The organism is Acinetobacter sp. YH12251 (assembly GCF_013417465.1).
GTDB lineage: Bacteria > Pseudomonadota > Gammaproteobacteria > Pseudomonadales > Moraxellaceae > Acinetobacter > Acinetobacter amyesii.
The window spans coordinates 57,672-115,342 of record NZ_VPDZ01000010.1 but is presented as its reverse complement, the minus strand read 5'-3'; the positions used below and the strand labels follow the sequence as shown (position 1 = coordinate 115,342).

Genomic DNA, 57,671 nt, shown 5'->3' with positions numbered 1-57,671 from the left:
TTACCCGGCTCCACAAAATTACCGCGGTTTAGTTTGATTTCTTCAGGGCTCTGCAAATCTACATAAGCATCACCTTGTTCAATCAATTGCACTGCCCAAGTGTAAAGCTGATCAAAATAGCTAGATGCATAACGTGGCTCGCCATTCCACTCAAAACCTAGCCATTTGACGTCATTGGCAATACCGTCTACATACTCTTGCTCTTCGGCATCCGGGTTTGTATCGTCAAAACGGAGGTTACATAGACCTGCAAATTCTTGAGCAATACCAAAGTTTAGGCAAATAGCTTTTACATGACCAATATGTAGGTAGCCATTTGGCTCTGGTGGAAAACGTGTTACAACTTGTTCAGTACGACCTGCAGATAAATCATCTGTAATGACTTGACGTACAAAATCTAAGCCTGGCTGTTGTTCCTGCTGCGCAGCTTCGACAGGGGCATTGTTCTTGGTTGTCGGATTGTTAGGCAGGGATGAAACAACATCGTTTGGCTTCATGGTAATAAAATCACTTCTATAAAGATAAAATTAGGATAATTAAAACGCTTTTCTTGATTTTTAACAAAGAAAGTAACGTTTTTACTTGCCTTGTAGTTTACAGTTTGCTTATGCTTCTCACAACCAAAAAACCCATGGCTTTCATGTCCATGTACAGGAGATTACACAATGAGTTTTCCTCAAGTCGAATTAAACACCAATAAAGGTCGTATTGTTCTTGAGCTTAACACTGAAAAAGCACCTAAAACTGCTGAAAACTTCTTACAGTATGTTCGCGATGGTTTCTATGACGGCGTGATTTTCCACCGTGTTATTGATGGTTTCATGATCCAAGGCGGCGGCATGGATGAAAACTTCAAAGAAAAAACAACTCGTGATTCTATTGAAAACGAAGCTGACAACGGTTTAAGCAATGATGTTGGTACGATCGCTATGGCACGTACTCAAGCACCTCATTCTGCTTCAGCTCAATTCTTTATTAACGTTAAAAACAACTCCTTCCTTAACCACACTGGTAAAACAGCGCAAGGTTGGGGCTATGCAGTATTTGGTAAAGTAGTTGAAGGTCTTGACGTTGTTGACGCAATCAAAAGCGTTCGCACTGGTAACCGTGGCTACCACGCAGACGTTCCTCTAGAGAACGTTGTAATTGAATCAGCTAAAATCATTTCTGAGTAATTTTTAAATCCTCCCTGAGTAGCATTGCTGCGCAAGTCCCTTTAATAACGGAGGGAGTTTCAATATGAAATAAATGTCGGAACTCCTCCCTTTTCCAAAGGGAGGCTGGGAGGGATTTTTAGAATAAGGAAAAGATTAGTGACCTATCTGTTTATCGCTGATTTACATTTGTCACCTGAACACCCTCGACTCGTTCGGGGGTTTTTAGCTTTGTTAGAACAATACAAAACTCAAAATACCCAGCTGTATATTTTAGGTGATTGGTTTAATGCTTGGATTGGTGATGACTTTACTGCCCCATGGTTAGATGAAATCATTGCAGCGCTAAAAGATTTTACTGCTTTGGGAAATCAAATTTATTTCCAAGTAGGTAATCGTGACTTTGCATTGGGTCAAAAGTTTTTAGATAAATTTCACGGTCAATTATTACAAGACGTGGATTATCTCCACATTAGCAACTATAAAATTCGCCTTGAACATGGAGATTTACTTTGCACCGATGATGTGTCTTACCAAAAGTTTCGTAAAGTGATTCGTAATCCTTTGCTTTTAGGTTTCTTAAAAATCTTACCGCTTAGCATTCGACAAAAAATCGCCAATGGCTTCCGCAAAAAAAGTACAGAAACCAAGCAAGTTAAATCTTATGAAATCATGGATGTAAATGCCAAAGCTGTAGAAAAAGCTTTAGAGCATGCCGATCTACTGATTCATGGACATACCCACCGGCCCCAAATACATGATGTGCATGGAAAACTACGTATCGTTTTAGGGGACTGGCGCGCAGAACAAGCTCAAATATTAGAGGTTGGTGAAAACCCATCTGTGAGTGATTTAAAATTAAAAAAATGGTCTTACTAACCCTTAGGCTTTAGTTAAACCTGCCGTCATATTTGGTTAAAACAATACATCCAGATATCAAGACATAGCCTTTTACCAGACTATCTCAACAGATTATCAATTGAACTGCATCCTACATATAGCAGATTAACGTCATTAAAAATCTTAAAAAAAACAAAGTTTAAACTTAAAAATAATTTCACAAGGAATTCACTATGGACTTACTTTCATCCACAGTGAACATCTTCAGATATTAATTAAGCAGCAATGACAGGTTGCTTAACTGCTGGACTATTACCAATTTGCCATACATATGGTAGCGGCGTTTGATTAATCTCCCAATCACCAATGACTTTCTGTTTATAAATAAGTGGATTATGCGATGACACTACACGAGCATTACGCCAAAAGCGGTCTAACTGTTTAGTTGTCGAGCTTGCTGAAGCACCCAAGGCGTTAAACAACTCACTACTCAAATTTAGTACCAACTCTGATATGACCACTTGCCCTTTAGAGGATTCAAGCTCCGCACGGTCATTCGCTTGCTGATCCAACTGGGTATCAGACTGAAAATGACTTAAATATGCGACATCCAAAGCTTCTGCTGCACAAAGTGTAATTGCTTCAGCTGCATAAGACTGTGCCGACGCCTTACCAATCACTTGTAAAATTTGTGCATCATCTCGAACTAAATCAGCATTACCATGGCTGTAAATACGTGTGCGTTCACGGACTTCATTACTGAAAACGTCCACAGCATTTTGTGCTATACCTGCCAGCGTTGCCAAATGCACGACCTGATAGAACGCCGTTTGATATTTAAAGCGCTGATCGAACGGCAAAATATGATCACGATCAATGCTGACATCTTGAATATTCAGTGTGCCGCTGCCTGTGGTTTTTTGGCCAAAGCCATCCCAATCATCGTATACTTGTATGCCAGCGTCATGTGTTGAAACTGCGGCTATAACATGTTGATTCGTTGTTTCATCTAAAGCGAATAGATCGATCCAATCTGCAAAGATTGTTCCGGTAGAATAGTATTTTTGACCATTGACCCTTAGCTGACCTTGCGCATTTTCAGTAACTCGGGTAACAACATCTCCAATTTCAACTTTTCCGATTTCTGTCCAAGCATTACCGACCAAATCGCCTTGCAGAAAGCGTTTAAACCAAACTGTTTGATCTTGTGTTTTTTGCGCATTTAAACGGTCTTCTACAAAAGCAAAATGACCTCTTAATGCCTGTACAACATTAGAATCGGCCTTAGCCAATTCAATTAACAACTGAAACAACTGTTTTTGTGAAACCCCGTCACCGCCAAAAGCCACGGGTACACGGACCGCACCAAATCCAGCTTGTTTTAACCATGAAATTGCATCATACGGCAGTTTCCTATTTTGTTCCCGCGCCAAAGCGCCTTCTGCAATTCTCTGAAAAATCGGACGGAACTTAGCGGCCACTTGATCATAGTCAGCACCTAAAGATAAGGGCTGTTTATTATTTTGAATCGTCATAATCTTCTCCTCTTAACTCCAAGCATGGCGCGGCGGTGGTACATCATTTAAATAGTAGTTGCCTACAATATTCAGCTTCCAACGTACGGGATCGTGCAAAGTATGCGTGCGCGCATTACGCCAATGACGATCTAAATTCAGCTCAGACAACGTTGATCGTGTGCCTGAGAGTTCAAATAGTTTATTCGCCGCAAGTAACGCAATTTCAGTCGTCAGGACCTTAGATTCTGCTGTCAGTAGTGTTGCCTCTGACACCGTTTCTTCTGTTGGGTTCTCTACGGCTCGGTCTATCGCTTCACCCGCCAAAGCCAACACTGCCTCTGCAGCTCGGAGTTTAATTTTCAACTCGCCGATGTTGGCAATCGTATACGGATCTTGCACCGCCTTTTCTAAGCCCGAATCAATCCAAGGACGTGCATGCTGGCGCACATATTGAATCGTTTCATTAATCGCCCCGCGCGCAATACCAGCATCGACAGCAGATTGAATGAATTGAGAAATAGCGCCCGCAGCCGTTGGACGTTCAAAAGCTTGATGAATGGGTACAATGTGATTTAAATCCACTTTGACATTGTCCAACAGTACAGAACCGCTGACTGTCGTTCTTTGTCCAAAACCACTCCAGTCGTTAATAATGGTTAAACCCGGCGTATGCTGGGGTACTAAGGCTGCATAAGGCTTTCCATCATTCACTGCAACCACAGGTATCCAATGTGCAAGCAAAGCGCCTGTTGCAAAGAATTTTTGACCATTAATGAGCGCATGATCATCTTTAAACTCAATGGCTGTTGTTAAATCTGCAACTGTTTTGGAACCTTTTTCTGAAAATGCATTGCCAAAGCGTTTACCTTGTAAGACTTGATCAAAGAAAAACTCTTGCTGTGATAGATTTGCATCCAAACGAATATGCTCGACAAAGGCCCAATGGTTTTGGGCAATTTGTCCTAGGGATGAGTCTGCACTAGAAATAATTTTGACCACTTCTGCAAGGGTTTTATAACTCACTCCTGCACCACCAAATTGACGCGGTACAGTAATGCCCCACAAACCTGATGCTGAATATTGCTGTACTTCCTGCAAAGGTAAGCGGCGTTCATGATCGCGTTTAGCTGATTCTTTTGTAAATTCCACAGCTAATTGTTCAGCAACATCGATAGCTTCTTGATCAGATCGAATAATATGCGCTAAACCGTTAGATTGATAGAAATCGCGCGGAATGTTTTGCGCCTCTTTTAGTTTAATTTCAATTTTTGAAGTCATTATTAAAATGCTCAGTTTAGATATTATTCAAATAAGCTAGCACTTTTTATTTTGATTATTTATAGAATTATCATCAAAACAAATCAGTTTTCATGACATGGAATTTACATTTTTAATTGTCAAACAAAATCTTTATAAGCCGTACCAAAAAAAAAAATATCTGCTTATCCATATGAATATATGAAGTATTCAAAAATTATGATTAGCATTTATTCAGATTTGTTTTTGACTTTTTATTAATAAATGCAGCTGTATTTTTATATACCCTCTTATGCAAGAGATTAAATAACCCAGTAAAAAATCATGTCTAAAAATATTCGCTTCAATGCCTTTGAAATGAACTGTATTGCACATCAGTCACCCGGTCTATGGCGTCATCCATTAGACCGTTCTACAGAATACAAAGACCTAGAATATTGGACCGACTTAGCTAAAATTTTAGAACGCGGAAAATTTGATGGTGTCTTTATAGCAGATGTTTTGGGTATCTATGATGTCTATCATGGTTCTGCTGAACATGCGCTGACTGGCGCAGTGCAAGTGCCAGTGAATGATCCTTTGCAAATTGTTCCCGCAATGGCAGCTGTCACCAAACATTTAGGCTTTGGTGTCACGACTTCGATTTCATTTGAACATCCCTATCCTTTTGCACGACGTATGAGCACTTTAGATCACCTGACGAAAGGCCGTGCAGGTTGGAACATTGTGACTTCTTATCTAGAAAGTGGCTCTAAAAATCTAGGTCTGAAAACCCAAGTCAGCCATGATAACCGCTATGACATTGCAGATGAATATTTAGAGGTCCTCTATAAACTCTGGGAAGGTTCTTGGGAAGATGATGCTGTGCTACGCGATAAGCAAAAAGGGATTTTTGCCGATCACCGTAAAGTGCATCCAATTCAACATGAAGGAAAATACTTTACTGTTCCTGGCATTCATATTTGCGAACCTTCACCCCAGCGTACACCGGTTTTATATCAAGCTGGCGCATCCGCACGCGGACAGCAGTTTGCCAGTCAAAATGCAGAATGTGTTTTCATCTCGGCACCAACTCAAATTGCTGTAAAAAAGCTGGCAGATGGTATTCGTCATAATTTAGTGAAAGAAGGCAAAGATCCGAATTCTGTTCTGATCTATACCATGCTGGCCATAGTGGTTGATGAGACCGATGAAAAAGCCCAAGCAAAATTCTGTGAATATCAGCAATATGGCAGCTATGATGGTGGTTTGACGCTTGCTTCGGGCTGGTCAGGTGTCGACTTTTCGCAGTTTAAACCAACCGATCAAGTGGAATACATTCAGACCAATGCCATTCAATCCATGCTGCAATCTTATGTAGAAGCAGATCCTGATAAAATTTGGACGATTCAGGAAATTGCAAAATGGACCAGTGTCGGCGGTAACGGCCCAGTCATTGTTGGCTCACCAACTACCGTGGCAGACCGCTTACAAGAGTGGATTGAGTACACTGGTATCGATGGCTTTAACTTAGCCTACATATTGGCGCATAAGAGTTTTGAAGATATTGTGGAATACGTGGTACCAGAATTACAACGTCGTGGTGTATATCAAACAGAATATGCTGACGGAACCTTGCGTGAAAAACTCTTCGGCCAAGGCGCGAAATTGCCCGATAACCACCGTGCGGCGCAATACCGATATAAAAATCACGCTCAAGTTGCGAACAAGCATCAACACCTTGAAATGGCTTAAGCCGCTTTTTTTAGGCAAAAAAAACAGCAGATGATCTGCTGTTTTTTGCTTTCAGGCTAAGCGATATAGCTGGTTTGGGCCAGTATAGAAGCTTTTACCATCTAGATTCAGGTTAAATGTCTCACCTGTTTCTAATTCAATCATTTGCCCAACATCAACCCAGATTAAACCAGCATTGGTATTTTGTTGACGTTTCAAAGGCACCAATTTCACATTAATTTCATCGCCATTTACAGCTTTGGCAGTTTGCCAAGTATTTAAAATATTCAAAAGATTTACTCAACATGTGAGCTTTTTGTGACAGAACAAAGAGATTAATCAATCGGGTTTGGAATAATAATTCTGTAGTTACAAAGATAAGATTCAAGTCAGAAGCTTGAATACAGATAAATCACAATCAGCTAAATAAAAAAGATAAGCAGGAACATTACCCGCTTCGAGTTAAGCAGAAGTATACAATATTGCGCTTTGATTAGCAAAAGTAGAGTTTACATATACTCTAAGCCACTACTTTTGCTAAAATTATTGAATTAAAAATTTTAACCATCGAGTAAATTAATTACCCATTCAGTGAATAATATAACGAAGGATGTATCGCTTAGTAACCACCTTCTGTTTTCGTAACTGGGGTATCATTTTTGTATTTCGATAAAAGTTCACGTAACGAATTCATGAGCACACTGGTATCGACACCCACGGCAACAAATTCTGTGCCTAACTCGATATACTTTTGAGTCGCATCATGCTGTGTCGACAAAATACCTGCAGCTTTACCCGCCTTACGTATGCGCTGAATCGCATCAATCACGGTTTTTTGTACTTCAGGATGATTCGGATTCCCTTGATAACCCATCGTCGCCGACAAATCTACTGCACCAATAAACACCCCATCGATGCCATCAATTTTCAATATTTCATCCAAGTTTTTAATCCCTTCAACCGACTCAATCTGAATCAGTAAACAGATATTTTCATGTGCATTTGCATAATAGTCAGGAATACTGTTCCAACGTGTTGCACGTGCTAATGCTGCACCAACGCCTCTAATACCGTCGGGTGGATAACGTACTGCCTTAACCATAAGTTGAGCTTGTTCAACAGTTTCGACCATAGGGATGAGCAAGGTTTGCGCACCGATATCCAACAATTGTTTAATCAGTTGCACACTACCAATTGGAGGTCGAACCACAGCTTGCGAAGGATATGCTGCAATACTTTGCAGTTGCGACAATGTCGTCCGCAAGTCACTTGGCGCATGCTCACCATCAATGAGCAACCAGTCATAACCTGCATTTGCAGCTATTTCAGTACCATAAGCATCGGCTAAACCGACCCACAAACCAATCTGCTGTTCGGTTTTTAATTTTTTCTTGAAATGATTGGTGTAATCCATCGCTGCTGTCTCATGCTTAAACTATGATTAACTACAATTGATTAAACGCCTTTTGGCAAAAACTACCAATAGCATTTATCTATCTTATGATTTTATATAACTCTAATTCGCACTTCATACAGCTTAAATCTGTTAATTTTTAGCCAATGAGTACAGCATATACGACTAAGATCTATCCTTGGAAAATTTTCTCCTTAGACCATTTGTCCATTTATCCGCTAAACTACAGCAAACTATATCTGGAGATATTCGATGGATCTGTTAAACGTATCAAAACAACGCTATACCACGAAAGCATATAATCCTGCTAAAAAAATTCCACAGGAACAATTTGAGCGTTTATTACAAATACTCCGTTTAACACCATCTTCCATCAATATTCAGCCTTGGCATTTTTTTATTGCAGATCATGATGCAGCCAAACAACGCATTGCCAAAGCCTTAGTAGGAAAATATGCCTACAATGCCCCAAAAGTTTTAGATTCATCACATACGATTTTATTCTGTACTAAAGCAGACATCACCGCAGAGCATTTAGATAATCTTTTAAATCAGGATGATCGTAGTGGTCGCTTTAAAGATGACAAAGCCAAACAAGGTCAAAAAGACAGCCGTACAGGTTATGTCGATTATTATCGTAATGAAAAAGGTGATATTCAACGTTGGGCTGAAAACCAAACATTTATTGCTTTAGGTCAAATGCTTTTGGCAGCAGGCATTGAAGGTGTCGATGCAACACCGATTGGTGGATTTGACGAAGCGATCATCACTGAAGAATTGGGCTTAGTTGAACAAAACTTGATTCCTTCTGTACTGATGACTTTAGGCTATCGTAGCGAAAATGATTTTAATGCGAAATTACCTAAATCACGTCTGAATGCTGAAGAAATTTTTACACATCTTTAAGCTTTCCATAAAACCGACGAAAGGGGCGATTTTGCCTCTTTTTTGTCATTTCGGGACTTATTATTTAAACAATTATCGAGTATATTCTGCTCAAAATATACTCAGGTCTCTCCCTATGCCTACAGCTATAAAATTACCTATGAAATTTCATTGCGAAGCGTGCAATACGGTTTATTTACAAAAATATGCGGGCGATATGCTCCATAGCTATCCAAACTGCCCTAACTGTAAACAACCGGGTCAATTACAAGGCACCATTGAAACACAAGATTTCCTAAAACACCCCGTTGCAGTGGGTAAATGTTATTTTGAAAATACCTTACAACGTTTTCAACAATTCACGCGTTAACTAAGCATCTAAAACTAAAAGCCCTCAATACAAGGGCTTTTTTAATAACGACATATTTAGCAACAATGTGAAAATAGAAAATTTATAAATTGGTCTGAACTTTGCTGAATAATTTGAATCAGAACAACAAATCAAGCAGAGGTGGGACATGTCATATTTACTACAAATGCCGATGAAGTTTGAATGCGGTCATTGCCATCAAATGTATCTACATACTTATCAATATACTGATCATCACTGCCCTGAGTGTCCAACCTGTCGATATCAAGGACTGCTCATGGGCGTGGCTGAATGGGATGATTTACTACAACACCCGATCGTTTTTGCTAAAAATTATCTTAGACATACATGGCATATGCTAAGCAAACCACACTCATGATCCCTGCAATCAAACCAAATACGGTTGCGACTCTCAATTTTTCTTTAAAGATGATGAGGCCCGCAACCACACCTAAAACCACGACCAAAATATTCATTCCAGCAAACACGATTGCAGGTGTGTCTTTAAGCAACATGTGGGCTTTCACATACAGTGCGATATTGGCAAAGTTCAAGAGACCTAAGCCCAATCCAGCGAGGATATTTTTGGTCTGCCCCAAACTGCCGTGCTGTACGATGTTATAAATGCTCGAAAGTAAAAATGCACAAATAAACACCAAATTTAAAGTCACCGCAAACTGCATGCCCAAACCTGAAGCAAATTTTAATAGCACATCAATCAGTGCATAGCCTGCCCAAACGCTTAATAAAAATAAAATCCCCTGCTTTCCATCAATACTTCCCTTACGCTGTGAAAATAAAATCAGCAATACCGCAAGTACACCAAGTGCGATACCAATGAGCTTAATGGCATTAAAATATTCACTGAAAATAAAATAGGCTGCGCTAAGAGAAAGCACAACAGATAAGCGCTGAGCCAATTCGGTTTTTAAAATACCTGCTGTTTGCAGTGAGCGTGCTAAGCAATAAAAAATCGTCGGCAGTAATACACCCAAAGCCGCAATTAAAACCCATGGTGTTTTATTAATCGAAATATGAGGTAGATCCGGCTTAAACCATAGAAAACATAAAATACTCGCAGATGCATAATTCCATGTGATCATTTGTGCAGGGTTAAAACCCCGATCACGACAGAGTTTTAGAATTACTGAAACGAGAACACTGCAAATCGCGGCAGCAAAGATCAATTCCATGACACGCTCTTATTCTTGAGTTGTATTTAAAGCAATTTTTCTAAGTTCAAATCAAAGAAAAGCCCACTTAATTGTGGGCTTTTCTTCAAAAATAATCTATCTCAAGACAAATTATTTATAGTGACTCACCATTTTCTCTAAAGAAATTGGACGAATCTTGTCAGCATTACCCGCTGTACCAAATGCTTCATAACGATCGATACAAATTTGTTTCATTGCATCAACAGTTGCAGAGAAGAATTTACGTGGGTCAAATTCAGCTGGTTTTTCAGCCATCATACGGCGCATAGCACCTGTAGAAGCAAGACGTAAGTCAGTATCGATATTAATTTTACGAACACCGTGTTTGATTGCGTCTACAAGTTGTTCTACTGGAACACCGTAAGTTTCGCCGATGTTACCGCCGAATTCATTAATTACAGCTAACCATTCTTGTGGCACAGAGCTTGAACCGTGCATTACAAGATGCGTATTTGGTAACGCAGCGTGAATTTCTTTAATACGGTCAATCGCTAAGATGTCACCTGTAGGTGGGCGAGTAAATTTGTACGCACCGTGTGAAGTACCCACTGCAATTGCAAGTGCGTCAACATTGGTATCAGCTACAAATGAACGCGCTTCTTCAACTGAAGTTAAAAGCTGAGAATGATCAAGTACGCCTTCAGCGCCTACACCATCTTCTTCACCAGCCATACCAGTTTCAAGGCTACCTAAACAACCGATTTCGCCTTCTACTGAAACGCCACACGCATGTGCCATTTGAACAGTACGACGAGTCACGTCTACGTTGTATTCGTATGAAGTTGGCGTTTTACCGTCTTCACCTAAAGAACCGTCCATCATCACTGATGAGAAGCCAAGTTGAATAGAACGTTGACATACATCAGGGCTAGTACCATGGTCTTGGTGCATAACCACAGGAATATGTGGCCATTCTTCGATTGCTGCCAAAATCAAATGACGCAAGAACGGAGCGCCTGCATACTTACGTGCACCCGCAGATGCTTGTACAATTACAGGTGAATTTGTTGCATCTGCTGCAAGCATAATTGCACGCATTTGTTCTAAGTTGTTTACGTTGAATGCTGGTACGCCGTAAGCATGTTCGCCGGCGTGATCCAAGAGCTGGCGCAATGAAATAAGAGCCATAATATCCTCCCAGGTAATGCCGCATATTCTACATGCTCAATCATTTCAATTCAGCAACAAATAACACTATTTAAAAAAAAATCCCTGCATTTGCAGGGACTTTTTAAATAAAGACAACAATCTTAGTGAGCTGCTGCTGCTGAAGCGGCTGTTTCAGCGTCAGCCGTTGCTTCGTCTGCAGGTGCATTTGCAATTTCAGCAGGAACATCTTGGTTCTTTTCATCCAATACTGGCTTATCAAGTTCATCAATGGCTTTTTGTTGTTCTGGCGTTGTTTGAGCATTGTCTACGGCAACAGCAGATGCTTCTGATTCCGTTGGTGCAGACTCTTTTTTAGCACAAGCTGTCAAAGTTAATGGTGCGATTAAAAGTACAGCAAGTGCAAGTTTTAAGTTCATCGTTGTTTCCTACTACTGCGAATTAGGTGTTGCGATGAATTTTATTGCAGAAATATTGCACTTTGATGACGGCAAAATGAATGGGCGATAAAAAAAGGCTGACCGAAGCCAACCTTTTTTAATACTGTACTATCTTATTAATAATACTAAATTAAGCACGGTCAAGAAGCGCTGCTACAGCAGGAAGAGTTTTACCTTCAACGAATTCAAGGAAAGCACCACCACCAGTCGAGATGTAACCAATATTGTCTGCAACTTCATATTTATCAATTGCAGCAAGCGTGTCACCACCACCCGCGATCGAGAAGCCTTCAGATTCTGCAATCGCTAAAGACAATGCTTTGGTGCCTTCGCCGAATTGATCAACTTCAAACACACCTACTGGACCATTCCATAGAATAGTTTTTGAAGTTTTCAAGATTTCTGCAAATGCTTTTGCAGTTTCAGGACCTACATCCAAAATCATGTCGTTGTCTGTTACATCTTCAACTTTTTTCACAACAGCTTTTGCAGCAGCTAATGAACCAAGGAAGTCAGCAAAATCAATTTCAGCAGCATCAGCAACAACAACATCTGTTGGAAGTGGTACAGATACTTTTGCAGCAATGGCTTTTGCTGTATCGATCAAGTCATTTTCACAAAGTGATTTACCAACATTGAAGCCCGCAGCAGCTAAGAATGTATTGGCAATACCACCACCCACGATCAATTGATCACAGATGTCAGATAGTGAAGTTAATACATCTAATTTAGTAGAAACTTTTGAGCCTGCAACAATCGCAACCATTGGTTTTGCAGGAGTTTTAAGTGCACGGCCTAGTGCATCAAGCTCAGCAGCAAGTAAAGGACCTGCAGCAGCCACTTTTGCACAACGTGCTACGCCTTCAGTCGATGCTTCTGCGCGGTGAGCCGTACCAAATGCATCCATAACGTAAACATCACAAAGTGCTGCATATTTAGCTGATAATTCAGGATTGTTTTTCTTTTCACCCACGTTGAAACGGCAGTTTTCTAGTAAAACCACTTGACCTGGCGCAACGTCAACACCGTCTAAATAATCAGTGATCAGTTGAACATCTTGACCCAAAGCTTCTGTTAAATAAGCGGCTACAGGTGCTAGAGACTGTTCTGCTTTAGGCTCACCTTCAACAGGACGACCTAAGTGTGAATACACCATTACAGCAGCACCTTTTTCTACAGCTGCTTTAATTGTTGGCAACGCCGCACGTAAGCGTGCATCGCTTGTAATCACGCCATTTTTAACTGGTACGTTAAGATCTTCACGGATCAGAACACGTTTACCCGCCAAATCTAGGTCAGTCATACGCTGAAAGTTCATGCATTACTCTCTTTTATTGATATCAAAACGCGACGATTTTAAATGATTATGCAGAAAAACGTTAGCTTCTTTTGCAGAAAAGCTATGTCGAGTCAAAGTTTTGTTATGATAGCGAAAAGCCTTATAAAGATTCAGTGCTTATGTCGATTCATCCAGACCCAAATATTAATCGTTTAAATGTTTTAGGCGAACCCTTGGCAAGCTGTTGTTTTGATCCGATTACCGGATATTTTAGAAATGGCTTTTGCCATACAGCAACAACAGACCTTGGTCAGCATACGATGTGTGCACAAATGACATCTGAATTTTTAAACTTTTCCCAAAAAGTTGGCAATGACCTAATCACACCTTTACCCGAAGTTGGTTTTCCAGGATTACAACCTGGTGACTTCTGGTGTATCTGTGTGACTCGCTGGGTGGAAGCGTATCAAGAAGGATTTGCCCCACCTATTAAAATACAAGCGTGTCACCAAGCGGCGCTGTCTTATGTACCGCTTGATGTACTTATGGAATATGCAGTGTAATGAGTACTCCCAAAATCATTTTGGCTTCGAGCAGCCAAACCCGTAAAGACCTGATGGACCGTTTACGGATTGATTACCACTCAATCGTACCAGATATAGACGAAACACCTCGTGGTGAGAACCACGCTGATGAGTTAGCAAAGCGACTGGCATTTGAAAAAGCTTCAGCAATTGCAAACCAACACCCAGACGCGATTGTGATTGGTTCTGACCAAGTCGCATGGCGCGAAGGCGCACCAGATATTTTTATTGGTAAACCGCTTTGCGATGAAAAAGCCATTAAGCAGCTTCAAGCCAACTCTGACAAAATCGTTTATTTCAGTACGGCACTCAGTGTCCAACAAAAATCGACAGGTTTTGAACAAACCCTTGTCGAGCACTATAAAGTGAAGTTTCGCAAACTTAGCTTGCCTGAAATTGAACGTTATGTTCAGGTTGAACAACCGTTACACTGCGCTGGCAGTTTTAAATGTGAAAGTTTAGGGATTAGCTTATTTGAAGAAATGATCGGGCAAGACCAAACTACACTCATGGGTATGCCGATGATTAAACTCTGCAATATTTTGCGTGAGCTTAAGATCTTAGTCCCATAATTTTAAAATCTTTATTTGTTACAGCATAATAAACACATCATTAGCTCTTTATGGGCTAATGATTAAAAAGTCACTTACTTATTTATTACAACCAAGAACTGAAAACATGAAAACGTTTAATTTAATTTCATCTAGCCTCATTAGCATTAGCCTTCTATTTTGTTCGACAAACGGTCATACCAATACAGTGAATCAAACTGTGACCAACTCTCAGCAATACAACAAAAACTTAGTCAATGAGTGGGTTCAATATAAATTTATCTATGCTGAATTAGAACAACAAGGCGCTGCGATGCAGGAGCAAATCATTCAACAACTGGGCACTAAAACCAAAACCGGTGGTAGTAACACGCCAGAACAACAAATCAATAAACTGGTTGCTCTAGGCAAACAAAAATTTGAAAGCATTCAACCACAAACAGTTGAAGTGAAAAAACTTCTAAAACTACAAACCGAAAATGTTGAAATGATGGCAAAAGTCATGCCGAATCATTTCAAATTAATGTCTGATAAAGAAAATACTAAAATTGACACCAATGCACATTTTGAGCAATTCATGAAATTTTCAGCGACCACGGCTGCTGCCAATAGCTATGATTTGGAAGTTGAAAAATTAGTCATGCAATATCTCAAAGACAATCCTTTAAAATAGTCTCAAGCTAATCGAAATAATTTAATGAAATAGAGCCTTGCTAAAAACAGGAATCTCAAGGGACAATATATCCATTGAAATTGTATGTATTTAGCTATGGCTCATTCTCTTGACATCCTCGGCGGTATCAGCGCTGAACAATTCCTTGCCGAATATTGGCAGAAAAAACCATTATTGGTTCGTAATGCACTCCCTGAAATTGCCCATATACTAGAACCAAAAGACGTTCTTGAATTGGCTTTAGAAGATAACGTCACTGCACGTCTCATCAAGCAAAAAGATCGTGATCCAAACCAATGGACAGTGAAATCTTCTCCACTACTTAAAGCCGATTTTCAAAAAATGCCGAAACTCTGGACTTTATTGGTTCAAGCTGTCGATCATTATTCTTTTGACTTAGCCGAGCTATGGAAGCAGTTTTCATTTATTCCGCAATGGCGTCGTGATGACATCATGGTGTCGTATGCACAAAAAGGTGGCTCTGTCGGGCAACATTTTGATTTTTACGATGTATTCCTCGTACAAGGCTATGGTCACCGCCGTTGGCAATTGGGTCAGATGTGTGATGCAGATACTGCATTTGTCGAAGGTCAACCGCTTCGCTTACTGCCAGAAATGGACGTTCATTTTGATGAAGTACTTGCTCCCGGCGACTTACTTTATGTGCCACCAGGCCTATCACATTATGGCGTAGCTGAAGATGAATGTCTGACGTATTCATTTGGCTTCCGCATGCCAAATGTCACTGAAATGATGGATCGAGTGACAGACAAATTCACAGACAATCCCCTACTTAAAAATCCATTAACTGACATTTTACGTGACCAAATCAGTGCGATCGGCCAAGTGACTGAAAATGAACTTGAGTATTTAAAAGAAAAGTTATTTGAACAATTGCAAAATTCAACCGTACTTGAAGATGCAATCATGAGCTTAATGTCAGAACCTAAATATCCTGACAATATTCCTGAAGCCGAAGAAATCGGCACTGGTGATCTTGAAGAGGCCTTAGATCAAGGCTATCAACTCATGTTAGAACCGGCTTCACGCTTACTATATACAGAGCAAGATGGTGATATTTTGTTTTGGGCAAATGGTGAAGGAATCTGTATCTCAGACGAATTTGCAATGCATTTAAAAACCATTGCCGATGGTCAAAGTCTAGCGCTAGACGAATCTTTATATGATGCTGATATCTTAGAAGATATTGCCATGCTATTAAATGAATCTGTGCTCATGCTTGTCCCAACAGAAGCTGAATAAAATCAATACAAAAGGGAGCGTCATGCTCCCTTTTTATGCTACTGAATAGCATTATTTTCGCTTTCTACGATTTAAAAAATCTTCGACTTGATCGGCTTTTTTCTCTACGATGACGCGATAAACCCATACTATCAACAACATAAATCCAATAAACCAAAGATAACGCATTACGCCGTATTGACTACCTTTGCCTTGCCAAATTTGTAGTTCAATACTTTGAAACTCCACATTCCTCGACTCTAACAAACTCAGTTGACTGGTCATGCTATTTGGGTCGTTGGCAGCATTGACTGAAAAAGGGGCACCGTCCATAACAAAAGTAAATTCTTGTCCTGCATCCAATGTTTCTAATCGTTCAACCTGATCAATACCTGCACCCATTTGCATAAGATTGCTTGAGGTTTGTTGAATAGCGGCATTGTAGTTATCAATTTGAAATTTTACAGATACCTCACCACTGGTCATTGCCCTACCTCTGACCAACAAGACTGCACGATATGGGTTTTGATTGGATGTCGCCGTGTAATCCACTGCAAAATTTTTAGTGTTTAATGTATTTATATCGCTTTGACTTTCACTGAGTAATTGTTGAATTTCTTCGGTACTTAACACCGCATGCTGGAACAAAATCTGCCCATACTCACCTGGTTTAGGCGCATGATCCTGCGAACCACAAGCTGCTATAAAAGTGACACAGCAGAAGAATGCAATGCGCTTTAGATGACTTAATATCGAATTGATCATCATTTTTATTATTTCAACATATTATTTTATGCAGCTGATTTTAAATTAATTTCTGTTTGAATAATGGTACAGCCTTGCTGAGAATGAATTTTGAAATTTCCGCCTATACGCTCCACACGCATTTTCATACTTCTCATACCGATACTCATGCCATGATTTGAAACACTCTCAACATCAAAACCGACGCCATCATCTTCAATAGTTAATAACAATGCGCCATTTTCGAACTGTGACAGCGTGACATTGACATGATTTGCTTGGCTATGTTTCACAATATTGGTCAGGCTTTCTTCAATCACTCGTATTAAAGTCAGACACTGAATTGCCGTTGGTTTGATCGCCCACTGCGAAGGAATACACCATTTGGCATTCATTTCCACTTCATCCATCAACTGACTAAAGCGATGTCGAACAGGTGCGATCCAGAGCAAAGGTGAATCTGGCACTTTACTGTCTAAAGATGATCCACTATCAATAATTTGCCTTAAATCATCGCGCAATAATTTCAACATCGACAAGAACTGTCTGTTTGGAATATTACTTTCACACTGATCAACCAAGATCATCGAGCGCACAATGGATGCGCCCAGACCATCATGCAGATCATGCGATAATTTAATCCGTTCCTGCAGGCGTACATTACTCAGTTCAAGCTGATGTTTATCATTCAAGCTACTACATAGTTCATCACTGACTTTCTGAACTTCAAATGCCAAATCATCATTATATTTTTCAATTTTCTGTATATTTCGATTGAGTCTCGCCCCCAAGATCACCACTATAAATAAGGTTATAATCGGTGAAGTAAAGGGGGATAAAGGTGTAAAATTTTCTTTTGGAAAGAGTACCAAGACCATGATGTCAGCTATGACTATCACAATTATCGCAGTCAAACAGATTGCTAATAAAATATAGTCCTTTCTTCGTTCTTTGAAACAAATTTTACACAGATAGAGGTAAGTGATAAAAAATAATGCACAATACAAAAAGAAAATAAGGCTCGAAATATCTGCATTTTGTTCAAATGGCCAAATACATACCACACCAATCAGTGCAGCAGTCAACATTGTAAATGACAGTTCTATTCGTGGAAACTTACGCCCAAGAAAGCGTAAGATATAAATGCTAAAGCACTGAAAGTACAGCATTACAAATATCAGATTAGCTTTGGCAGAAAAAATCGAATCTGGGTATGGAAAGGTTTCAGTAGTCAGAGCATTACTGAGAAATAAAATCCACAACACTGTTGAAAGCGCAAACCATCCAAAACTGGTATCACGAGGACGCATCAACCAAATAATGAAGCAAATTAGACCCAAGACCCCAGAAAGAAAAATATTTAACTGTAATATGGTCCGACGTGTAAATGTTGTTTTTTCGGCTTGCTCTACCGTTGCCATGACATTGTTAAATATTACTGGGCCCAAGCCAGCATTTAAACTCGAGTAACCATACACATAGATCAAAGTTTCATTATGATCATGTTTGATTCCACTTATCGGTAAAATCCAATAGCGCGCAACATTCCAACTTTTAGAAATCGGTTCTTGAAGATTTTTATTGGTCCACAGCAAGTCGCCATTCAGAAAGACTGAACCCGTATTAATGATATAATCAATATATAGTACGATGGGTTCTGCCAAACGGGCATTATTTTTACAGTACCAAGACCAGTCTAGTTTATACCAAGCACCACCTTGATAACCTTCCCAGTCTTTATCTTCTTTCCAACGATCAGGTAATTGTGTGGTTTTCCATCCCGTTCTGGGTAATTCTTGATTGGATGGTGTTTTCACCCGTGAAATGCTATTTACAGTCACATTACATTGATCATTTACAGGGAAAACTTGCTCTGCATGACTCAAGGTCCCCCATACTAAACAGAGGATAAATAATAAAAAATATCCTCCTTTACGCATTATAAAATACCCATAGATCTTGCTGTACTCACGGCTTTTGTTCGTTTCGTTACGGCTAATTTTCGGTAAATATGTTTAATATGGCTTTCTACGGTATAGCGTGATACAAAAAGCTGTTCAGCAATCTCACGATTACTCAAACCTTGAGCAACCAAACATAAAATTTCTTTTTCACGACTGGTCAGCAGGTTTAAGTCTGCTTCATCGGCGACTGTTTGTTCTGGACTTGGTGCTTCAGCTTCAGATATTTGTTTGAGGATTTCTCGTGCAATAAATGGGTCAATCGGCGCCCCACCACGTAAAATACTCCGAATAGATAAAAGTACTTCAGCATCATCACGTTCTTTTAATACATAGCCTGTTGCGCCTGCTTTAATCGCAGCAAATAAGCTTTCTTGTGTACTCCATGCAGAGACAACCAAGATCATAGTATTACTTTCGAGGGAACGTATTTTTTCAATAATTTCGATACCACTACCATCAGGCAAACCTAAGTCAACTAAGGCTAAGGATATCGGTTGGGTCTCTACGGCTTGAATAGATTCTTTGACATTTTTGGTGAAGATAAGCTCTTCCCGCTTATAACCCAGCTCCGTCAAAATTTGACGTAAACGTAATTGAATAATTTCCTCATCTTCAACGACGAGCACAGGTACGGGTAGTATGACTTCTTGTGGTGACATGATTTACTTCCCCCGAAAAAATGAAATGTCTTTTACATTAATGAGTTTAATCCTTTTAGGATATCCCTATAATTAAGTAAATTTCTTATTTTTAATAATTTATTCTAATTCAATTGATGCAGCTATGATGCATTTTTCTTCTAATTTTAGACCCATTTATCATTACAATATGTGTATAGCCATCTGTCTGACTATACACTGCACTTAGCTTAAACTTGAGTAAGATTAGCTCAAATATTGCTTTTTCAGATATTGCACAATTTTTTCAGATTCAAAAAGTTCTACACCAGTATTAGGATCTTTCAAGTATGGCACTTGAATATTGTTCCCCATGATTTTTAACACTTGTTCACGCTTACCACCTTTTAGAGGTACATATTTACCAGGTTTTAAGCGCATTATCGCTAATCCTTGATCTTGCCAACGCTCCTTAGCCACATTATGAAAGGTATATGCCAATTCCATTTCAGACAATGCGCTACGTACGATGCGTGTATATGGACTCGCTTCAAAACCCCATAGTTCTAAGAGTTGACTTGGTGCATCACGATGGATAACTTTACGCTGCACCCACACCCCTTGAGCCCCATTAATTAAAGTTCCAACATAGGCAACATACGGAATTTTAGGATAATTGGCATATTTTTTAGGCGTTTGGCCTGTTTTGCCATAATGTTTAAATAGATGATGAATAATTTGCTGAGATTCGTACAAACGATCCCCAGTATTGTCATCCACCAAGAAAGGAAATTGTTGTTTTCCACCTAATTTCTGTACCTCTAAACGGTACTTTTTAGCCCCTTTGGGACATGGGTAAACCTCATAATCCAAATTAAGTGTGGTTAGTACTTCTCGTACACGACGACAATAGGGAGACCCTTCAAATTCGTACAGTTTAAGGGCTTTTTCAGGTTGTTTCGGATAAGGCGTCCCATTTGTACCACGTCCGCCCTCTGCTACGCCTGAGAGCAACGCTTGCGCCACTTTTAATTGATGCAACAACATACTTTTTTTCCTTTCTTTTTTTATTTCGTATTTTTATACAACAGCCGAGAGTCCTCAGCTGATGTTTGTATTTACTTTTTCACATTTATATCGTCGTGTATGAGCAAAAATCACGCTTTCATTTCACGACTAAAAATTCAAGTACACTTATAGAGCAACCAATTGCTCTTTTGAAACAACAATGCCGTTATTGTCAGCATAAATAAAATCACCAGACTGAATGTTTACACCACCAAAACTTAATGGAATATCTGTTTCACCCACGCCTTTGCGGTTACTTTTTTGTGGAATCGCAGCCAAAGCATGCACACCTAAATCAAGTTCTGCAATCGCATCAACATCACGCACGCAGCCGTAAATAATGACACCATTCCAATGATTCTTGACTGCAGATTCAGCAATCATATCACCCATCAAGGCACAGCGCATCGACGCACCACCATCCACAACCAATACTTTACCCGTACCATCGGTTGCCAATAATTCTTTAACACGAGAGTTATCTTCAAAACATTTGACCGTAATCACCTGACCGCCAAAACTTTTCCGTGCACCATAACTTTGAAAGAACTTACCATCCAATGACGGGATCACCACTTGTAATTCTTTATCTGGATGATCATCAAGTAAATCACAGGTGACGAATGGAACTGTAGACACGGTATTTCCCTCATTTAATTGTTAGTATGCGTAAATTATCATAAATCTCGAACTTTTCAGTCTGAGTTTGTGCCGCCTCGACCATAGTATGAGCCACTTGCTGTGCTGTCACTGGCTTAAATTTGAAACGATCAGGTACAAAATGCGAAAAGCGCATATAAAGTTTCTGTGTCGCATCTTCTAAACGTCGAGATTCATTACGCTCACCAAGTAACAGCGAAGGCTTTAATATCGAAAGTTGATTTAACTTTAAGGTTTTTAAATAATATTCTAATTCCCCTTTGACTCGATTATAAAAAAATGCGGAATTAGCGTCAGCGCCCATAGCACTGACAATGATCAAATGGGTTTCTGTATATTCTAATAATTCAGCAAAATGCGCATTGATGCTAAAATCAATTTGATAAAAATGATCTTTAGACCCTGCTTTTTTAATGGTCGAGCCTAAACAACTAAAGGCATGACTATAATCTCTCACATCATCCTGAGTCAGAGAAAGAAAGTCACTGATCACCATTTGTTGAACTTTTGCCAGTCCATTCAGTTCATGGTCACGTTGACGTACAACAGCCGTAATATTCTTACATCCTGTATTTTGACTGAGCTGACGAACCAGTTCCCGCCCGACCAATCCTGTTGCCCCAATGACAATTGCATTCTCTATACTTTTAGTCATTTTTCATACAATCTCAATCACTTTAGACTAATCTAACGTTTTCTTTAAAATTTTTCTGCATCTAAAATGTTGTCAAAGCATGTCAAGACTTGACTTAAGCGCTTAGTTTAATCACAATATGGCACTTGTTTACGGGCTGGTGATAGTTCTTCTGATGTTGGTTTTCAGATGTAATTTCAGCCCGCCCAGACCAATCTATTTCAAGGAGTGCACGAGTGGCAAACTCTGCTCAAGCAAAAAAACGTGCTCGTCAAAACGTTAAAGCACGTCAACACAACGCAAGCTTACGTTCTATGGTTCGTACTTATCTTAAACGCACAGTAGCTGCTATTGCTGCTGGTGATTATGCTGTCGCTACAGAAGCTTACAAAAAAGCTGTTCCTGTTATCGATCGTATGGCTGATAAAGGCATCATCCATAAAAACAAAGCTGCTCGTCATAAGAGCCGTTTAAATGCACAAGTTAAAGCTTTAGCTAACTAATTTGTTGCGATGAAAAAAGCCCTTTTTAGGGCTTTTTTTGTGCCTATAGATTTTTAAAAGCAAAAAATAAGGTCCTTATTGGACCTTATTTTCTATTTACAGATTATTTATTGATCAGCCTCATATTCGTCGCTGATAAATATATCCATAATAAGTTTTGGCTTGCTGTCAAATTTGTCCAACGTTGATTGCCACCATTGGTACAGCTATATCGAATTAAATCCGCACGGTTATTCTGCAAACGTCCCGTATTTAAATCCATACATTGACCACTTTGACGAATCGTTGTAGTCGCAGGGTCCATGGTCCAAATTTGGTTGGTTTGGTTTAACACACAACGTTCTAGCGTCACTTTAGCTGAACCACCATTGCCTGTAATGCATTGATCGGGATTTGACTTACTGTGTATACGACCAATTGCATCATATACCCACTGTTCCGATTCGTCCGCAGTACATCCGCTTGGACCACTAATATATAAGTTTAATTTTCCATCGGTTAATGTTTCTGCTTTCAAACAGTTGTTACCATTTTTGATCAATGTTGCCTGATCAAACAAACCTTCCTGAGATACTGAAAGCTTTGTCATAAATGCTTCGAGTGCGCTTTGTGCCTCAGGAACTTGATTGGTTAGGTCTTGTGCATACACATTCATCCAACGATTTAGTCGGTATGCTGTGTTTTGTTGCGATTCATAACGGGTTAATTGCTGACGCGCCACACTATTCATCAATGACTTGTCATTTTTATATGACTCATACAGCATTTTTTCAGTTGGATTTAGTGCAACAACAGCATTTACAGCTTGCGCTTCCAAAGCACTTTCTAATTGAGGAAGTTCGATAGCACGCAATGCACTATAACCATGCTGACGCCCAATTTTGACAGCCGGCTTGATCGCTGTGCTGTAGACTGGAATATCAATATTTGCTAATAACTTGGCTTCTTCACCTGCTTTTTTACAATACAAATCAACTTTCTGTGGTTGATCTGCCAAAGCTAAATTGACATGCAATTTATTGGCATTACTGCCTAATCGTGCAGGTGCTAAAGCAATATTGTTGACTTTATTCGTGTATTGCACATTCAACCAACATGCCGCTTGATCCAAAGCGGTATTGGCAGCATTTAAGTCATACACATTACCCCAGTTTGAACGTGCAGCAGGATACAACAAACCAACTTGATTGACTGGATCATAGCCTCCTAAAATGGTAATTACGGGCTGACCAAAGACCCGTGGTCGTGGATAATTTTGATCTGCGTTATACCAAACCGGAGCCGTAGAATTTGGCATCTTCGGTTGAGCGACTTCCATTTCACGAGTGGTTTTGTTCCATTTTTTGTAGCCGGTAGGCGAAGTTTCATCCCAGACATAACGGTCAAAGTGTGGTTGAATTTTCAGGAATGTGCTGTAACCCGTATAGTGTGTGTAGCGTGATACATTACTATCAGGATACCCGCCGGACATGGCATCTTTTCCGTACGGAAACAAATTTTTAAAATTTGGGATACCATTCGCTCCATCCCACTTCCATGTCGCCGTCCATGATAGATTTCCGCGCATCATATTGCGATTGGCAATATAACCCCATCCACTGTCCGCATGATGTGCAGCCCAAAATAGATTGTCACCTACCTGACCAGGGTAATGTCCTAAACCATAGTGATGGCCAATTTCATGGCTAAATTCATTCCCTACAGAATCATAAAGCGTGAGCATGCCATTACCACCACTCAGTCCATGAGTATGCACACCATTGGCATAGTTCCCCTTCGTATGATGGACAACTACTGTTTGGGTTAATTGTGGCTGACTTTGGTTGGCCATAGATGCACTGGTAATACCCCAGTTAGCAAGGTTTATACCAACACTAAAGGTTGATTTACCGACATCCTCACGCATGTCTCCTGCATAAACACCACCATCTCCGGCACTTTTACTGTCATAAATAACACCTGAAGATACCATTGCACGTGTTAACTGAATATCATCATATTGTGCAACCGTCATTTCCGCTGCAGGAATGGTTTGGAAATAATCTGTGCCCGCTTTTTCAGGCTCTAGTAGCATATAGTGGCCGGTAGAATTTGGCTTATCTGCCAACATACCAACACGGATATTATTTAAAACCAATTCCCCTGGTGCAGCAAAATCGATTTTATCCTCAGCCAATTCACCGCTGGCTTTATTTGCGTCGATAAATTTTAATCTTAGACCGGGTTTAACTTCATCCCAATTAAGTTTTGTGGTCCACGCGCGTTTACTGTACCAAACATCTGGACGACCTCTTTGCCCACTCTGGTCTGAAACAGGCATTTGCGTCGGATCATCCAATGTCGCGGTACGAATTAAGCGGTTGTTTTGATAGATTTCTACTTTGAGTTGCTTGATGTTTTGCATATCAAGTGTTGGCGTCACGATAAGCAGCGCTTCTTTTTCACTGGTTAACCGTGGCATTTTCTTGGATTCGTTCGCATTCGGATCGACGACATGACTTTGACCAAATTGAACTTGCGCTGAAAAGTTGCCGACTAAATCATTTCGTATTTCACGAACAGCATCATTTGCATCGTAGTCATAAAAGCCAATACTGGTATCATCGACTATGTCTTGGGTCGGTTCTGGATAATTTGCAGTTGATGCAGAACCACTTGAACTATCACCACCACCTCCACCACCACAAGCAACTAACATTAATGACACAATACAAATTGATAATTTGTTATATGAAAAATCTATCACACTTTTCACTACTATTCCCCAATTAGCCACAAAAAAATCCAATAAAGAGACTTACATAAAAATATATAAATCAATAATTTACAACAAATTTAATGCTATTTTCTTTTTTTAATCATTCAATTGCCGTGTTTTGTCACTTATTAACAATTCAAATAAAATCTAAATATTTTGTATTGGTAGAATCATTATTAATGTGACAGGTATTTCACTTTTCAACTAAAATTAAGATGTAGACCTGTTAATACAATCGTATATTCCCGACAGAAATTGTCAGGATATTTTTAGAAACTTTGTAAATAAAAATTTTAAGAAATGGCTTAATCCCATATATTTTTTATGGTATTTTAATTTTCATCCTAGGCAGCCATTGCTGTACAAATGAAAAGAGGGATAAAAATGTCAATTAACCAATTTTTGCCATCATTAGAAAAATTTGCAGAAGCAGAAAATCAATATATTGAATATTTTACATCTAAAGGTGAAAAAGACATTTTAGGTAAAGTCATTTCAAATATGAAATCGACCGCTGAGATTCAAGCCTCTCAAGGTGTAGACTCATGGTTAGCATATGGCGTGTACTTACCAGCTGTAGAACGTATCTTTGCACTGCATCAAGGGGAAACAGAAGCTGAATTTTTTGAACGCACACAATATCCAGCTGAACTCGTGCAAGCGTATAGCATTAAAGATCATGACATTGCGACTTTGATTGCCGCTGACAAATATAGTCGAATCCACCAACAGCACCTCCCAGTTAATACTAGCCGCTGGCCTTATAGTGACGATGGTTCAAGTATTGATTTAAATCAGTACCCTGCACGAATTAAAGCTAATATTTAATCTTTTATTTAATGAAATACTGAAACAGATAAAAAAGGCATCCACGCACATGGATGCCTTTTATAAATTTTTTATTATTAGCAAAATTTATAAAAGTTGCTGTTCAGCTTGCTGAAATTCACGAATATTTAATTCATTTAGTTCACCACGCCAAATCCATTTCAGTTTTGACTCAAGGAATACATCTCCTTCAAACCAAACAAATAAACCTTCCATCATTTTAGGCCAGTCTTCGCGTGTCACGATATTTTTACCTGAAATAATAGCAAGAATTGCAGCCAAAATCGTATCATGACTCACCGCTAGACTCAGACCATAATCATTGGTTGGATGAGTGTTGTAAATCAACTCCAAAACATCTACCACCCCATGAATGGGCTGTTTCATACCCGGCAAAGCATTATTCACAAAACTATTGATAAAGCCTAAAGCACCTTGCTTTTGAAAGTATGGTCCTGCTTTTTTAATATCGAGCACAAAACTTCCCGGCTCGACCAATAATCCTTGTTCAATGATCTCGATATGGTGGGTATTCGGTTCAATCGTGACGTTATCTGCACCTTGAATCATCAATGCTGCCGTATCCACACAGCGCTGAATTGGACTCGAAATACAGTGCTGAATAACACGGTCGGTATTTTCAACCAAATAGCTGCCCCACGCTTCGGCTAAATCTCGTCCTTGATGGGTCAGTTGCAAGTCATAACCGGCCAAGCCTTGTCCTTGTACAACTTCACGAATGGAATGACGTGTAAACAATGTTACAGGCGTCTTTTCATCCGGCAATAAGTCTATTGCTTTCAGCATACTAGGAGGGAGCAAATCTAGGGCCATAATTGACAGTTCTTATATGCAGGAGATTTAACGGAGTGTGCAGACACTATAGCATGAACCCGATTTAGCTCAAGTTTTGTCAGGCATGTTTGCCAAAGCATTTAAGGCCAATTCTTTCATTTCGGCATTTTTAAATGCAATAAATCCACCATTTAATAAAGTTGTACGTTGGTTATATAAAAAAGCGCGACCTTTAAAATCAACCAATCCACCACCAATACGCTCGATTAAACATTGTCCAGCGCTCGTATCCCATTCACAAGTCGGATGAAAACGCGGGTAAATATCCACTCGATCTTCTAACATCATACAAAACTTATATGCACTACCAGCATGGTATGTCTGATAAGGAGTGAGTTTTTCTAAAGCGTCTAGATAGTGCTTATAAATCGGCTTATTTTTGGCACTTTGACTCAAGCCGACGTGTACGACATTCTCTACAGAGGTTTCAACATATTCATACCATGTGGTTGACTGACTATCATATTTCAGCGGTTGTCCCTCAAAGGGACAAATATATACGCTATATTCCCCCGGGATCGCCAATATGGCAAAGGTGGTATTGGCGCCATCAACCAAACTCAGATTAATGGTAAATTCAGGCCTTTTATGTAAAAACTCTTTGGTACCATCCAAAGGATCAAGCAGCCAAAATTTTTGCCATTGCATACGTTCAGACTTGTCACCTTCTTCTGACAATACAGGCAAGTTAGAAACTTTGGATAAAGCTTGAGTAATATAGCTATTTGCACGATAGTCAGCTTGCGTTACCGGTGAATCATCACTTTTACGTTCCACATCAAAATCCGCACCTGAGCAATAACGCTGATATTCTTCTCGCAAAATTTCGCAAGCTTGTGTCACAATGGGAACCAACTGCAAAATCAGTGGGTCTTGCGGTGCTGTTGTTGTTTTAAACATAGAATACCTTTATATGCCAAATTACTCAGAAAAGCCGACGATCATTTTTGATATGGACGGTACTTTACTCGATCTTGCTTATGATGATTTTATCTGGAATGAGCTGCTGCCAATTCGCTATGCTGAACAGCATCAGTGCTCACTCGAACAAAGCAAGCAAACGCTATTTAGTTTTTATCAACAACATAATCATACCCTAAAATGGTACTCCTCTCGCTTTTGGACGTCACAAGTTGGCGTTGATGTTTTGGCAATGCAAATAGAACAAAAAGCCAAAGTAGCTAAACGCAAAGGCTGCATTGAGCTACTCACCTATCTAAAAGAAAATGGCTATCCTATTTGGCTTGCGACCAATGCCGACTATGCAGGCTTACAATTCAAACTTGAAGAAACCGGTCTTCGTGATTTTTTCGATGTTATCGTCAGTTCAGAAACGCTCGGTCATGCCAAAGAGTTTATTGAGTTTTGGCAAATATTAGCAAGTAAACATCCCTTCGATGCAAAAAACTGTTACTTCATTGATGACACAGAAAAAGTGCTTAATGGTGCAAAACTTTTTGGGATTGAACAGCTCTATTCGATTCAGCAGCCTTCATCTGCCAAAGCGCCTCGCGAGACTTGCAATTATCCAATGCTGTCCGCATTAACAGATTTAATCCCTATTTTAGAAGCTCAAATGACTGAGCAAGCCGAGGAACAGAAAAAATATGCGTAAATCAAATCTAGCCGAAGATGCGGTTGGTATGCGTATAGACAAATGGTTGTGGGCTGCACGTTTTTTTAAAACACGCTCTATTGCCAAAAATGCTATTGAAGGCGGTAAAGTTCATCATAATGGCGAACGCGTTAAAGTCTCTCGTGAAGTTCGTGTAGGCATGGAATTAACCATTGCACAAGGCCTTGAGAAAAAAACCGTGGTGGTGAAAGCACTGTCGGATGTTCGTGGGCCTGCCCCAACCGCTCAGCTGCTTTATGATGAAACTGAGGTCAGTATTGCAAAACGGGAATTGCTCGCATCACAAAGAAAGTTGCATAATCTAGCTCGGCCAGATCATCGACCAAGTAAAAAAGATCGTCGAGATATTGGTAAATTTAAAAGAGAAAATGATCAACAGTTTGACCAGCAATGGTCTTATAATGATGATTAAGTTAAAGCGTCACAACATGTCGCACCTGTTGTGATTTTCATAGAACAAAAGGATGATTTCTGTCACTATACCCTCGTGGAACAGATTTAAACTGAATACATCCACTTGAGTATATTGTTTCGTGACATCGTATTGAGGTTGTAAGATGGATGATAATAAAAGCAAGGCGTTAAATGCGGCCTTAAGCCAAATTGAAAAGCAGTTTGGTAAAAACACCGTTATGCGTCTTGGTGATAATACTGTACAGGCAGTTGAAGCTGTCTCTACGGGTTCTTTAACACTAGATATCGCACTAGGTATTGGTGGTTTACCTAAAGGTCGTATCGTAGAAATCTACGGTCCTGAATCTTCTGGTAAAACGACTATGACATTACAAGCCATTGCGCAATGTCAGAAAGCTGGCGGTACTTGTGCATTCATCGATGCTGAACATGCATTAGACCCTCAATACGCACGTAAACTTGGCGTAGATATTGATAACTTACTTGTTTCACAGCCAGACAATGGTGAACAAGCACTTGAAATTGCAGACATGCTGGTACGTTCAGGTGCCATTGACCTGATCGTTGTCGACTCTGTAGCTGCACTGACCCCTCGCGCCGAAATTGAAGGCGAAATGGGTGACTCACACATGGGCTTACAAGCTCGCCTGATGAGCCAAGCACTGCGTAAAATTACCGGTAATGCGAAACGTTCGAACTGTATGGTGATCTTCATTAACCAAATCCGTATGAAGATTGGTGTAATGTTTGGTAGCCCAGAAACCACAACTGGTGGTAATGCACTTAAATTCTATGCATCTGTACGTTTAGATATCCGCCGTATTGGTCAAGTGAAAGAAGGCGACGAAATCATTGGTTCAGAAACCAAAGTGAAAGTTGTGAAAAACAAAATGGCTCCTCCATTCCGTGAAGCGATTTTCCAAATTCTTTATGGTAAAGGCGTGAACCATTTAGGTGAGCTTGTTGACCTCGCAGTACAACAAGAAATTGTTCAAAAAGCAGGTGCTTGGTATTCATACCAAGGTGACAAGATTGGGCAAGGTAAAAACAATACCATTCGCCACTTAGAAGAACACCCTGAACTTGTGCAAACTATCGAAAAACTGATTCGTGAACAACTTCTGACTACGGGTACAGCACCTGTAGAAGACAAAGACGAAGAAGAACCAGACTTTTTAGATGCTTAATTACAGCATACTTTAATAGCAGACGAAACGCCCTACGGGGCGTTTTGTTTTGCACTCAAAATTTGTATTAAAATGACCCCATGACTAAAGACCATTTTCCACTCTTGCTTGATTATGAAGCACTGAAACAACAGTTTGCAGAAGCTGAAGAAACTACCTGCGTAAATCATGCTGCACAAACTGACATTTCACATAACAATACTTCGGTGATCGATCACACTGCGTTGCATTTTGACACCAATGGTAAAGATGTTCATGCTGAAAAAAAACCAGGACTGCGCGGCTCTCGTCTACGCTCGTACGCTTTTGCAGTACTCACACGTAAAGAATACTCAAAAGCGGATTTAATCGAAAAATTAGCACTGTATGCGGATAGTCGTGAAGAAGTCATACACTTGGTGGAAGAACTCGCACGTGAGAACTATCAAAGCGATCAGCGTGTAGCAGAGATGGTGCTATCGAGTCAAAAACGTAAAGGTAAAGGCCCTAATCGTATAAAGCTCGCGTTAAAAAATAAAAAAGTAGACAGTGAATTAATTCAGGATGAATTAAAAGAAACAGATTGGGTCACTGAAGCCTACCAGCTCAAGATAAAAAAATTTGGCAAAGCTGTTGAACGTGATCCAAAACAAAAAGCCAAACAAATACGTTTTTTGCAATATCGAGGCTTTGATCTCGATACGATTTTTAAAGTGATTGCACGTAAAGAATTTGATGACGAATAAAAAAAAATATAGATCTAAATGAAGAATTAATAAAACCAAAATAAAGAATAATATAGGATTGAAAAAATGAGAGGACGTTTAATTTATTATTATTGAAACTGGTGGCAACCCTACCAGCAAGACTTCGGCACATCATATTTCTACTACCGTTGCTACCTTCCGGTCCTGGCGGGGTTTGTAGAGTACAATTGCGAAGTAACCGGCAGGGCTACCATTGCAAGAACAGAGTATAGAGATTTTTAATAAACATGCAAGCCTAAAACCAAGAATTCCTGAGTAGAAAACACTGTTTGATTATTTATAAATCAATATGATGGTCGATGATGTAGAAAACGTGAAACTTCATCACTATATTTTTACTTTAATACACAACAAGATTGTAAAAGCTTATTGCAATTCAGATCTTTGGCGTTTTTAATGTGCTTATCGTTTTATCTAAAGCTGTCTGTAATAAAACTATTCTATACGGACATGCTTGCAACTACATGGAATTTTTATGATGTTTAAACAGCATGTATTGTGTGCCCTTACATTGACTTGCTCAGGTGCATTATTTGCCAATATTCCAATTGAATCTCGTGGTTTGAGTGGCGCTAATAATGGCACTGTGTATACAGCAAATAATACGGCCATTCAAACAGGTGCTGGCTCTACCCCTATTCCAACCAATTTAAACTGGCAGCTCATGCAGAAAAACCAACAGCTTGAAAATGAATTGCGTAGCTTACGCGGTAAAATGGAAGAGCAAGACAATATTATCGAACAATTAAAAAGTGAACTTACAAACCGCTATGCAGATTTAGATCAACGTTTAGAACTACTCCAACAAAAAGTAGATCCAAGTGAAGACACAGAGGCCGCGGAGGATAACCAACAAGGTACTGCACCCAGTAACAGCTAATACAGCGCCTACACCTGTTAAACAACCTACGACCCAAGCAACATTAAGCTCATCTGCAAACCAACCTGTAAATGCAGGTGGTGACTCACTTGAGCTCGAGAAAGCGGCATATACCGTTGCTTTAGATGCATACAAACAAGGTGGTGCGAAAAAAGCCATTGCACCGATGAAAAACTTTATTAAGAATAATCCTAACAGTGTCTATATTAGCAATGCATATTTTTGGCTAGCTGAGTTCAACCTTGCTGTTGAACCGACCAACTACGCGGAAGCGAAAAAGAACTATAGTATCGTGGTAGATCAATACCCTGAATCGACCCGCGCGCCTAGAGCGTTATATCAACTGTATAGCATTGCAAAAGATGTCGATCGAAATAGCAGTTTAGCAACGCAGCTCAAAACCAAGCTCACCCAAAAGTATCCAAAATCTGAAGAAGCAGGCTTTGTTAAAAAATAGAACTATTTTTTAATGCAAAAAAAGACACCTTATAAGGTGTCTTTTTTTATTCGCAGCATTTAGCGCACAATACCGCGCTTAGACTGCTCAAGTGAGTCAATCAACAATTGCGCTTCTGCCACTTCAGGCAAAATTTCAGTGCGAATACGCTCAATCGCTTCATTTGTCGTTAAACCATCTTTATAGATCAATTTAAAAGATTCACGTAAACCTTGAATCACATTTTTAGACCAACCTTTACGACGCATACCTTCAATGTTCATTGCAAAAGCATGGGCTGGATTACCAGATACCATGACATAAGCAGGTACATCTTTCAAAATAAGTGATGCACCACCGATCATACTGTAAGAATCGATTTTACAGAATTGATGAATACCAGAGTTACCACCTACGATGACATAATCACCGATGTGGACATGGCCTGCAACACCGACATTATTGGCAAAGATATTGTGATCACCTACCACACAGTCATGTGCAATATGTGTATTTACCATCAATAAATTATGACTACCAACTTTAGTTAGACCCTGATCTTGAACAGTACCACGGTGTAAACTACAGTGTTCACGAATCGAGTTATGATCCCCGATTTCTAACCACGTTTCTTCACCAGCATATTTCAAGTCTTGGCAAACTTCACCAACACTGGCAAATTGAAAAATTTCGTTATGTTGACCAATACGGGTATAACCACCCACCACAACATGTGAATGCAGTTTAGTGCCCGCTCCAATTGTGACTTTAGGACCAATAATACAATATGGTCCAATTTGCACATCCGGAGCAATTACTGCTGATGAGTCAATAATGGCGGTAGGATGAATTAATTCGTTATTGCTCATGCTGTCTCTGTTTTCTGATGCGAAACCATAATTTCCGCGGTTGCTGCGACTACGCCATCTACAGTGGCAACACAATTATATTTGTAAATGCCACGCTTTTGCATCACTAATTCCGATTTTAATACAAGTTGATCGCCTGCAACGACTTGTTTTTTAAATCGAACCTTCTCTGCACCAGCAAATAAGAACAGCGAACCCGCTGAAGGTTTCTCATTATTCATAATGAAACCTAAAATACCCGATACTTGCGCCAATGCTTCAACAATCAGCACACCCGGCATAATTGGGTATTCAGGGAAATGGCCTTGTAAAAATTCTTCATTAATCGTTACATTTTTATAGCCTACAATCCCGTTGTCAGTCACTTCAACAACACGATCAACCAATAAAAACGGATAACGATGTGGCAAATATTCACGAATAGTCTGAATAGTCATTGGTAATTCAGGTTTTGTGAAAGCTGGGGTATTCGACTCTGTCATCATAATTATTTACGCAATTTAAATGTTGATTCAAGGGACTCAATTTGAGACTGCATATGATCAAGTCGTTTGACCAATTGGGTCAATGGCACATCTGCTAATTGTTTAAAGCGGATTGCTGCCTTTTTCCAAGAACCACTTTCAAGCATTGGCGTACCTGAAGAATAACTTCCAGCAACGGAAATACTTTTTGTGACCATTGACATACCGGTAATTGTCACATTATCTACAATATTAATGTGACCTACGATACCAACAGCCCCTGCTAGCACACAATTTTTGCCAATAGTTGTACTACCGGCAATACCACATTTCGCAGCCATTGCCGTATTTGCACCAACTTTGACGTTATGCGCGATTTGCACAAGGTTATCAATAATGACACCATCTTCCAAAATTGTGTCATCTAAAGCACCACGGTCGATACTACAATTTGAACCAATACGCACATCATTCCCGATACGTACAGAACCTAATTGAGCAATACGATGCCATTTCCCTTGATAAGGTGCAAAACCAAATCCTTCACCACCGACCACCGTATTTGCATGGATACGTACACGATCACCTAACTTGGCTTCACCAGTAATCGTCACATGCGAATCGATAAAACAATCTTTACCAATTTCAACGCCATGATCAATCTTCACTTGTGATTCAATGCGCGTCCCTTCACCCACCACACTATTCGCACCAATTACCACATAATGCCCAATATAAGCAGTATCAGAAATGATTGCGGAAGAATGAATTTGGGCAGTACTTTCAATACCTGTTTCTATAGATTTTTTTTCAAAAACATGCGTCAGAATAGCGAAAGCCAGATATGGATTGGATACGACAATGAAGTTTTGATGTGAAGGGATTTGTGACTGCATGTCTGCAGTCACAATCAGCGCACCAGCCTTAGACTGTTGAGCTTCATTCAGATATTTATCTGCGTTTAAAAATGCAAGCTGATGCGGTTGAGCACTCTCCAAACTTGCCATTCCACTGAATTGCAAGTCTAGCTGGCCAATACATTGACCTTGAACAAGTTGAGCAAGCTTTTCTAAACTGAATTTTTGAGAATTCATTGATTATTTAATTGCATTAACCTTTTGAATCATTTTATCAGTTAAATCAAACTTAGGGTCATACGCAAGTGCTGAATTTTTATTCAAAACAACATCTAACTTATTTTCTGTGCGCAATTGTTCTGCAACTTGCTTAATTCGAGTATCCATCGTGCGATTTAAGGACTGAATATTCCCTTGAACCGAAGCTTGAACTTTTTGCTGTAAATCAGTTAGTTCTTTAAGTTTAGCTTGATACTGTTGACCCATTTGCTGCTTTTGCGCAGCAGTCAACTTATCACCACCTTGCTGAGCTTTTTGCTGCATTGCTTCCAGCTCTTTTGCAAGTGATTCAATTTTAGTGGTTTGTGGTTTCAACTGCTGTTGAATTTGAGCATTTTGTTGTTTTAGATAAGTGCTTTGATCCACCACCTTTTCTAAATCAACCACACCGTAACCTGCTGCATGCACAACAGCAGTACATGACATACCCAATACCGCCAAACCAGCAAATAATTTATTCATCTTATCAACCTGTAATTTTGTTATACCCAGAAGGGTCGTACTTAGAACGTACGACCAATCTCGAATTGAATTTCTTTTGTTTCATCGCCAGCTTTATCATTAAGCGGGAATGCATAACTCAGTGAAATTGGACCAATCATCGTGATCCAAGTAAAGCCAGCACCAACGCTATAACGCATATTATTCATATCAAAGCCGTAGTTATCTTTACAGTATTCACGAGCGTTATATGTTTGACCATCTTTAACCAGTACACTATCCGCGGCTGGAACGTCACATTGGGTATCAAATACTTGTGCGCCTTCAGCAAACAATACTGGACGTACTTGACGCGCCCAATCACCTTTGAAAGGCACTGGTAAGGCTAATTCAGCACCAAATTGGACAAGTGCATTACCGCCCACTTCCTCAAAATCCAAATCTTCTTTACCAATACCTTGATAGTAAACACCATCGTATTTTGGACCTAAAGTGCTGTTGTCATAACCACGTACCGACCCAAAACCACCTGCATAGAAGTTTTTATAGAACGGTAAATCATTACCATAACCCAACTTACCATAGCCACGAACCACAAAGTCTTTACCGAGTGGGAAATAAGCTTGTGCATCGTAAGTGACTTTTTGATATTCAACATCACTACCCGGTAAGGCAATTTCAGTATTTACACGATGTGACATACCTGAAGTTGGGAATACAGGACGGTTTAGCGTGTTATACGACCAACCTAAGTTTAAGTTATAGGTTAAGAAATCACCTTTAAATTCATCATTATAAGTTATTTCAGGCACTGAACATGGCTCATAACCTGTAATTTTGCCATCAGCATCTTTAATTGGTACTAAGTCAACTGGACAATAGCTAGTTGAATGTGTTGCCTTACCGCCATTTGCAAGTAAGTAATCACGCACATATGTAGAAACATATGGACCTGTAGTCACATCAGTTTGATCTACATTTAACCCCATACTGATACTTTGGTTTTCATCAATCGGATAACCGAAGTTAATACCACCACCAAAACTGTCAGTAACGTAGTTGTTAACGTTATAGTCGTCATCTAACTTGGTTTTACGGTAGTACATGTTATAACCACGACGTACACCATCAATAGTGAAGTACGGGTCAGTTACACTGAGGTTATAGTAATCTTGAGTCTCTGAACGAGACAAATCGATAGAAACCGCATTACCTGTACCCAAGAAGTTGGTTTGACTCAAACCTGCTTGGAAAGTCACACCGCCACTTTGTGAGAAACCAACAGCCAAAGTACTTGTACCCGAATGCTGTTCTTCCACATTCACATTTAAATCAATTTGATCTGGTGTGCCCGGAATACGTGCAGGCTTAACATCAACGGTTTTAAAGAAGCCAGTACGCTCTAAACGCACTTTAGACAAATCAATTTTTTCGTTACTTGCTAATGCGCCTTCCATTTGACGCATTTCACGACGTAGCACTTCATCAGCTGTCTTCGAGTTACCTGTGAAATTAATACGACGAACAGTGACTTGCTGACCCGGATTCACATAGTAATTTAAATCAACCAATTTGGTGTCTTTATTGATTTCAGGAACAATGTTCACTTCTGCAAAGTAGTAACCTGCGTTACCGTATTTACGAAGTAAAAGTTGTTTCACACCATTCACTTTTTCTTGTGAATATAAATCGCCATCTTTATAGAGTTTTAAAGCGTTTAAATCAGTTTGCGTATAAAGCGTATCACCTAAGAAATGGGTTTCACCAAACTTAAATTGTTCACCTTCATCCACCGAAACTTCGATAAAGACATGTTTTTTATCTTCACTCAAATTCAAACTTGAGTTGGTAATGTTGAAGTTGATGTAACCTTTGTTGAGATACATCGCACGTAACGCTTCTAAACTCGCAGCCATCTTTTCACGTGCATAGCGGTCATTACGAGAAATGATCGAGTTCCAACCACTTTCTTTTAATGCAAAAATTTGTTTAATTTCGCTTTCTTTAAAGACCGTATTACCAATGATATTGATATCAAATACTTTGGCAGATTGACCTTCTTCAAACTCGATTAAGACATTGACACGGTTATTCGGTTGAGCGGTTGTAATAACTTTGACATCAGCATCATAACGACCTTGCTGCATGTACTGTTGTTCTAATTCAGTTTCAACCGTTTGCAAAGATGATTTCTTTAAAACTTCACCTTCGGAAAGTCCCATTTTCTTTAAGCCTTCTTCCAAGGCTTCTTTAGGAATAAGTTTATTGCCTTTGAGCTCAACTTTAGAAATAACTGGGCGTTCAACCACGGTATATACAAGGGTATTACCGACTTGTGAAGACTTCACATCATCAAACAAACCCGACGCAAACATACTACGAATTGAGTTTGAAATGATTTGATCATTGACACGATCACCAGCGGAGAATGGGATCATTCCGGCTACATTGTCAGGAGTTAAACGCACTAAGCCATCAACACGAATATCTTGTACTACAAAATCATCTGCTGCATATACTTGTTGTGCTACGGCCATAGCACTAACCAGTGCCAATGGCATAAATAAATGTTTGTGCTGCATGCCAGTCTTTTCCGCTGTTAATTTATTTCGTATAACGTTCTTATAAACGCATAATGTCATTGAATAGAGCCAGTAGCATCATGCTACCCAGCAATACCATACCAATTTTTAATCCAACCAATTGTATTTGTTCAGAAACAGGTTTACCACGAATTAATTCAATAAAATAGTAAATTAAATGACCGCCATCGAGCATAGGAATCGGTAGTAAATTTAAAATACCCAAACTTACACTCATCAGTGCCATAAATGAAATGAAGGTTTGCCACCCCATCTCAGCACTTTGTCCAGCCACTTTCGCAATAGTAATCGGACCAGATAAATTATCTAAACCAACCAAACCACGCACCATTTTTACAATAGAATTCAGGATCATACTAGATATCTGACCTGTTTTTTCTACCGCTTTGCCCATCGCCTCTACAGGCGTGTATTGAATGGTTTGTTTGTATTCGGCTGGAATATTGACTTTACCCGGATCACTTTGTACACCTAAAAGCCCTGTGACTTTACCCATTTGGTCACGCTTACCTTGCGGCATCACGCTTAAATGCACAATTTTATTTTGTCGTAAAACATCAATTTTAAGTAACTTTTCTGGAGAAGCTTGTACAACTTGTACAACATCAAACCAGTCTTTCATTTTTACGCCATCGATCGAAACAATTCGATCACCCACTTGCATCCCTTGGCGAATCGCTGCGCCATCTTCACTGAGTTTTGAAACCACTGCAGGAATTTCAGGACGATACGGTGTAAAACCTAGAACATCGAGTGGTGACTGAGTTTGTTCACGTAAGAAACTTTGAATAGGTAAACTGAAGTTTTGAATTTGCCCTGCTCGTTCAGCTTGAATTTGAATATTGCCAGTTTCACCTACACGATCAACCAAGGCATAATTCAAGCGCTCCCAAGTGGATACTTGAGTGCCATCTACAGCAGTAATTTTATCACCAGACTGCATTTGCGCAGCCGCTGCTGGCGTATTCGGTAAAATTTTACCTATGCGCGTATTGAGCTGTTCCTGAGCTGGTAAAAATAAAATCCAAAACAACACTACTGCAAAAGCCAAGTTAATGAGTGGCCCTGCCGCAACAATTGCAATACGTTTCCAAGGGTGTTGTCGGTTAAATGCTTTTGGTAAGTCTTCTGCTCCGACATCACCTTCACGCTCATCCAACATTTTGACATAACCCCCCAGTGGCAATGCAGACAGTTGATATTGAATACCTGATTTCTTCGACGTCCACTTGAGCAGTGTTGGGCCAAAACCAATCGAATACACCAAAACCTTTACGCCCAGTTTACGTGCAACGAAATAATGCCCAAATTCATGAATCGCTATCAGCGGTCCAAGTAGCAATATTGCTGCAATAATCATAAACAAGGCATTCATGTCTTAACTTCCTGAATTCAATACTGCTTTTTCAGCAACCATACGTGCCGATTTATCTGCATGCAAAATAACATCAATATTATTTGCAGCTGAGTTTTCAACTTGCCCCAACACATGTTCCACAATTTGAGGGATTTGAGTAAAGCCAATTTTCTCATGCAAAAATGCTGCCACGGCGATTTCATTGGCTGCATTTAAAATCGTAGGAGCTAAGCCTCCAGCCTTCATGGCTTGACGTGCTAATTTTAGCGCTGGGAATCGCTGTATATCAGGCTGTTCAAAATTTAACTGAGAATGAATAAATAAATCTAATGGAAGCACATGTGTTTGAATACGCTTCGGCCATGCTAATGCATGAGCAATAGGCGTACACATATCAGGATTACCCATTTGCGCCAAAGTCGAACCATCTACATATTGAACCATTGAATGAATGATACTCTGTGGATGGACAACAACTGTTACAAATTGTTCTTCAACTGCAAAAAGATGACAGGCTTCGATCAATTCCAAGCCTTTATTCATCAGCGTTGCAGAATCAACAGAAATTTTTTGCCCCATCGACCAATTTGGATGCTTACAGGCTTGGGCAGGCGTTACACTTTGCAATTGTTCTAAACTATGATGCAAAAATGGACCACCAGATGCGGTGAGTAAAATCTGTTTGACACCCAATTTTGGCTGACCATGACGCTCACCTTGTAGATAAGTTTCAGGTAAGCATTGGAAGATTGCATTGTGTTCAGAATCGACCGGCAGCAACAAAGCATTATTTTCACGTGCGGTCTGAATCATGATGTCACCCGACATCACCAGCGCTTCTTTATTTGCTAATAAGACTCGTTTACCCGCTTTCGCAGCAGCCAATGTCGGCAGCAATCCTGCTGCCCCCACAATAGCCGCCATAACCACATCAACTTGTGGATGTTCTGCTACTGCGATTAATCCTTCTTCATCATGCAGGATTTCAATATCAGTTAATTTTTCAGCTACGAGTAATTGGCGCAGTTCATCCACTTTATTGAATGGAACAACTGCGATTTTCGGTCGATATTGTTTGCATATTTCGACAAGTTCAACAATTCGGCTATGTGCAGTGATTGCAAAAACTGAATACTCTTCGGGGTGCTGTTGCAGAATCTTTAAAGTACTTTGACCAATGGATCCTGTTACACCCAATATACAAACAGATTGTGACATCTATAAATCTACGCCAATTAATTTTAAAACATACATACCTGCCGCAAAGATAGGTGCTGCAGCAAGCAACGAGTCAATACGATCCAGCACACCACCATGTCCGGGAAGAATACGACCAGAATCTTTGATCCCTGCACGACGCTTGATCATCGATTCAAATAAATCACCAAGTACTGAACTAAATACCGTTATTACTGAAAGTATTAAAAATAAAATATGTTCAGCGATGCTTAAATCAAGATAAATAATTTCAACAACAATAACAATTAGCATTGCAGTGAATAGACCGCCATATAAACCTTCGATCGATTTATTTGGGCTCACATCTGGTGCAAGTTTTTTCTTACCAAATTTACGTCCCACGAAGTATGCACCACTGTCTGCACCCCATACCAAAAGGAACAGATACATGAGCCACCACGGTGAGTTCATCCACACAGAAAAAATAGCAGTTACCGCAGCAGGAACTAAGACTAAACCAATACCACTCAGACTTGGGTTATACCAGTTGTCGTATTCAGGATAAGACTTCACCCAATAGACACTTAAGATCCAAGTAAAGATTGAAGCTGCCCAAAGTAGCAATGCAACATCAGTAAAATGCAATGCTAGTGCTGAAAGAATAGCAGTGACTAGACCATAGCCCCAAGCGAAAGGTTTAATCACATTTTGTGTATTACGCGGCATGAGTTTAAACCACTCATAACCAGCGACAGCTGATGCAATAATCATCAGCACAAGCATTGGGTATTTAGACTCGGTTGCAAACATGCAACTCAATACAACTGAAACCAGTACCAATGCGGTTATTATCCGCTCTAACATTTATTTATTCTCAAACTGCTCTTGTTGAATCTGCTCTGAGGTCTTACCAAAACGACGTTCACGACCACCAAATACTGCTAGTGCGTCATCAAATTCTTCAATGGTAAATTCAGGCCATAATGTCTGGGTAAAATAAAGTTCTGCATAAGCAGCTTGCCAAAGCAAGAAGTTCGAAAGACGGAAATCACCACCTGTACGAATTAACAAATCTACCGGAGGTAGATCACTTAAACTGACATATTGACCAAAGACTTCAGCATCCACTGCTTCAAGATTTATTTTGTTAGTTAAAACATCTGCTGCGATTTGTTTTGCAGCCTGTGCCATATCCCACATACCACCGTAACTAATTGCAATAGTTAAAGTCATGCTGTCGAAATTAGCAGTCCTTTGTTCGGCTTGCAACATTAAGTCACGTAAGTTAGGAGATAAACGAGAACGATCACCAATAAAACGTAGGGAAATGTTAAATTTTTCCATACGCGGCAACTGCTCATGAATGGTTTCTTCGAGAAGAGCCATCAACAGATCAACCTCAAACTGAGGACGATTCCAATTTTCACTCGAAAAAGCAAAAACCGTCAGTGCTTGGATATTTCTTTTACGACAATGTTCAACGATGGGATCTAGGATGTCCTTTCCAGAACGATGCCCTTCACCTTTTTGCATTTGATTCTTTTTGGCAAAACGATTGTTGCCATCCATAATGATGGCAACATGTTTTGGAAGACGGGAAGTTTCTTCAGATGAGGTCATTAAAACTTAGACCTTCATCAATTCAGCTTCTTTTGCAGCCAGACGTTTTTCAACTTCAGCAACGAATTTGTCTGTGATTTTTTGAATGTCATCACCCGCACGACGCTCATCATCTTCAGAAATTTCTTTTTCTTTCAACAATGCTTTGATATCACCCAAAACATCACGACGGATGTTACGGATCGCAACTTTTGCATTTTCAGCTTCGTTACGTGCAATTTTCTGCATGTCTTTACGTGTTTCTTCTGTTAATGCAGCCATAGGAACACGGATCGCATCAGCAGTAATCGGGTTTAAGCCCAAGTCAGATTCACGGATTGCTTTATCAATTGCAGCAACCATTGAACGTTCAAAAGGCTGAACAAGTAAAGTACGTGAATCTTCTACGCCTACGTTCGCCACTTGGTTTAATGGCACATCAGAGCCATAGTAAGGAACCATAACACCATTTAAAATTGATGGGTGCGCGCGCCCTGTACGAACTTTAGCAAAACCATGCTCTAGAGAATCTAGAGATTTGTTCATACGGTCTTCTGCGTCTTTTTTAAGATCGTTAATCATGTGATCTTCCTTACTTAATTCGAAAAGATGTAAATTCTAAAATAGCTTGTAGTATAAAGAGCTTTAGGGCCCACGTACATTAGTTAGTAACGTGAGTACCCTCTTTTTCACCCATTACCACTGAAAGTAATGAACCTGATTTGTTCATATCAAATACTTGAAGTGGAACGTTGTGGTCACGGCATAAGCAGATCGCAGTTAAATCCATCACACCCAGTTTTTCATCTAAAACTTGGTCAAATGTTAATGCATCGTATTTCACTGCATCTTCATATTTGCTTGGATCTTTGTTGTATACGCCATCAACCTTCGTCGCTTTAAGGATAAGATTGGCTTCAATCTCGATACCGCGTAAGCATGCTGCTGTATCTGTCGTAAAGAATGGGTTACCCGTACCTGCGACAAATACACACACTTCGCCACGTGTTAAATGACGAATAGCATCACGGCTAGAATATGATTCAACTACAGCACCAATTGGCAAAGCTGACATTAGACGAGTTTTGATATTACGACGTACCAAAGCATCACGCAGTGCCAAACCGTTCATCACAGTGGCCAACATACCCATTTGGTCACCTGTTACACGGCCAACCAAACCATCTTTTTGTAATTGGCTACCACGGTAAAGGTTACCACCACCGACAACGATACCCACTTGAACACCCAAACCAACAAGGTGCGCAATTGCGAGTGACATTTGATCGAGCACTTGTGCATCGATACCCATCTCTTTATTGCCCGCTAAAGCTTCACCTGAAAGCTTAAGCAGGATGCGACCAAAACGTGGTTTTTTAGAATCAAGCATCATCAACTCCGAATTATTTAATTTCAATTATTTTTAATGAATCGTTTAAGCAGACTTAACCGAGATTAGTTTTGCAAATAAGTCATATTCATCTGCATCTGTGATTTCTACTTCAAGTAAATCACCTGCTTTAATCACTGACTTATCGATATCTTCAACAAAAACATTACCATCAATTTCAGGTGCATCTGCATAAGAACGCGCAACAGCAACTGGGAACTCTTCTTCAAGATCATCCACCAGTACTGTCATTTTCTGACCGATACGACTTTGCAATTTCGCAGCAGAGATTTCTTGCTGAACTTGCATGAAACGTTCATAACGCTCTTGTTTGATTTCTTCAGGCACATGATCTGGCAAATCATTTGCAGTCGCGCCTTCAACTGGTGAGTAAGTAAAACAACCCACACGATCAAGCTGCGCTTCTTTTAACCAATCAAGCAACATTTGGAAGTCTTCTTCAGTTTCACCCGGGAAGCCCACAACAAATGTAGAACGAATCACAAGATCAGGACATTTCTCACGCCAAACTTTTAAACGCTCTAGTGTATTTTCACTGTGCGCAGGACGTTTCATGAGTTTTAAAATCTTAGGACTTGCATGTTGGAATGGAATATCCAAATACGGCAGGATTTTGCCTTGTGCCATTAAGTCAATCACAGCATCCACATGTGGATATGGATATACATAGTGCAGACGCACCCAGATACCCAATTGACCCAATGCTTCACACATGTCATAGAATTTGGTTTTAACGGGCTGACCGTTCCAGAAGTCCAATTTGTATTTGGTGTCTACGCCATAAGCCGATGTATCTTGAGAAATCACAAGGACTTCTTTTACGCCTGCTTTTTTCAGCGCTTGAGCTTCAGTCAATACTGAACCTACTGGACGAGAAACCAAATCACCACGCATGCTCGGAATAATGCAGAATGTGCAACGATGGTTACAACCTTCTGAAATCTTCAAATAAGCATAATGTTTTGGTGTTAATCGAATACCTTGTTCAGGTACTAGATCAATAAACGGATTGTGTTTCGGTGGCTCAGGCACGTATTCGTGCACAGCTTCCATCACTTCTTGATATGCCGCAGCACCTGTCACTTTTAAGACATTTGGGTGCATTTGGCGAATTTTGTCTTCGTCTTTACCTAAACAACCAGTCACAATTACGCGACCGTTTGAACTCATCGCTTCGCCAATGGCATCTAGCGACTCTTGTACTGCAGATTCAATAAAACCACAGGTATTTACAACTACTAAATCGGCACCATCATAATCTGATGCTACATCATAACCTTCAGTCTTTAACTGAGTTAAAATTCGTTCGGAATCTACCAATGCCTTAGGACAACCTAAAGAAACAAAACCGACTTTGGGGGATTTCATGAATCTGCGCTCCACTATAATCCGCGTATTGTATGTCTTTTCAAAACATAAAAACAGGTGAAAAGGCCACTCTTTATATCACGCACCAAAATAATGCTATAAATTCATCCATATAATTTCATTTGCACCATTTTAATGCATTTTAGATTTACAGCCTGTTTTTAATCAGCTATACACTTTATTTAAAGTCTTAAATAAGCGCATTTATTCAAATAAGCTTCAAAACTTAGCGTATTTCTCAAATAGTTGGCTTATATCTTGCATAACTTGCATCAATTCGAACCTTATTAGATTGAACGATTTGCTTTATGAAGATGCCATTGCGCCATTTTAAGACAGGAACCTCTCGCTAATGGATCAGATTATGACGATTGATTACCGGCTTTTAGTGGATAATTTAACCACTGCCATTTTATTGGTCGATAGCAACCTGAATATTTTTTATTTAAATTCATCTTGTGAAGCGCTTTTTGACATCAGCTTACTTCGTGCATCAGGTCAGCCTGTATTAAATTTACTCCATATGCCCGATGATGAATTCAATACGCATGATGCATTAATGAATACATTAACTTCTGGTCAACACTATACGCGCCGAGAAGCAACGATTAATGTCAACTTTAAAGACATTCATGTTGATTACACTGTGTCACAGCTCAACTCTGGCAAACCCTACCACCCGTTGCTATTGATTGAATTGAATCAAATCGACCGGATGTTGAAAATCTCTAAAGAAGAAAACCTGATTCAACAGCATCAAGTCGCACGACAACTGATTCGTGGTGTTGCCCATGAAATTAAAAATCCACTCGGTGGTATCCGTGGGGCGACACAACTTTTAGCGCGTAGCTTAAATGATCCGAAGTACAGCGAATTCACCGACATTATTATTAGTGAAGTGGATCGATTACGTAATCTTGCTGACACTATGCTTGGCTCTAGACAATTGCCAAGTTACAAGCCAGTCAATGTGCACGAACCACTTGAACGCGTCCGTTCACTGATCGTCAACCAAACCAAGAAGAAAATTAAGATCACCCGTGATTACGACCTTTCTTTACCGGATGTTTTCGCAGATCGTGATCAATTGATTCAGGTCATGCTGAATATCAGTGTAAATGCCGTTCAGGCAATGACGGAAAACAAAGAGTTCTTTGTTGAGCACCAACCAGAACTCACTTTGCGCACACGTATTCAACGTTTAGTCACCATCAACGGTGTATTAAAACGCTCTGCGGTACGCATTGATATCGAGGACAATGGACCAGGTGTCCCACAAGAAATATTAGAATCCGTATTTTACCCATTAGTGACAGGACGAGCGAAAGGCACAGGTCTCGGTCTAAGCATTGCACAAAATATTATGCATCAACATAACGGAATGATTGAATGCCAATCAGTTCCTGGAAAAACAGTATTTAGCCTATATTTACCTTGGGAGTCAGATCATGTCGCGTAATAAGATTTGGGTCATCGATGATGATCGCGCCATGCGTTGGGTGCTGGAAAAAACATTCAAAGAAGAAGGTTTTGATGTTACCAGTTTTGAAGAAGCACAATCCGCTTTAGATCAGTTAAGTGTCGATGCGCCAGATGTTATTTTGACAGACATCCGTATGCCGGGTATTGATGGACTGACCTTTTTAGGTAAAGTCAAAGGCAACTACCCTGACTTACCTGTAATTATCATGACCGCACATTCAGATTTAGAATCTGCTGTGTCGAGCTATCAAACGGGTGCTTTTGAATATCTACCAAAACCTTTTGATATTGATGAAGCTTTAGCACTTGTAAACCGTGCAATTTTGCATATTGCCAAATTACAACAACAAGAATCTGCTAAAACCATTCAACCGATTCAATCTACAGAGATTATTGGTGAATCACCTGCTATGCAGGAAGTCTTCCGTGCCATTGGTCGTCTTTCTCAATCACACATTACTGTATTAATTAATGGTGAATCAGGCACAGGGAAAGAATTGGTTGCGCATGCGCTGCATAAGCATTCACCACGTGGCAACAAGCCTTTTATTGCGCTCAACATGGCGGCAATTCCAAAGGATTTGATCGAAACTGAATTATTTGGTCATGAAAAAGGCGCGTTCACCGGTGCCAACACACAGCGTCAAGGGCGTTTCGAACAAGCCAATGGCGGGACTCTTTTCCTTGATGAAATTGGCGACATGCCATTTGAAACCCAAACACGTTTACTGCGTGTTTTAGCGGATGGCGAATTCTACCGAGTCGGTGGTCACATCCCAGTCAAGGTGGATGTCCGTATCGTTGCGGCAACACACCAAGACTTAGAAAAGTTAGTACATGAAGGTCGCTTCCGTGAAGACTTGTACCACCGTCTAAACGTGATTCGTATTCATATTCCAAAACTTGCACATCGTAGTGAAGATATTCCGATGCTTGCACAACACTTCCTAGCAAGTGCAGGTAAAGAACTTGGGGTAAGTCCGAAGATTCTGCGTCCTGAAACGCAAGAATACATGCAAAAACTGCCATGGCAAGGTAATGTGCGTCAGCTTGAAAATACCTGTCGTTGGTTAACGGTTATGATCACAGGCCGTGAAGTTTATCCAGAAGATTTACCATCTGAATTAAAACAGATTCCAATTCAAGGCACAGATGGCAATCCTGCTACTCAAGGGATTGATCGTATTGGTGTGCATCACTGGGATGAGTTACTTGGTCAATGGGCCGTACAAAAACTTAAAAATGGTGAGATGAAAATTCTCGACATTGCCACACCAATGTTTGAACGCACCCTCATCAATGCTGCACTACAGCAAACACGTGGGCGTAAGCGCCATGCAGCAGAACTTTTAGGTTGGGGTCGCAACACTTTAACCCGTAAACTCAAAGAACTTGGTATGGACAGTGCCGAAGATGATGTCGAAGAAGAATTAGAAAGTTAATTTTCTGATTTTCATTAAAAAAGCCAGTCACTTGACTGGCTTTTTTATTTTGAGATTTTTTAGCAATATTTTATGCCGTAAAGCCGACATAACGTGAATAACCTTCCACCCCTAAATCAGACTTATAAATCAGAAACTCAGGGAAGCTCGAGGCGGTAATTTCAGTAAACATATGATACTGATCATCATTGGCATGCAAGTCATCGACTGTATGCTGCATGGTTTGCTCAAATTCATCGGTAATAAACTCAAAACCAATATCCATTGCAATAAACAGCACATGCTCACATGGCTGCACATACTGTTCTTCTGACCAATCAATCACTTGCTGCTGGCAATGTGGACACTGAATGTTATCTGACGGAGAAATATCAAGTTCGATCAATTGATAAGACATAAAAGTAAATTTATTCATAAATATTAGATTTATTCTAACAAAACTTAGTTTCAGCTAAAGATATTTATTCAATAAAAAAGGAGCCGTAGCTCCTTTAAATATGACTGGTTTTGACTATTTCTTAAGGGATGACTTATAGGCTGACAATGCAGCCACTGCGATAGCCGACAAAGCAATACCCGGCGCACTTGCAATTAAAATACCTGTCGTTCCTAGACCTAGCGCCAAAATCTTGCCTGTAAGTAATGGACCTGTCATTGCACCCAAACGCCCCCATGAAATTGCACTCCCCACACCTGTCACTTTCCCAGCTGGTGTATAGAAAATTGGGGAGATCCCATACAAAATCGATTGACCGCCTGTAGAGAAAATTCCGCCCATGATGCCTGCCGCAATGAGTACAGGAATGGAATTTGTTGTAAACAGCACAAACAATGCCACAAACAAACCTGAATAGATGATCACTGCCATTTGCCATAATTTTAGGCGATCCAGCAAGTAGCCTAAACCCAGCGTACCAATCACTGCGCCCACTTGGAACATCAACATGATCATAAAAGCTTGTTGCTTTTCCAACCCTTGTTCCATAAGCAAGTTAGGCAACCAACTGATCAGAATATAGTTCACCATTAAGGTAAAGAAGAAACTCAACCAAAGCGGCAAGGTATATTTATAACGCTGTTCAGCAAACAGTATTTGCCCCATCGCTGGAACGGCTTCTTTAGTTTCTGCCTGAACTTTTTCTGTACGCTTATCTTTTAAGATAATCGCCATGAATGGAATCAAGATTAAAGGCGTTAAACCACCAATTAAAAATAGTGTATGCCATGAAATATCTTTAAAAACAATACCCAAGCCAGCAACAAAGATTGCACCTACGGGTAAGCCACAGTACATCAAACTATTTAAGCGCCCACGGTTAGCATCCGTCGCTTCATCACCCACCACCGAGATCATCGTTGGCATCGCAGCACCCAAACCTAAACCTGTAAAGAATCGTGCGATATATAAAATTTCAATACTTGGTGCAACTGCCGTGATCGACATAAATACACCGAAGATAAAAATCGACAGCATCAAGACTTTCTTCTGTCCCAAATAGTCAGCGACACGCCCCCCAAAGAACGCGCCAAATAACATACCAAACACACCTAAGCTAAACACATAGCCCATTTGCACTTGATCTAAGGAAAATGTCGCTGCGATTCCTTTTGCTGCGATACCGGGCGCTTGCAGGTCAAAACCTTCAAAAAATGCTACCCAGAAACACAAAAATACCGTTAGAAATTTTTGCATTTTTCCCGATTGTTGATTTGCCATAATCGAACTCCATTCATGTAGCGTAAACCCACTTGTACGCCATGCCCTGAAGTTTCGGCTTTATTGGGTAGAATAAATACCACTACAAAGGTCGGAATTCACACGACCAAAAGCCCACCATTAAGACCTAAAACTTTGTATATCAATAGTTTTTAGATCTTATTTTTTGTATTTATAATTAATTATCAATCACTTAGATTTATGAAAGGTTTTAATAATCAAACCATAGCTAAAACTAATGATGATCAAAATATTCATTTAATCCGATCAAATAGCAACAGCCAATAATTTATTGGCAAAAAAAAACCCGCAACTGAGCGGGTTTTTTATTTAACTCAAAATCTTATGCAGATTTTTTCGCTTGGTTATTCTTACGAATCGTAATCATCACCAATTGAACAGCCGCAGGTGTTACACCTGGAATACGACTTGCTTGTGCCAATGTTTCAGGCAATACATTTTTCAGCTTCATGGTGATTTCACGTGAAAGACCAGAAACTACATCGTAATCAAAATCAGCAGGAATACGTGTATCTTCCAAACGTTTCATTTGCGCAACGTCTTCTTGCTGACGGTTAATATAACCCGCATATTTCACAGCAATTTCAATTTGCTCTCCAACAAATGCTGAAACTTCTGAACCAGTCAATTCAGCAATTTGCGCAAAGTTGATATTTGGACGTTTTAACAAATCAATTGCATTGGTTTCTTTAGACAGGTCATCACCAGTCATTTCAACGAATTTTTTGCCTAGTGGATTGTTTGGCGCTGCCCAAAGGTGTTGTAAACGACCTTTTTCAGTTTCAACAGCTTCCATTTTTTGGCAGAACGAATCCCAACGCGCATCATCCACAAGACCCATTTCACGGCCAATTGCAGTTAAACGCTGATCCGCATTGTCTTCACGAAGCATCAAACGGTATTCCGCTCGTGACGTGAACATACGGTACGGTTCTTTAGTACCGAGAGTAATCAAGTCATCAACCAACACGCCCATGTACGCTTCATCACGTTTTGGTGTCCATTGCTCTTGATCCCATGCACGACGTGCTGCGTTTAAGCCTGCAAGCAAACCTTGCGCTCCCGCTTCTTCATAACCTGTTGTACCGTTAATTTGACCTGCAAAATACAGGTTATTAATCGATTTGGTTTCTAAAGAGAATTTCAATGATTGTGGGTTGAAATAGTCGTACTCAATTGCATAACCCGGACGCAAAATGTGCGCATTTTCCATACCACGAATCGAGCGAACCAATTCAAACTGAACATCGAATGGTAATGAAGTTGAAATACCATTTGGATAAAGCTCATGTGTATCTAGACCTTCAGGTTCCAAGAACACTTGATGCGAATCTTTATCGGCAAATTTATGAATTTTATCTTCAATCGATGGGCAGTAACGTGGACCCACACCTTCAATCACACCAGTATACATTGGTGAACGGTCTAAGCCGCCACGAATGATATCGTGAGTTTTCTCGTTGGTATGTGTGATATAGCAATTGATTTGCTCAGGATGCATCGACGCATCACCCATGAATGACATAGTCGGAGATGGGAAATCACCCGGCTGTGGCGTCATTACAGAGAAATCAACTGATCGCGCATCGATACGTGGCGGTGTACCTGTTTTTAAACGACCTACAGGTAAGTTCAATTCACGAAGGCGCGCAGCCAATGAAATTGAAGGAGGATCGCCCGCACGACCGCCTGAAGCATTATTTAAACCTACGTGGATCACACCACCCAAGAATGTACCTGTAGTCAATACAACAGTTTTCGCATCAAAGCGAATACCCATTTGGGTGACTACACCTTTAACGGTATCGCCTTCAACAATAAGGTCATCAGCTGCTTGTTGGAAAATATCCAAGTTCGCTTGATTTTCGAGGGTTTCACGAATCGCAGCTTTATAACGAATACGGTCAGCCTGTGCGCGTGTCGCACGAACAGCCGCACCTTTACGTGAGTTCAAAATACGGAATTGAATACCACCTTTGTCGGCAGCCAATGCCATAGCACCGCCAAGCGCATCAATTTCACGTACTAAATGTGATTTACCAATACCACCAATGGCTGGGTTACAGCTCATCTGCCCTAAAGTCTCAATATTATGAGTTAAGAGTAAAGTCTGTCGACCCATACGTGCCGCAGCAAGAGCTGCCTCAGTACCCGCGTGACCGCCGCCGATAACAATGACATCGTAAACTTTAGGATAATGCATAGTGGTAAAGGAGATTAAAAAGGGATGACGGAAGATTATAGCAAAAATTCACCGATAAGTTGACTGATTAACTCGATTTTATTGTTATTGGCTACTGTTTTATGCCTATATATTTCTTTAAGAACATACATACTTTGCATATTCCACATAAAAATATACATTTCTCAAGCAAATGTTACTCGAAGATTGTTGTTTTATTCTGATGATTTTTTATTCTGTTATAGATCCCATGAGAATCATAAGGACTATAAGCATGAATAAGAATATTTTGCTATCCACGGTTTTATGCGGTTTATGTTTATCACCACTTGCTGCCTCAGCCAATGATAAAGTTGAGAAAGTGTATGATGCACAGCGATATCAACAAGTCTGTAAAGGTAAAAGCCAAGGCGCTCAAGTATCATTTGCCTATCGCGGTATTATCTGGAATGGTACCTGCGAACCACAATTTTTTAGCTCTTCCAAAAATGCAAATCTGCATGGCGAAGAAGCAGAATTATTAAGCACATGTAGTGCAGATGCAAAAGCCACTACTGCAACGATTAATGGACAAGAAATTAAAGGAAAATGTGCTTTAGGGTTCACTCCTCCTCGTCCTAAATAAACAGTTGTCGATGAAAATATCGACCAATTAACAGATCAAAAATAAAGCGGGTAAAACATCAGTTTTTACTCGCTTTTATTTATTGCTTATTTATTAAACTGAGATAAACTCAAAAACACTATAAGGATAAAAATATCAGGAAATTCCATGGATTCGGGATTATTTGCATTTTTTCTACCCATTGCTTTAGCCATTATGATGATGGGTTTGGGACTTGAACTTTCAGTCAAAGACTTTTTACGCGTTGGACGCTATCCAAAAGTTATTTTCATCGCTTTATTTACTCAGCTTATTCTACTGACCAGCATTGCGTTTTTCCTGTGTAAGTTGCTGGAGTTACCCCCTTTACTCGCGGTCGGGCTCATGTTGCTTGCGGCTTCACCCGGCGGCCCCACTGCTAACCTTTTTAGCTACCTATATAAAGGTGACGTTGCATTAAACATTAGCTTAACAGCCATCAACTCAGTTGTTTCGTGCTTTACATTGCCTTTTATCGTCAATCTATCCATTTTGCATTTTGTTGGTGAAAGTACAAGTATTCGCATGCCTATCGACAAGATCACCCATGTATTTCTGATTATTTTGATACCGGTATGTTTCGGTATGTTTATTCGAAACTCCTTTCCGACCATTGCATATCACGTCAACAAGCCGATGCGAATGTTGTCTATTTTCTTATTAATTCTTATCTTTACACTCGCAGTTTTGCGTGAACAATCCAACATTATTACGTATTTTGCCAGCGTCGGCATTGCAACCTGTTTACTCTGTTTCAGTGGACTATTTTTGGGTTACTTAATTCCATTCCTCTCGGATGTGCCTGAAAAGCAGGCTCGTGCGTGTACCTTTGAGATTGGTATTCATAACACCAGTATCGCGCTAACCATCGCACTGAGTGTGCTTGAAAACACCACAGTGGCGATACCTGCCGGTGTTTATTCTATTTTTATGTATTTATTGGCGACCTTATTTGGTTTTATTTTGACGCGCCGTGGCAGTCACTTGATTCAACAAGTGAAAACCTAAACTATTTTTTCTAACGCAATCACCATAAGGACTTTGGTGAAACACCATTAAATATGCTCAAGGAGAATAAGTACGATGGATTCTGGAATTATTACGGTTCTTTTGCCATTAGCACTGGCCTTTATTATGATCGGGCTTGGGCTAGAACTTACCCCAAAAGATTTCGCACGTGTCACCAAACATCCTAAAGCCGTGTTAATCGCTTTATTCTGCCAACTCGTGTTACTTGTCGGCGTTGCCTTTTTATTATGTAAACTGCTGGCCTTGCCACCACTGCTTGCAGTCGGACTGATGCTACTCGCAGCCTCACCTGGTGGTAGTACAGCGAACTTATTTAGCTATCTATTTAAAGGTGACTTGGCTTTAAATATTACCCTGACCGCCATCAACTCTGTCATTGCAGCATTAACCCTTCCATTGATCGTGAATTTTTCGATCATGCACTTCATGCAAGAAGGCCAACAAATCAGTCTGCAATTTGGAAAAATACTCCAAGTTTTCGGTATCATTATCATCCCTGTCGGTATAGGCATGCTGCTTCGTCACTATGCACCTAAACTGACTGAGAAACTGCATAAACCACTCCGTATCTTTGCTGTGGTCTTTCTCATCTTAATTATTATCGGTGCTATTTACTCTGAACGACATAATATTGGGGCTTATCTAACCCAAGTTGGCTTAGCAACGGTTCTATTCTGTATTTTCAGCTTATGTATCGGTTATTTTGTTCCGCGACTTTTCGGCATCAATAGTGCTCAGGCACGTGCATGTGCATTTGAAATCGGTATTCATAACAGCACGCTAGCCATGACCATCGCCTTAACAGTGATGGCAAGCTCAGCCGTCGCAATGCCTGCGGCAGTATATTCAATCTTTATGTACATCTTTGCCGCTGTATTTGGCTTCCTAATTACACGTTTTGCACCAATCTCGACAACGACAACCGAAACAATTAAAAGTTAAGGCACTGAAAAGTTAAAAGGATGCTACGTGCATCCTTTTATTTTTTGTCAATTTTGATAATCGCTAGCTGCAAGTTGCCGAGTTCCGTTACAATAGCTTTTTATAAAACTCATTTAGGTTATGTCCGTGAAGTGGTTACAAATTCATATTACTGTTGAAAAAGCTCAAGTTGATTACACTGAAACGCTGCTCAGTTCTTTAGGTGCAGTCAGTGTCACGCTAGATGATGCAGAAAATCAGGATTTACTTGAACCACTTCCAGGTGAAACACCACTTTGGAATAAAGTGATCGTAACTGGTATATATGCACAAGAAGATGATGAAGAAATTGATGTTGCTGCATTAGAAACATTTATTAAAGCTCAACTTCCTGAAGCACCAATGCGTAGCGAATTCATTGAAGACCAAGAATGGGAACGCACATGGATGGATGCTTATGAGCCTATTCAAATTGGTGAAAAATACTGGATCGTACCAGAATGGATGGAAGCGCCAGAAGCAGACGCCGTAAACATCAAACTAGACCCAGGTCTGGCATTTGGTACTGGCAACCATGCATCAACATTCTTATGCCTACAATGGTTAGGTAAAGTTGATCTTAAGGATAAAATCGTCATCGACTACGGTTGTGGTTCTGGTATTTTAGGTGTTGCCGCTTTACTTTTGGGTGCAAAAAAAGTTTATGCCACTGATATTGACCCACAAGCCGTTTTAGCAACACAACAAAATGCCGAATTAAATGGTGTACTGGAAAATTTGTATGTAGGCCTACCTGAAGAGTTCAACCAAGAACTCGCTGGACAAAAAGCCGATGTGTTTGTTGCTAATATTCTTGCAGGCCCTCTAATGGCCTTGGCTGCGGAATTCTCAACTTTAATTAAATCTGAGGGCGAGTTCGCACTTGCAGGTGTAATTGAAGAGCAAGTTTCTGATGTTTCTAGTGTTTATTCTGAATTTTTTGATATATTAGACGTAGAAAAACGTGACGAAACATGGTGCCGAATTTCGGGTAAACGCCAACAGTATTAAAATTTAAAATGTGTACTTATGAGCGACAAATTAACTAACTGCCCAACTTGTTTTACAACATATAAAGTAACTGTTCCGCAGCTTACTGTCGCTCAGGGCATGGTTTGTTGCCCAAAGTGCTCTACATCTTTTAATGCACTGTCTCATTTGGTGGTAGATAAAGCGTTGTCTTTTTCTACCCCTGAGCAAGAAAATGCACCGCAAAAAAACTCCAATACTATTATTAATGTCAGCGAATTTAATAATACGCTTACACCAGTGACTGTTGAAGAAACACCAAGCCACCATTTATTAAAACTATTTGATCAAAAAGTCGAAAACTCTAATATCGATCTAAAAACTTATTTAAATAACTTAAATTATTTCAGCACCGAACCGATCGGCAACCTGCCTGCTGTAAATTGGGCAGAACAGGCTGAAAAAGATAAAAAACGTACACCACTGAATTATTTTATGTGGTTCTGTATTAATGCTTTCTTATTTGGTGCACTTATATTCCAGTTTTTCTGGTTCAATCCTCAATATTTAAAAAATAGTCCAGTGATGGGTGCTGCATTTACTGCGGTCTGTGATGTATTCAATTGTTCACGTCTAGAGGAACATTACAGTTTAATTAGTACCAAAAAAGTCAAAATTCGTAGCATTGGAAATAATGAAACACGTTTTACAGGTGAAATGATCAATTTTCATGACCGTAGCCTAGCTTTACCCAATATGAAAATTTCACTAAAAGAAAATGGTACTGAAATAGCAAACTATACGCTTTTACCTGAAGAGTATTTGGACAAAAGTCTGCATGGCATCCAACGGATCCCAAAAAGTAGTCCTTTTAAATTCCAATTTAGTCTACCAATTGCACGCAAAAGCTTCGATAATTATTCAATTGAGTTGATTCGCCCCTAATATTGGAAAAAACTATTAAAAAAGTAAAAAAAACATAAAAAAAATGCAGTTTTCTTGCTCACTTTTTCCTAGACAATGGTATGATACGCGCCACGAAAGCTTTGTGCTGCAAACTCCTCGCTAATTTTTCACAACAAATACAATCCCAACCGTGCGCTTTAATATTTATTGCGTATTGAGTAGATTTTTTGTTTGTTTTTTAGGCTGTAACAATTATTAATCTATTGTTACGCTTATTTTTCGAACAATTTTGCGAGTTGTGTCAAGCTACAAGTAATGTACAAGTTTTAGAACTCCGCATTAGGAACTAAAACGGAGTTCATTCAAGTTTATAGACCACTTTTAACAAATCACTTTACCCAAGTGATATTTGATTTTTCGGATTAATTCGCATGAATAGCAAATCTCCTATTTTTACTGCACAATCTGATGTCGCTCTTCGTATTCACGTAGATCGCGCAGTTCGCCATTACTTTGCACAATTGCAAGGCGAGCAACCATCTCAGGTATACGATATGGTGCTGGCGGAAATGGAGAAGCCTCTTCTATCTGTAGTTCTTGAATATACACGTGGTAATCAAACCCGCGCTGCTGAGATTCTCGGCTTAAACCGTGGTACTTTACGTAAAAAGTTGAAAGCTCACGGTTTAATGAGTGAATAAATGATAAAATGCTTGCGGCTTCCGCAGGCATTTTTTTTAACCTGCATTTTGCTAATTTTGTTTTAATCTGTTCCTTGAAAACTGTGACGAAGATCATGACTATTAAACGCGCTTTAATCTCTGTGTCTGACAAGACTGGAATTGTTGAATTTGCACAAGAACTTGCTGCTCTAGGGGTAGAAATTTTATCTACTGGCGGAACATACAAATTGTTGAAAGACAATAATGTTGCCGTAGTTGAAGTTTCAGAGCACACAGGTTTCCCAGAGATGATGGACGGCCGTGTAAAAACGCTACATCCGAAAATTCATGGTGGTATCTTAGCTCGTCGCGGTCTAGACGAAGCTGTGATGGCTGAACACAACATCGATGCAATCGATTTAGTTGTTGTTAACCTTTATCCTTTCGCTGCGACTGTGGCTAAACCGAACTGCTCACTTGCTGATGCTATTGAAAATATCGACATCGGTGGTCCGACTATGGTTCGTGCTGCTGCGAAAAACCATGCATCTGTAGGTATCGTAGTAAATGCATCTGACTATGGAACTGTTGTTGAAGAGTTAAAAGCTGAAGGCGCATTATCACATGCAACTCGTTTTGACCTTGCGGTTAAAGCATTTGAACATACTGCACAGTATGACGGCATGATTGCATCTTACTTAGGCGCTCGCGTAGGTAAGGAAGAAGGTCAAGCAGATAAATTTGCGCGTACTTTCAATACTCAATTGAACAAAGTTCAAGACTTACGTTACGGTGAAAACCCGCATCAATCTGCTGCTTTCTATGTAGAAGACACAGCAACTGAAGCATCTGTTTCTACTGCGAAACAACTTCAAGGTAAAGAATTATCTTATAACAACATCGCAGACACTGACGCAGCACTTGAATGTGTAAAATCATTTGCTAAGCCTGCATGTGTCATCGTAAAACACGCAAACCCATGTGGCGTAGCAGTATCTTTAGACGGCATCCAAGCGGCTTATGACCTTGCTTATGCAACTGACCCTGAATCTGCATTCGGT

General features: G+C 39.9%; 57 protein-coding genes, 1 other RNA gene and 1 pseudogene (2 of these 59 cut by a window edge). 25 read left to right on the top strand and 34 right to left on the bottom strand.

Annotated elements, in window-relative coordinates; all coding sequences use genetic code 11:
* Window positions 1-497, bottom strand: partial view of a glutamine--tRNA ligase/YqeY domain fusion protein gene (locus FTV27_RS10580; RefSeq protein ID WP_078193499.1) — the 5' end (the start) only. 1,231 nt of this gene lie to the left of the window's left edge; the window shows 497 of its 1,728 coding nt (coding positions 1-497); the start codon lies at window positions 495-497; its stop codon lies off the left edge, out of view.
* Between the two features lie 168 nt (window positions 498-665).
* On the opposite strand from FTV27_RS10580, the gene FTV27_RS10575 reads away from it, so the two are divergent.
* Together FTV27_RS10575 and FTV27_RS10570 are read left to right on the top strand one after the other, a co-directional pair.
* Window positions 666-1,175, top strand: a complete 510-nt coding sequence (locus FTV27_RS10575; RefSeq protein WP_078193500.1) for a peptidylprolyl isomerase — start codon at window positions 666-668, stop codon at window positions 1,173-1,175.
* 138 nt (window positions 1,176-1,313) lie between these two features.
* A complete protein-coding gene (locus FTV27_RS10570; protein ID WP_180078424.1) occupies window positions 1,314-2,033 on the top strand; it encodes a UDP-2,3-diacylglucosamine diphosphatase in 720 nt (239 codons plus the stop codon).
* A 236-nt stretch (window positions 2,034-2,269) separates the two neighbouring features.
* On the opposite strand, the gene FTV27_RS10565 is transcribed toward FTV27_RS10570, so the two are convergent.
* Together FTV27_RS10565 and FTV27_RS10560 are read right to left on the bottom strand one after the other, a co-directional pair.
* Window positions 2,270-3,529 (bottom strand): acyl-CoA dehydrogenase family protein, encoded by a 1,260-nt coding sequence (locus FTV27_RS10565; protein ID WP_180078422.1) that lies wholly within the window; start codon window positions 3,527-3,529, stop codon window positions 2,270-2,272.
* A gap of 12 nt (window positions 3,530-3,541) precedes the next feature.
* Complete coding sequence (locus FTV27_RS10560; RefSeq protein WP_180078420.1) at window positions 3,542-4,789, bottom strand: SfnB family sulfur acquisition oxidoreductase; 1,248 nt, start codon at window positions 4,787-4,789, stop codon at window positions 3,542-3,544.
* Between the two features lie 303 nt (window positions 4,790-5,092).
* Here FTV27_RS10560 and FTV27_RS10555 point away from each other — a divergent pair, with 303 nt between their 5' ends.
* Window positions 5,093-6,502 carry an LLM class flavin-dependent oxidoreductase gene (locus FTV27_RS10555; protein WP_180078418.1) on the top strand — a complete coding sequence of 470 codons (1,410 nt, stop codon included), beginning with the start codon at window positions 5,093-5,095 and terminating at the stop codon, window positions 6,500-6,502.
* A 51-nt stretch (window positions 6,503-6,553) separates the two neighbouring features.
* Here FTV27_RS10555 and FTV27_RS10550 read toward each other — a convergent pair whose 3' ends face one another.
* Entirely contained in the window at window positions 6,554-6,772 is a 219-nt protein-coding gene (locus tag FTV27_RS10550; protein ID WP_111883736.1) for a transposase, read from the bottom strand.
* Window positions 6,773-7,100: 328 nt separating this feature from the next.
* Window positions 7,101-7,895, bottom strand: a complete 795-nt coding sequence (gene hpaI / locus FTV27_RS10545; protein ID WP_180078417.1) for a 4-hydroxy-2-oxoheptanedioate aldolase — start codon at window positions 7,893-7,895, stop codon at window positions 7,101-7,103.
* Window positions 7,896-8,147: 252 nt separating this feature from the next.
* On the opposite strand from hpaI, the gene nfsB reads away from it, so the two are divergent.
* A complete protein-coding gene (gene nfsB, locus FTV27_RS10540; RefSeq protein ID WP_111883737.1) occupies window positions 8,148-8,801 on the top strand; it encodes an oxygen-insensitive NAD(P)H nitroreductase in 654 nt (217 codons plus the stop codon).
* A 115-nt stretch (window positions 8,802-8,916) separates the two neighbouring features.
* Window positions 8,917-9,150: a hypothetical protein gene (locus tag FTV27_RS10535; RefSeq protein WP_180078415.1), complete on the top strand. Its 234-nt coding sequence runs from the start codon at window positions 8,917-8,919 to the stop codon at window positions 9,148-9,150.
* 338 nt (window positions 9,151-9,488) lie between these two features.
* Here the strand turns inward: FTV27_RS10535 and FTV27_RS10530 are convergent, their stop codons facing one another.
* The 4 genes from FTV27_RS10530 to FTV27_RS10515 all read right to left on the bottom strand — a co-directional run bounded on the left by FTV27_RS10530 (window position 9,489) and on the right by FTV27_RS10515 (window position 13,229).
* Window positions 9,489-10,343 carry an EamA family transporter gene (locus FTV27_RS10530; RefSeq protein ID WP_180078413.1) on the bottom strand — a complete coding sequence of 285 codons (855 nt, stop codon included), beginning with the start codon at window positions 10,341-10,343 and terminating at the stop codon, window positions 9,489-9,491.
* Between the two features lie 111 nt (window positions 10,344-10,454).
* The gene (gene fba / locus FTV27_RS10525; RefSeq protein ID WP_078188695.1) at window positions 10,455-11,492 is read right to left on the bottom strand and encodes a class II fructose-bisphosphate aldolase; all 1,038 of its coding nucleotides are present in this window, start codon (window positions 11,490-11,492) and stop codon (window positions 10,455-10,457) included.
* Window positions 11,493-11,614: 122 nt separating this feature from the next.
* Complete coding sequence (locus FTV27_RS10520; protein WP_078193510.1) at window positions 11,615-11,890, bottom strand: hypothetical protein; 276 nt, start codon at window positions 11,888-11,890, stop codon at window positions 11,615-11,617.
* Window positions 11,891-12,041: 151 nt separating this feature from the next.
* Window positions 12,042-13,229 (bottom strand): phosphoglycerate kinase, encoded by a 1,188-nt coding sequence (locus FTV27_RS10515; protein WP_180078411.1) that lies wholly within the window; start codon window positions 13,227-13,229, stop codon window positions 12,042-12,044.
* A 140-nt stretch (window positions 13,230-13,369) separates the two neighbouring features.
* Here FTV27_RS10515 and FTV27_RS10510 point away from each other — a divergent pair, with 140 nt between their 5' ends.
* The 4 genes from FTV27_RS10510 to FTV27_RS10495 all read left to right on the top strand — a co-directional run bounded on the left by FTV27_RS10510 (window position 13,370) and on the right by FTV27_RS10495 (window position 16,261).
* A complete protein-coding gene (locus FTV27_RS10510) occupies window positions 13,370-13,753 on the top strand; it encodes a DUF2237 family protein (RefSeq protein ID WP_078188698.1) in 384 nt (127 codons plus the stop codon).
* A complete protein-coding gene (locus tag FTV27_RS10505; RefSeq protein ID WP_180027243.1) occupies window positions 13,753-14,346 on the top strand; it encodes a nucleoside triphosphate pyrophosphatase in 594 nt (197 codons plus the stop codon). The genes FTV27_RS10510 and FTV27_RS10505 overlap by 1 nt, the downstream gene beginning before the upstream one ends.
* Window positions 14,347-14,452: 106 nt before the next feature.
* Window positions 14,453-14,998 carry a hypothetical protein gene (locus FTV27_RS10500; RefSeq protein WP_162689708.1) on the top strand — a complete coding sequence of 182 codons (546 nt, stop codon included), beginning with the start codon at window positions 14,453-14,455 and terminating at the stop codon, window positions 14,996-14,998.
* Between the two features lie 96 nt (window positions 14,999-15,094).
* Window positions 15,095-16,261 (top strand): cupin domain-containing protein, encoded by a 1,167-nt coding sequence (locus tag FTV27_RS10495; RefSeq protein WP_180078409.1) that lies wholly within the window; start codon window positions 15,095-15,097, stop codon window positions 16,259-16,261.
* Window positions 16,262-16,312: 51 nt separating this feature from the next.
* Here the strand turns inward: FTV27_RS10495 and FTV27_RS10490 are convergent, their stop codons facing one another.
* The 6 genes from FTV27_RS10490 to FTV27_RS10465 form a co-directional block, all read right to left on the bottom strand.
* Window positions 16,313-17,008 (bottom strand): hypothetical protein, encoded by a 696-nt coding sequence (locus tag FTV27_RS10490; RefSeq protein ID WP_180078407.1) that lies wholly within the window; start codon window positions 17,006-17,008, stop codon window positions 16,313-16,315.
* Between the two features lie 23 nt (window positions 17,009-17,031).
* A complete protein-coding gene (locus FTV27_RS10485; protein ID WP_180078405.1) occupies window positions 17,032-18,924 on the bottom strand; it encodes an ATP-binding protein in 1,893 nt (630 codons plus the stop codon).
* Complete coding sequence (locus FTV27_RS10480) at window positions 18,924-19,607, bottom strand: response regulator transcription factor (RefSeq protein WP_078188703.1); 684 nt, start codon at window positions 19,605-19,607, stop codon at window positions 18,924-18,926. Before FTV27_RS10480 ends, FTV27_RS10485 begins: the two co-directional genes overlap by 1 nt.
* A gap of 225 nt (window positions 19,608-19,832) precedes the next feature.
* On the bottom strand, window positions 19,833-20,612 hold the full coding sequence (locus tag FTV27_RS10475) for a glutathione S-transferase N-terminal domain-containing protein (protein WP_180078403.1): 780 nt from the start codon (window positions 20,610-20,612) through the stop codon (window positions 19,833-19,835).
* 147 nt (window positions 20,613-20,759) lie between these two features.
* On the bottom strand, window positions 20,760-21,272 hold the full coding sequence (gene rraA / locus FTV27_RS10470; protein ID WP_180078401.1) for a ribonuclease E activity regulator RraA: 513 nt from the start codon (window positions 21,270-21,272) through the stop codon (window positions 20,760-20,762).
* A 10-nt stretch (window positions 21,273-21,282) separates the two neighbouring features.
* Entirely contained in the window at window positions 21,283-21,948 is a 666-nt protein-coding gene (locus tag FTV27_RS10465) for an NAD(P)H-binding protein (protein WP_111883746.1), read from the bottom strand.
* Window positions 21,949-22,163: 215 nt separating this feature from the next.
* Here FTV27_RS10465 and rpsT point away from each other — a divergent pair, with 215 nt between their 5' ends.
* Window positions 22,164-22,430, top strand: coding sequence for a 30S ribosomal protein S20 (rpsT, locus tag FTV27_RS10460; protein ID WP_078188707.1), 267 nt, complete (start codon window positions 22,164-22,166; stop codon window positions 22,428-22,430).
* A gap of 103 nt (window positions 22,431-22,533) precedes the next feature.
* On the opposite strand, the gene FTV27_RS10455 is transcribed toward rpsT, so the two are convergent.
* Window positions 22,534-25,128 (bottom strand): M66 family metalloprotease, encoded by a 2,595-nt coding sequence (locus FTV27_RS10455; RefSeq protein ID WP_180078399.1) that lies wholly within the window; start codon window positions 25,126-25,128, stop codon window positions 22,534-22,536.
* Between the two features lie 444 nt (window positions 25,129-25,572).
* On the opposite strand from FTV27_RS10455, the gene FTV27_RS10450 reads away from it, so the two are divergent.
* Window positions 25,573-26,016 carry a hypothetical protein gene (locus FTV27_RS10450; protein ID WP_078193520.1) on the top strand — a complete coding sequence of 148 codons (444 nt, stop codon included), beginning with the start codon at window positions 25,573-25,575 and terminating at the stop codon, window positions 26,014-26,016.
* An 87-nt stretch (window positions 26,017-26,103) separates the two neighbouring features.
* Here the strand turns inward: FTV27_RS10450 and FTV27_RS10445 are convergent, their stop codons facing one another.
* Together FTV27_RS10445 and FTV27_RS10440 are read right to left on the bottom strand one after the other, a co-directional pair.
* Window positions 26,104-26,850 carry a histidine phosphatase family protein gene (locus FTV27_RS10445; protein WP_180078397.1) on the bottom strand — a complete coding sequence of 249 codons (747 nt, stop codon included), beginning with the start codon at window positions 26,848-26,850 and terminating at the stop codon, window positions 26,104-26,106.
* Between the two features lie 69 nt (window positions 26,851-26,919).
* The gene (locus FTV27_RS10440; RefSeq protein ID WP_180078395.1) at window positions 26,920-27,771 is read right to left on the bottom strand and encodes a 3'(2'),5'-bisphosphate nucleotidase CysQ; all 852 of its coding nucleotides are present in this window, start codon (window positions 27,769-27,771) and stop codon (window positions 26,920-26,922) included.
* Window positions 27,772-27,784: 13 nt separating this feature from the next.
* On the opposite strand from FTV27_RS10440, the gene FTV27_RS10435 reads away from it, so the two are divergent.
* The 4 genes from FTV27_RS10435 (at window position 27,785) to FTV27_RS10420 (ending at window position 30,833) form a co-directional block, all read left to right on the top strand.
* A complete protein-coding gene (locus FTV27_RS10435) occupies window positions 27,785-28,486 on the top strand; it encodes an HAD-IA family hydrolase (protein WP_180078393.1) in 702 nt (233 codons plus the stop codon).
* Complete coding sequence (locus FTV27_RS10430; RefSeq protein WP_168377604.1) at window positions 28,479-28,919, top strand: RNA-binding S4 domain-containing protein; 441 nt, start codon at window positions 28,479-28,481, stop codon at window positions 28,917-28,919. The genes FTV27_RS10435 and FTV27_RS10430 overlap by 8 nt, the downstream gene beginning before the upstream one ends.
* Window positions 28,920-29,064: 145 nt before the next feature.
* Window positions 29,065-30,108 (top strand): recombinase RecA, encoded by a 1,044-nt coding sequence (gene recA / locus FTV27_RS10425; RefSeq protein WP_078193524.1) that lies wholly within the window; start codon window positions 29,065-29,067, stop codon window positions 30,106-30,108.
* Window positions 30,109-30,188: 80 nt separating this feature from the next.
* A complete protein-coding gene (locus tag FTV27_RS10420) occupies window positions 30,189-30,833 on the top strand; it encodes a regulatory protein RecX (RefSeq protein ID WP_180078391.1) in 645 nt (214 codons plus the stop codon).
* Window positions 30,834-30,941: 108 nt separating this feature from the next.
* Here FTV27_RS10420 and ffs read toward each other — a convergent pair.
* Window positions 30,942-31,038, bottom strand: an RNA gene (gene ffs / locus FTV27_RS10415) — signal recognition particle sRNA small type.
* Between the two features lie 291 nt (window positions 31,039-31,329).
* Between ffs and FTV27_RS10410 the strand changes: the two are divergent.
* Window positions 31,330-32,191 (top strand): annotated as a pseudogene (locus FTV27_RS10410) (YbgF trimerization domain-containing protein).
* A gap of 59 nt (window positions 32,192-32,250) precedes the next feature.
* Here the strand turns inward: FTV27_RS10410 and lpxA are convergent.
* From lpxA to rimO, 12 genes are all read right to left on the bottom strand, one after another.
* Window positions 32,251-33,039 (bottom strand): acyl-ACP--UDP-N-acetylglucosamine O-acyltransferase, encoded by a 789-nt coding sequence (lpxA, locus tag FTV27_RS10405; protein ID WP_180078389.1) that lies wholly within the window; start codon window positions 33,037-33,039, stop codon window positions 32,251-32,253.
* On the bottom strand, window positions 33,036-33,521 hold the full coding sequence (fabZ, locus tag FTV27_RS10400) for a 3-hydroxyacyl-ACP dehydratase FabZ (protein WP_171263789.1): 486 nt from the start codon (window positions 33,519-33,521) through the stop codon (window positions 33,036-33,038). Before fabZ ends, lpxA begins: the two co-directional genes overlap by 4 nt.
* 5 nt (window positions 33,522-33,526) lie before the next feature.
* Complete coding sequence (lpxD, locus tag FTV27_RS10395) at window positions 33,527-34,597, bottom strand: UDP-3-O-(3-hydroxymyristoyl)glucosamine N-acyltransferase (protein WP_180078387.1); 1,071 nt, start codon at window positions 34,595-34,597, stop codon at window positions 33,527-33,529.
* A gap of 3 nt (window positions 34,598-34,600) precedes the next feature.
* Complete coding sequence (locus tag FTV27_RS10390) at window positions 34,601-35,101, bottom strand: OmpH family outer membrane protein (protein ID WP_180078385.1); 501 nt, start codon at window positions 35,099-35,101, stop codon at window positions 34,601-34,603.
* Window positions 35,102-35,142: 41 nt separating this feature from the next.
* Window positions 35,143-37,662, bottom strand: a complete 2,520-nt coding sequence (gene bamA, locus FTV27_RS10385; RefSeq protein WP_180078383.1) for an outer membrane protein assembly factor BamA — start codon at window positions 37,660-37,662, stop codon at window positions 35,143-35,145.
* Window positions 37,663-37,702: 40 nt separating this feature from the next.
* Entirely contained in the window at window positions 37,703-39,058 is a 1,356-nt protein-coding gene (gene rseP / locus FTV27_RS10380; protein ID WP_180078381.1) for an RIP metalloprotease RseP, read from the bottom strand.
* Window positions 39,059-39,061: 3 nt separating this feature from the next.
* A complete protein-coding gene (gene ispC / locus FTV27_RS10375) occupies window positions 39,062-40,258 on the bottom strand; it encodes a 1-deoxy-D-xylulose-5-phosphate reductoisomerase (protein ID WP_180078379.1) in 1,197 nt (398 codons plus the stop codon).
* On the bottom strand, window positions 40,259-41,083 hold the full coding sequence (locus tag FTV27_RS10370; protein WP_078188722.1) for a CDP-archaeol synthase: 825 nt from the start codon (window positions 41,081-41,083) through the stop codon (window positions 40,259-40,261).
* Window positions 41,084-41,839: a polyprenyl diphosphate synthase gene (gene uppS, locus FTV27_RS10365; RefSeq protein ID WP_111883757.1), complete on the bottom strand. Its 756-nt coding sequence runs from the start codon at window positions 41,837-41,839 to the stop codon at window positions 41,084-41,086.
* Between the two features lie 6 nt (window positions 41,840-41,845).
* A complete protein-coding gene (gene frr, locus FTV27_RS10360) occupies window positions 41,846-42,400 on the bottom strand; it encodes a ribosome recycling factor (RefSeq protein ID WP_111883758.1) in 555 nt (184 codons plus the stop codon).
* 79 nt (window positions 42,401-42,479) lie between these two features.
* Window positions 42,480-43,208: a UMP kinase gene (pyrH, locus tag FTV27_RS10355; RefSeq protein ID WP_078193535.1), complete on the bottom strand. Its 729-nt coding sequence runs from the start codon at window positions 43,206-43,208 to the stop codon at window positions 42,480-42,482.
* Between the two features lie 45 nt (window positions 43,209-43,253).
* Complete coding sequence (gene rimO / locus FTV27_RS10350) at window positions 43,254-44,597, bottom strand: 30S ribosomal protein S12 methylthiotransferase RimO (RefSeq protein ID WP_111883759.1); 1,344 nt, start codon at window positions 44,595-44,597, stop codon at window positions 43,254-43,256.
* Between the two features lie 352 nt (window positions 44,598-44,949).
* Here rimO and glnL point away from each other — a divergent pair, with 352 nt between their 5' ends.
* Complete coding sequence (glnL, locus tag FTV27_RS10345) at window positions 44,950-46,056, top strand: nitrogen regulation protein NR(II) (protein ID WP_180078376.1); 1,107 nt, start codon at window positions 44,950-44,952, stop codon at window positions 46,054-46,056.
* The gene (glnG, locus tag FTV27_RS10340) at window positions 46,046-47,521 is read left to right on the top strand and encodes a nitrogen regulation protein NR(I) (protein WP_078193538.1); all 1,476 of its coding nucleotides are present in this window, start codon (window positions 46,046-46,048) and stop codon (window positions 47,519-47,521) included. Before glnL ends, glnG begins: the two co-directional genes overlap by 11 nt.
* Before the next feature lie 70 nt (window positions 47,522-47,591).
* On the opposite strand, the gene FTV27_RS10335 is transcribed toward glnG, so the two are convergent.
* From FTV27_RS10335 to mnmG, 3 genes are all read right to left on the bottom strand, one after another.
* Window positions 47,592-47,918: a hypothetical protein gene (locus tag FTV27_RS10335; RefSeq protein ID WP_078193710.1), complete on the bottom strand. Its 327-nt coding sequence runs from the start codon at window positions 47,916-47,918 to the stop codon at window positions 47,592-47,594.
* Between the two features lie 114 nt (window positions 47,919-48,032).
* Window positions 48,033-49,238, bottom strand: a complete 1,206-nt coding sequence (gene mhpT, locus FTV27_RS10330; protein ID WP_078193539.1) for a 3-(3-hydroxy-phenyl)propionate transporter MhpT — start codon at window positions 49,236-49,238, stop codon at window positions 48,033-48,035.
* A 343-nt stretch (window positions 49,239-49,581) separates the two neighbouring features.
* Complete coding sequence (gene mnmG, locus FTV27_RS10325; RefSeq protein WP_180003879.1) at window positions 49,582-51,462, bottom strand: tRNA uridine-5-carboxymethylaminomethyl(34) synthesis enzyme MnmG; 1,881 nt, start codon at window positions 51,460-51,462, stop codon at window positions 49,582-49,584.
* A 253-nt stretch (window positions 51,463-51,715) separates the two neighbouring features.
* On the opposite strand from mnmG, the gene FTV27_RS10320 reads away from it, so the two are divergent.
* The 7 genes from FTV27_RS10320 to purH all read left to right on the top strand — a co-directional run.
* Window positions 51,716-52,066 (top strand): hypothetical protein, encoded by a 351-nt coding sequence (locus tag FTV27_RS10320; RefSeq protein WP_078188731.1) that lies wholly within the window; start codon window positions 51,716-51,718, stop codon window positions 52,064-52,066.
* Between the two features lie 147 nt (window positions 52,067-52,213).
* A complete protein-coding gene (locus FTV27_RS10315; RefSeq protein WP_078193542.1) occupies window positions 52,214-53,092 on the top strand; it encodes a bile acid:sodium symporter family protein in 879 nt (292 codons plus the stop codon).
* A 75-nt stretch (window positions 53,093-53,167) separates the two neighbouring features.
* On the top strand, window positions 53,168-54,055 hold the full coding sequence (locus tag FTV27_RS10310) for a bile acid:sodium symporter family protein (protein ID WP_180078375.1): 888 nt from the start codon (window positions 53,168-53,170) through the stop codon (window positions 54,053-54,055).
* 126 nt (window positions 54,056-54,181) lie between these two features.
* Window positions 54,182-55,084: a 50S ribosomal protein L11 methyltransferase gene (gene prmA / locus FTV27_RS10305; protein ID WP_078188734.1), complete on the top strand. Its 903-nt coding sequence runs from the start codon at window positions 54,182-54,184 to the stop codon at window positions 55,082-55,084.
* A gap of 18 nt (window positions 55,085-55,102) precedes the next feature.
* Window positions 55,103-55,987, top strand: a complete 885-nt coding sequence (locus tag FTV27_RS10300; protein ID WP_180078373.1) for a DUF3426 domain-containing protein — start codon at window positions 55,103-55,105, stop codon at window positions 55,985-55,987.
* 392 nt (window positions 55,988-56,379) lie between these two features.
* Complete coding sequence (gene fis / locus FTV27_RS10295; RefSeq protein ID WP_001086304.1) at window positions 56,380-56,649, top strand: DNA-binding transcriptional regulator Fis; 270 nt, start codon at window positions 56,380-56,382, stop codon at window positions 56,647-56,649.
* A gap of 95 nt (window positions 56,650-56,744) precedes the next feature.
* Window positions 56,745-57,671: the 5' portion of a bifunctional phosphoribosylaminoimidazolecarboxamide formyltransferase/IMP cyclohydrolase gene (gene purH / locus FTV27_RS10290; RefSeq protein ID WP_168377619.1), read on the top strand. It continues 648 nt past the right edge of the window; the window shows 927 of its 1,575 coding nt (coding positions 1-927); its start codon is at window positions 56,745-56,747; its stop codon lies off the right edge, out of view.

Excerpts from the sequence above, each read along its gene's own strand:
- FTV27_RS10575 (WP_078193500.1), top strand. The coding sequence starts at position 666 with ATGAGTTTTCCTCAAGTCGAATTAAACACCAATAAAGGTCGTATTGTT.
- FTV27_RS10565 (WP_180078422.1), bottom strand. The coding sequence starts at position 3,529 with ATGACGATTCAAAATAATAAACAGCCCTTATCTTTAGGTGCTGACTAT.
- FTV27_RS10560 (WP_180078420.1), bottom strand. The coding sequence starts at position 4,789 with ATGACTTCAAAAATTGAAATTAAACTAAAAGAGGCGCAAAACATTCCG.
- FTV27_RS10555 (WP_180078418.1), top strand. The coding sequence starts at position 5,093 with ATGTCTAAAAATATTCGCTTCAATGCCTTTGAAATGAACTGTATTGCA.
- hpaI (WP_180078417.1), bottom strand. The coding sequence starts at position 7,895 with ATGGATTACACCAATCATTTCAAGAAAAAATTAAAAACCGAACAGCAG.
- nfsB (WP_111883737.1), top strand. The coding sequence starts at position 8,148 with ATGGATCTGTTAAACGTATCAAAACAACGCTATACCACGAAAGCATAT.
- FTV27_RS10535 (WP_180078415.1), top strand. The coding sequence starts at position 8,917 with ATGCCTACAGCTATAAAATTACCTATGAAATTTCATTGCGAAGCGTGC.
- FTV27_RS10530 (WP_180078413.1), bottom strand. The coding sequence starts at position 10,343 with ATGGAATTGATCTTTGCTGCCGCGATTTGCAGTGTTCTCGTTTCAGTA.
- fba (WP_078188695.1), bottom strand. The coding sequence starts at position 11,492 with ATGGCTCTTATTTCATTGCGCCAGCTCTTGGATCACGCCGGCGAACAT.
- FTV27_RS10520 (WP_078193510.1), bottom strand. The coding sequence starts at position 11,890 with ATGAACTTAAAACTTGCACTTGCTGTACTTTTAATCGCACCATTAACT.
- FTV27_RS10515 (WP_180078411.1), bottom strand. The coding sequence starts at position 13,229 with ATGAACTTTCAGCGTATGACTGACCTAGATTTGGCGGGTAAACGTGTT.
- FTV27_RS10510 (WP_078188698.1), top strand. The coding sequence starts at position 13,370 with ATGTCGATTCATCCAGACCCAAATATTAATCGTTTAAATGTTTTAGGC.
- FTV27_RS10505 (WP_180027243.1), top strand. The coding sequence starts at position 13,753 with ATGAGTACTCCCAAAATCATTTTGGCTTCGAGCAGCCAAACCCGTAAA.
- FTV27_RS10500 (WP_162689708.1), top strand. The coding sequence starts at position 14,453 with ATGAAAACGTTTAATTTAATTTCATCTAGCCTCATTAGCATTAGCCTT.
- FTV27_RS10495 (WP_180078409.1), top strand. The coding sequence starts at position 15,095 with ATGGCTCATTCTCTTGACATCCTCGGCGGTATCAGCGCTGAACAATTC.
- FTV27_RS10490 (WP_180078407.1), bottom strand. The coding sequence starts at position 17,008 with ATGATGATCAATTCGATATTAAGTCATCTAAAGCGCATTGCATTCTTC.
- FTV27_RS10485 (WP_180078405.1), bottom strand. The coding sequence starts at position 18,924 with ATGCGTAAAGGAGGATATTTTTTATTATTTATCCTCTGTTTAGTATGG.
- FTV27_RS10480 (WP_078188703.1), bottom strand. The coding sequence starts at position 19,607 with ATGTCACCACAAGAAGTCATACTACCCGTACCTGTGCTCGTCGTTGAA.
- FTV27_RS10475 (WP_180078403.1), bottom strand. The coding sequence starts at position 20,612 with ATGTTGTTGCATCAATTAAAAGTGGCGCAAGCGTTGCTCTCAGGCGTA.
- FTV27_RS10465 (WP_111883746.1), bottom strand. The coding sequence starts at position 21,948 with ATGACTAAAAGTATAGAGAATGCAATTGTCATTGGGGCAACAGGATTG.
- FTV27_RS10455 (WP_180078399.1), bottom strand. The coding sequence starts at position 25,128 with ATGTTAGTTGCTTGTGGTGGTGGAGGTGGTGGTGATAGTTCAAGTGGT.
- FTV27_RS10450 (WP_078193520.1), top strand. The coding sequence starts at position 25,573 with ATGTCAATTAACCAATTTTTGCCATCATTAGAAAAATTTGCAGAAGCA.
- FTV27_RS10445 (WP_180078397.1), bottom strand. The coding sequence starts at position 26,850 with ATGGCCCTAGATTTGCTCCCTCCTAGTATGCTGAAAGCAATAGACTTA.
- FTV27_RS10440 (WP_180078395.1), bottom strand. The coding sequence starts at position 27,771 with ATGTTTAAAACAACAACAGCACCGCAAGACCCACTGATTTTGCAGTTG.
- FTV27_RS10435 (WP_180078393.1), top strand. The coding sequence starts at position 27,785 with ATGCCAAATTACTCAGAAAAGCCGACGATCATTTTTGATATGGACGGT.
- FTV27_RS10430 (WP_168377604.1), top strand. The coding sequence starts at position 28,479 with ATGCGTAAATCAAATCTAGCCGAAGATGCGGTTGGTATGCGTATAGAC.
- recA (WP_078193524.1), top strand. The coding sequence starts at position 29,065 with ATGGATGATAATAAAAGCAAGGCGTTAAATGCGGCCTTAAGCCAAATT.
- FTV27_RS10420 (WP_180078391.1), top strand. The coding sequence starts at position 30,189 with ATGACTAAAGACCATTTTCCACTCTTGCTTGATTATGAAGCACTGAAA.
- lpxA (WP_180078389.1), bottom strand. The coding sequence starts at position 33,039 with ATGAGCAATAACGAATTAATTCATCCTACCGCCATTATTGACTCATCA.
- fabZ (WP_171263789.1), bottom strand. The coding sequence starts at position 33,521 with ATGACAGAGTCGAATACCCCAGCTTTCACAAAACCTGAATTACCAATG.
- lpxD (WP_180078387.1), bottom strand. The coding sequence starts at position 34,597 with ATGAATTCTCAAAAATTCAGTTTAGAAAAGCTTGCTCAACTTGTTCAA.
- FTV27_RS10390 (WP_180078385.1), bottom strand. The coding sequence starts at position 35,101 with ATGAATAAATTATTTGCTGGTTTGGCGGTATTGGGTATGTCATGTACT.
- bamA (WP_180078383.1), bottom strand. The coding sequence starts at position 37,662 with ATGCAGCACAAACATTTATTTATGCCATTGGCACTGGTTAGTGCTATG.
- rseP (WP_180078381.1), bottom strand. The coding sequence starts at position 39,058 with ATGAATGCCTTGTTTATGATTATTGCAGCAATATTGCTACTTGGACCG.
- ispC (WP_180078379.1), bottom strand. The coding sequence starts at position 40,258 with ATGTCACAATCTGTTTGTATATTGGGTGTAACAGGATCCATTGGTCAA.
- FTV27_RS10370 (WP_078188722.1), bottom strand. The coding sequence starts at position 41,083 with ATGTTAGAGCGGATAATAACCGCATTGGTACTGGTTTCAGTTGTATTG.
- uppS (WP_111883757.1), bottom strand. The coding sequence starts at position 41,839 with ATGACCTCATCTGAAGAAACTTCCCGTCTTCCAAAACATGTTGCCATC.
- frr (WP_111883758.1), bottom strand. The coding sequence starts at position 42,400 with ATGATTAACGATCTTAAAAAAGACGCAGAAGACCGTATGAACAAATCT.
- pyrH (WP_078193535.1), bottom strand. The coding sequence starts at position 43,208 with ATGCTTGATTCTAAAAAACCACGTTTTGGTCGCATCCTGCTTAAGCTT.
- rimO (WP_111883759.1), bottom strand. The coding sequence starts at position 44,597 with ATGAAATCCCCCAAAGTCGGTTTTGTTTCTTTAGGTTGTCCTAAGGCA.
- glnL (WP_180078376.1), top strand. The coding sequence starts at position 44,950 with ATGGATCAGATTATGACGATTGATTACCGGCTTTTAGTGGATAATTTA.
- glnG (WP_078193538.1), top strand. The coding sequence starts at position 46,046 with ATGTCGCGTAATAAGATTTGGGTCATCGATGATGATCGCGCCATGCGT.
- FTV27_RS10335 (WP_078193710.1), bottom strand. The coding sequence starts at position 47,918 with ATGTCTTATCAATTGATCGAACTTGATATTTCTCCGTCAGATAACATT.
- mhpT (WP_078193539.1), bottom strand. The coding sequence starts at position 49,238 with ATGGCAAATCAACAATCGGGAAAAATGCAAAAATTTCTAACGGTATTT.
- mnmG (WP_180003879.1), bottom strand. The coding sequence starts at position 51,462 with ATGCATTATCCTAAAGTTTACGATGTCATTGTTATCGGCGGCGGTCAC.
- FTV27_RS10320 (WP_078188731.1), top strand. The coding sequence starts at position 51,716 with ATGAATAAGAATATTTTGCTATCCACGGTTTTATGCGGTTTATGTTTA.
- FTV27_RS10315 (WP_078193542.1), top strand. The coding sequence starts at position 52,214 with ATGGATTCGGGATTATTTGCATTTTTTCTACCCATTGCTTTAGCCATT.
- FTV27_RS10310 (WP_180078375.1), top strand. The coding sequence starts at position 53,168 with ATGGATTCTGGAATTATTACGGTTCTTTTGCCATTAGCACTGGCCTTT.
- FTV27_RS10300 (WP_180078373.1), top strand. The coding sequence starts at position 55,103 with ATGAGCGACAAATTAACTAACTGCCCAACTTGTTTTACAACATATAAA.
- fis (WP_001086304.1), top strand. The coding sequence starts at position 56,380 with ATGAATAGCAAATCTCCTATTTTTACTGCACAATCTGATGTCGCTCTT.